This is a genomic window from Micromonospora sp. CPCC 206061 (genome assembly GCF_036906915.1).
Taxonomy (GTDB): domain Bacteria; phylum Actinomycetota; class Actinomycetes; order Mycobacteriales; family Micromonosporaceae; genus Phytohabitans.
The window spans coordinates 1-57,671 of the sequence record NZ_JBAKHX010000049.1 but is presented as its reverse complement, the minus strand read 5'-3'; the positions used below and the strand labels follow the sequence as shown (position 1 = coordinate 57,671).

The window sequence follows — 57,671 nt, the reverse complement described above, 5'->3', positions numbered from 1 at the left end:
GACCCCATCAGGGCTGGATGGCCAGGGGCAGTTCACCAGCGCGTACGACCTCGCGCTGATCGCCCGGGTGTGCTTCGCGAACGAGAACTTCCGCAGGTATGTGGCCGCGAAGCAGGCACAGATCCCGGCCCAGCCACCGAAGGACCCGCGCGGCTTCCAGATCCAGAACGAGAACCAGCTGCTGTCGCGGTACCAGGGCGCGCTGGGCGGCAAGACCGGGTTTACCACGCTGGCGCGGCACACCTTCGTCGGCGCGGCCGAGCGCAACGGCCGGCGCCTCGTGGTGACGCTGCTGGGCGCCGAGGCGCGGCCGCAGCGCACCTGGCAGCAGGCGGCAGCGCTGCTGGACTGGGGATACGCGCTGCCCGCCGACGCCTCCGTCGGCCGGCTGGTGAACCCCGACGAGGTGCCGCCCACGCCCACCCCGCCCGCCGCGGCGGCGAGACAGCAGCCGGGGGCGGGCGAGGATTCGGCCGCCGGGCCGTTGACCCGGTCGTCGTACGCCCCCGCGATCGGCATCATGATCGCGGCGGCGGCCATGCTCGTGACGATGATCGTGGCGGCCCGTTGGCGGCGTGCAAACAACCGCGCCCGCCGTACGGCGTTGGAGGCCCGCCGGGCCGCCGCGGCCCGCAGCCGGGGCGGGCGCGGCGGCTGGGACGGCTCTAGCGGCTGACGGCCTTCTTGTAGCGGTCGACCGCCAGCGGGACGAAGACGATCAGCAGGGCGGCGATCCACAGCAGCGAGGTCAGCACCGCGTGCCGCAGCGGCCAGGCGTCGGGTGGCGGCACCGCCGGGTTGGTGTTGCCGAACAGCTCGCGAGCGGCCTGGGTGACCGCCGAGACCGGGTTCCACTCGGCGAAGACCTTCAGCGGGCCGGGCAGGTTGGCGGTGCCGACGAAGGTGTTGGCGATGAACGTCAGCGGGAACACGAAGATGAAGCTGGCGTTGTTGAACACCTCGGGGCTGCGCACCGACAGGCCGACGACCGCCATCACCCACGAGAACGCGTACGCGAACAGCAGCAGCAGACCGAACCCGGCCAGCGCCTCGAGCGGTGAGGAGTGGATGCGCCAGCCCACGATCAGGCCGGTTATCGACATGACGATGATGACCAGCACGTTGTTGACCAGGTCGCTGGTGGTGCGGCCGACCAGTACCGCAGAGCGGGCCATCGGCAGCGACCGGAACCGGTCGACGATGCCCTTCTGGATGTCGTCGGCCAGGCCGCTGCCCGTGATCGTGGCACCGAAGAGCACGGTCTGGGTGAAGATGCCGGCCATCAGGAACTCGCGGTAGGAGACTCCGGGCACGTCGATCGCGCTGCCGAAGACGTACGCGAACAGCAGGATGAACATGATCGGCGACGCGGTAGAGAAGACCAGCAGGTCCGGTACCCGCTTGATTTTGATCAGATTGCGCCGCGCGACGACCATGCCGTCGCGGAGGGGCTTGAGTGTCGCGGTGGTCATCGCGCCGCCGCCTCCTCTTCCTCGGTCGCGTGGCCGGTCAGGGTGAGGAACACGTCGTCGAGGCTCGGTCGGCGCAGGCCGACGTCGAGCACCTTGACCGCCTCGGCGTCGAGCCGCCGCAGGCTCTCCATCAGGGCGGAGGCGCCGCCGCTGACCGGCACGGTCAGCTGGCGCGTCTGCTCGTCGACGGTGATGTCACCGGAGGCGAGCGGCGCGAGCGCCTCGCGCGCGCTCGCCAGGTCGGACGGCGTGCTGACGGTCAGCTCCAGGCGCTCGCCGCCGACCTGGCTCTTGAGCTCGTCGGCCGTGCCGAGCGCGATCACCTTGCCGTGGTCGATCACCGCGATCGTGTCGGCCAGGCGGTCGGCCTCCTCCAGGTACTGCGTGGTGAGCAGCAGCGTGCTGCCGGCCGCCACCAGCTCGGCGATGATCTCCCACATGCCGATGCGGCTGCGCGGGTCGAGCCCGGTGGTGGGCTCGTCGAGGAACAGCACCCGCGGCTTGGCGACCAGCGCGCCGGCGAGGTCGAGGCGGCGCCGCATGCCGCCGGAGTAGCCCTTGACGGGCCGGTCGGCGGCGTCGACCAGGTCGAACCGCTCCAGCAGCTCGCGGGCCCGGGCCCGGCTGTCGCGCGTGCTCAGGCCGTAGAGCCGCCCCACCATGTCGAGGTTCTCGAAGCCGGTCAGGTACTCGTCGACCGCGGCGTACTGCCCGGACAGGCCGATGACCTCCCGCAGCTTGCGCGCGTCGGCGACGACGTCGAGGCCGGCGACGCGGGCCCGGCCGCTGTCGGCGCGCAACAGCGTGGTGAAGACGCGGACCGCCGTGGTCTTGCCGGCGCCGTTGGGCCCGAGCAGGCCCATCACCGATCCTTCTGGCACCGCCAGGTCAAGGCCGTCGAGTGCCACTACCGATCCGTACCGTTTGACGAGGCCCTCTGCCTCGATAGCGGGCTCCATGCCGCTCCTCCCCGTCGCAGACCCGCACATCCTGCACCGGCCCACCGACAAATTCCGCCCCTATATCTGCGACCAGGCCCACAAGCTGAGATATCGGCCCTGGTCCCGGCCGCGTCGGCCGGTAACGTGGCGGCCATGCAGATCGGCATTGTCGGAGCAACTGGCCAGGTCGGCGGCGTGATGCGCCGGGTGCTGGCAGAGCGGCAGTTCCCCGTCGAACGGTTGCGGCTCTTCGCGTCGAGTCGTTCGGCCGGGCGCACGCTCTCCTGGTGGGACACCGAGATCACGGTGGAAGACGCGGCCACGGCCGACTACAGCGGTCTGGACATCGCGCTGTTCTCGGCCGGTAAGGGTACGTCGAAGGAGCTGGCCCCCAAGGTCGCGGAGGCCGGCGCGGTCGTGATCGACAACTCCTCGGCCTGGCGGATGGATCCCGACGTGCCGCTCGTGGTCTCCGAGGTCAACCCGGAGGCGGCGACCCAGCGCCCGAAGGGCATCATCGCGAACCCGAACTGCACGACCATGGCCGCGATGCCGGTGCTGCGCCCGCTGCACGCAGAGGCAGGGCTGGTCAGCATGGTCGTGTCGACCTACCAGGCGGTGTCCGGCAGCGGCCTGAACGGCGTCGCCGAGCTCGACGAGCAGGTCAAGAAGGTCGTCGACCGGGCCGCAGAGCTGGCCTTCGACGGGTCAGCGGTGCCGATGCCAGAGCCGCGGCAGTATGCGCGGCCGATCGCGTTCAACGTGCTGCCGCTCGCCGGGTCGATCGTCGAGGACGGATCCGACGAGACCGACGAGGAGCAGAAGCTCCGCAACGAGAGCCGCAAGATCCTCGGTATCCCCGGCCTCAAGGTCGCCGGCACCTGCGTGCGGGTGCCCGTGTTCACCGGCCACTCGCTGCAGGTCAACGCCCGGTTCGCCCGGCCGCTGAGCCCGGCGCGGGCCCGCGAGCTGCTCGCCGGCGCGCCCGGCGTGGTGCTTAGCGACGTGCCGACCCCGCTGCAGGCCGCCGGCCAGGACCCGACGTACGTGGGCCGCATCCGCGCCGACGAGACAGTCGAGCACGGGGTGTCGTTCTTCTGCTCCAGCGACAACCTGCGCAAGGGCGCGGCGCTCAACGCCGTACAGATCGCTGAACTCGTGGCGGCGGAGCGCGCGTAGCGTGACGGCGGCCGGGGCTTCGCTCCGGCCGCCGCTCTTGTCCTATGGCGCCGGGTCGACAGGACGCCAGGTCAGCGGGCTGGAGAGCACCATCGTGCTCGACGGCTGGCCGTACGGCGCGAGCCGGTCGATGATCTTCTCGAAATCTTCCATCGCGCCGGTCGCGACCTTGAGGACGCAGCAGGCGTCGCCGGTCACGCGGTGGATCTCCAGTACCTCCGGCCACCCGGCCACCTCGGGGTCGCGCAGCACGCACCGGACGCCGTAGCAGGACATCCGGATGATGGCGACCACGTGCCGCCCGGCCTTGGTCAGGTCGACGTGCGCGTGGTACCCCGTGACGACGCCCGCCTCCTCCAGCCGCCGCACCCGCTCCGCCACCGCCGGGGGCGAGAGGTGCACGCGGCGCGACAGCTCGCTGTACGACAGCCGGGCGTCCGCTTGGAGCTCCCGCAACAGCGCCCAGTCCATGTCATCCACGGCGACCTTCAGTTCGTTAAGTGATCTCACCGACCCGCTTGTCGATCCCTCGGTCACCAGGCTAAACGACCGTTGAACCGGCATTCCAGCATGCGGCGAACGGCGAGAGGATGGGAAGGGTGACAGGACCCATCCTGGACTTCGATGACCGGGTTCCGTACGACACCTACGTGCACGCCAGTACGCTGCACACGCTCCAGCAGCCGCTGACCAAGGACCCGGGCGAGATGTCGTTCCTGGTGGTCAGCCAGGTGATGGAGCTGTACTTCGGGCTGACCCGCTTCGAGCTGCGCGAGGCGCAGAGGCTGCTGCGCGACGACGACATGTGGGGCGCGGTGGCGCCGCTGCGGCGCACCGCACTCGACCTGGAGGCGCTCAACGCGGCCTGGCGCGGCCTGCGGTGGATGACGCCGGCCGACTTCAACCGCTTCCGCAGCGCGCTGGGCGAGGCGTCCGGCTTCCAGTCCGCGATGTACCGGCACCTGGAGTTCCTGCTGGGGCTCAAGAGCGAGTCGGTGATCCGCCCGTTCCGCCGGCACGCCGACCTCCATCAGGAGCTGGCCGACGCGTTGCACGCCCCGAGCGTCTGGGACGACGTGATCGCGCTGCTCGCCCGGCGCGGCTTCGAGATACCGCAGGACGCTCTGACCGCCGACCGGACGCGCGAGCACGAGCCGCACCCCGCCGTCGAGGCAGCCTGGGTGGAGATCTATCGCGACGACCGCCCCGAGAACGCACTGCGGGTGCTCGGAGAGGTGCTCACCGATGTCGCGGAGCAATTCGGCGACTGGCGGTACAAGCACCTCGTGGCGGTGCAGCGGACAATGGGCGCGAAACCGGGCTCGGGCGGCTCGGCGGGCACCACCTGGCTGACGCGGAGCATGGCCCGGGTCGTGTTTCCCGAGCTGTGGTCGGCGCGGACGGCGATGTGATGCTGGCGGAGCAGGATGCGCGGCGCCGGGACCGGGAGGATCCCGGCCACCGGGATCTGTTCCACATCCCGCCGGCCGAGGGCGGCCGCTATCCCGAGGCCGCGTACCTGGCCGGCAACTCGCTGGGACTGCAACCGAAGGCGACCCGCGCGGACGTCCTGGCGGAGCTGGACGCGTGGGCCACCCGCGGCGTCGCCGGTCACCTCGACGGCGAGCACCCCTGGCTGCCGTACCACGAGGAGCTGCGCGAGCCCGCCGCCCGGCTGGTCGGCGCGCTGCCCACCGAGACCGTGGTGATGAACTCCCTCACCGTCAACCTGCACCTGTTGATGGTGTCGTTCTATCGCCCGCGCGGCGACCGTACCCGCATCGTCGTGGAGGAGGGGCTCTTCCCGTCGGACAGCTACGCGGTCCGCAGCCAGGCGCGCTTCCACGGCCTCGACCCCGACCAGACCGTCATCCAGACCGTCGACGTCCGCGAGACCCTTGCAGCGTACGGGGACCGGACCGCGCTCGTGCTGCTCGGCGGCGTCGACTACCGAACCGGCGAGCTGCGCGACATCCCCGGCATCACCGCGCTGGGACAGGAGGTCGGCGCCGTCGTCGGCTGGGACCTCGCGCACGCCACCGGCAACGTGCCGCTGCGGTTGCACGACTGGGGCGTCGACTTCGCCGCCTGGTGCTCGTACAAGTACCTCAACAGCGGACCGGGCGCGGTGGCCGGGGCGTTCGTGCACGAGCGACACGCGTCCAGCCCAGCCGGGCTGCCGCGCTTCGAGGGCTGGTGGAGCACCGATCCCGTGACGCGCTTCCGGATGGAGCCGGTCGCGCGCCCGCCGGCCACCGCCGACGCGTGGCAGGTGTCGAACCCGCCGATCCTGGCGATGGCGCCCGTGCGCACGTCACTGTCCATCTTCGACAAGGTCGGCATGGTCGCGCTGCGCGAGCGCAGCTTGCGGCTCACCGGGTACCTGATGGACCTGCTCGACCCGCGGCTGGTGGTCACGCCGCGGGAGCCGGGCCGGCGTGGGTGCCAGGTCTCGCTGCGCGTGCCCGACGCGGCCGGCCTCACCAAGGCGCTGCGGTACGGCCACGGTGTGGTCGCCGACGAGCGCGAGCCCGACATCGTGCGGCTCGCGCCGGTACCGCTCTACTCGACGTACCACGACTGCTGGCGCGTCGCCGAGGCTGTCGCCGCGGAGGTGGGCAGGGCATGAGCGACGTGGCCGTGATCGGTGCCGGTTTGTCCGGCAGCCTGCTGGCGTGCTTCCTGGCCCGGCGCGGCCACGCCGTCACGGTCTACGAGCGGCGTCCCGACCCGCGCACCGCCCGGGCCGAACGCGGCCGCTCCATCAACCTCGCGCTCAGCGAACGCGGGCTCGACGCGCTGCGCCGCCTCGGGCTCGACGACCAGGTGATGGCGGGCGCGCTGCCGATGCGCGGCCGGATGGTGCATCCAGTGCGCGGCGCACCCGACTTCCAGCCGTACAGTGTGGACGGTACGCGCGCGATCAACTCGATCAGCCGGGCCGCGCTCAACGGCGCGCTCGTCGACGCCGCGGCCTCCGCACCGGACGTGCGGCTGGTCTTCGAACACCGGCTCGTCGGGCTCGACCCGCTCGTTTTCGAGACGCCCCAGGGCAAGGTCGAGGCCAGCGCCGAGGTCGTCCTCGGCGCGGACGGCGCCGGCAGTGCGGTGCGCGGCCAGCTGCTCGGAGATGGGGTACTGGACGAGTCGCTCGACTTTCTCGACTACGGGTACAAGGAGCTTTCGATCCCGCCCCTCGGCGGGGATTTCGCCCTGCCGCCCGACGCGCTGCACATCTGGCCGCGCGGCAACGCCATGATGATCGCCCTGCCCAACCCGGACCGGTCGTTCACCTGCACCCTCTTCTGGCCCAACGGCGGCACCGAGAGCTTCGCATCGCTCTCCAGCCCGGCGGCCATCGAGCGGCACTTCCGCCGGCACTACCCGGACGTGCTGCCGCTCATGCCCACCCTCGTCGACGACTACCAGCACAACCCGGTCGGCCGGCTCGGCACCGTCCGCTGCGCACCGTGGGTGGTGGACGGTCGGGTCGGGCTCATCGGCGACGCGGCGCACGCGATCGTGCCGTTCTACGGGCAGGGCGCCAACTGCGCGTTCGAAGACTGCGTCGCGCTCGACCGGTGCCTTTCCGAGACCGGTGACGACTGGGCGGCGGCGCTGCCGCTCTTCGAGAGCCGCCGCCGCGCCAACGTCGACGCGATCGCGCAGATGGCGCTGGACAACTTCGTGGAGATGCGCGACAAGGTGGCCTCGCCGGTGTTCCGGTTCGGGAAGAGCGTCGAGCACGCGTTGGAGCGGGTGCTGCCCGGCCGATACGTGTCCCGGTACGAGCTGGTGTCGTTCACGACCACGCCGTACGCGGAGGTGCGGCGGCGGGTGCGGCGGCAGCATCAGGTGGTTGGAGCGGCGACACTGCTGGTGGCGGTCGCCGGATTCGCGGGGTGGCGGGCATGGCGCTGAGGCACTTCGTCGGCGGGGCCTTCGTGGCCTCGGAGAAGACGTTCCCCAAGTACAGCCCGGTGACCGGTGAGCTGGTCACCGACGTGTGTGAGGCCGATCGGTCCACCGTGGACGCCGCCGTTACGGCCGCCCGGGCCGCGCTGCGGGGCGAGTGGGGCCGCACCAGCGAGCGTGACCGCGCGGCGGTGCTCCGCCGGATCGCCGACGAGCTGGAGCGCCGCTTCGACGACCTGGTGGCCGCCGAGGTGGCTGACACCGGCAAGCCCGTCCGCCAGGCACGTACCCTCGACATCCCCCGCGGAGCGGCCAACTTCCGGGCCTTCGCGGACATCATCGCCGCGGCGCCCATCGAGGCGTTCGCCGCGCCGGGGATGCTCAACTACGCGGTGCGCAAGCCCGTGGGCGTCGTGGCTGTCGTCGTACCGTGGAATCTGCCCCTGCTGCTGCTGACCTGGAAGGTCGCGCCGGCGCTGGCGTGCGGCAACGCCGTGGTGGTCAAGCCGTCGGAGGAGACCCCGTCGTCCGCTTCCGTACTGGCCGAGGCGGTGGCCGCGGCCGGCGTGCCGCCCGGCGTCTTCAACGTGGTGCACGGGTTCGGCCCGGACTCGGCGGGGGAGTATCTGACCCAGCACTCAGGCGTCGACGCCGTCACGTTCACCGGCGAGTCGGCGACAGGCGCGGCTATCATGCGGGCCGCCGCGGACGGCGTGAAGGCGGTCTCGTTCGAGCTCGGTGGCAAGAACGCCGGCCTGGTGTTCGCGGACGCCGACCTCGACGCGGCGGTCGACGGGTCGGCACGCTCCTCGTTCACCAACGGTGGGCAGGTGTGCCTGTGCACCGAGCGGCTGTACGTGCAGCGGCCGGTGTTCGACGAGTTCGTGGAGCGGCTGGCCGCCCGCGCCGCCGCGCTCCCGCACGGTTGGCCGCACGACGACGCCACCGCCACCATGCCCATGATCTCGCGGGACCACCGCGCGAAGGTGCTCGGGTACTACGACCTCGCCCGCGCCGAGGGCGCCACGCTGGTGACCGGTGGCGGCGTGCCGTCGTTCGGAGACGCCCGGGACGGCGGCGCGTACGTCGAGCCCACCGTCCTCACCGGACTGTCCAACGAGGACCGATTCAACCGCGAGGAGGTCTTCGGGCCGGTGTGCCATGTGGCGCCGTTCGACGACGAGGACGAGGCGTACGCGCTCGCCAACGACAGCGTCTACGGGCTCGCGGCCACGGTGTGGACCCGCGACGTCGGGCGCGCGCATCGCGCCGGTGCCCGCCTCGACGCCGGGCTGGTGTGGGTCAACACCTGGTTCCTGCGCGACCTGCGCACCCCGTTCGGCGGGATGAAGGCCTCCGGCGTGGGCCGCGAGGGTGGCCGGCACTCACTGGACTTCTACTCCGAGGTGACCAACGTGTGTGTGGAGCTCTCATGATCGTGAGTGGCATGGCGCGGCCGCGCGGTCGCTTCCCGCACGTGAAGGTCGCGGGCGGTTTCGCGTTCGTCTCCGGTACGTCGAGCCGCCGCCTCGACGGCTCGATCGCGGGCGCCGGCGTGGACAAGATGGGAACGACCACACTGGACATCCGCGAGCAGACCAGGGCGGTCATCGAGAACGTCCGCGACATCCTGCGGGCGGTGGGCGCCGATCTCACCGACCTGACCCAGGTGACCACGTATCTGGTGAACATGAACGACTTCGGCGGCTACAACGAGGTGTACGGCGAGTTCTTCGACGAGGCCGGCCCGGCGCGCACCACGGTCGCCGTGCACCAGCTGCCACACCCGCACCTGCTGATCGAGATGCAGGCGGTCGCACTTCTACCGTAGGAGGCTTGACCATGACCGAACTAGTTGGCGCTCACTCCGCTTTGTGGCGGCTGCGGGCGGCGCGCCCTCACAGCTCCCTCGACTCCGGGCTGGCTGCGGGAGGCGGCTCATGACCAGCGTCGCGCAGCCGGTGAACTTCCCGGACTGGCTGGCCGAGAACCAGCACCTGCTCAAGCCGCCCGTGGGCAACAAGCAGCTCTTCCCGACCGGCGCCGATTTCATCGTGATGGTGGTCGGCGGGCCCAACCAGCGCACCGACTTCCACGTCGACCCGTACGAGGAGTTCTTCTACCAGATCAAGGGCAATATGCACCTCAACGTCATGACACCCGACGGCCCGGACACGGTGCATATCCGCGAGGGTCAGATGTGGGTGCTTCCGGGCAACATGCCGCACTCGCCGCAGCGCCCCGAGGTCGGCTCGGTCGGGCTGGTCGTCGAGCGGGTGCGCGAGGAGGGCACGCTGGAGAAGTTCCAGTGGTACTGCCCCGAGTGCGGCAACCTGGTGCACGAGGTCGAGCTACAGGTGCGCGACATCGTCACCGACCTGCCGCCGGTGTTCGGGGCGTTCTACGCCGACGAGCGGGCCCGCACCTGCGAAAAGTGCGGCACATTGCATCCAGGCAAGGGCTGACCGTTGGGCCGAGTCGTAGACGTGCACACGCACGTCGTGCCCAAGGGCTGGCCGGACCTCGCCGTCGAGTGCGGCGGCGAGGGTTGGCCCTGGTTGCGCGTCGGCTCCGAGCGCGACGCCATGATCATGATCGGCTCGACGGAGTTCCGGCCGATCGGCGTGGCCTGCTGGGACGCGCCGACGCGGCTCGGCGACATGGACGCCGACGGCGTCGACGTGCAGGTCGTCTCCCCGACGCCGGTGTTCTTCTCGTACGAGCGCCCCGCCGCCCAGGCGGTCAAGGTGGCGCGGATCTTCAACGACCTGACCCTGGAGTGCGCGGCGGCCGGCGAGGGCCGCCTCGTACCGTTCTGCCAGGTGCCCCTGCAGGATCCCGACGCCGCGTGCGCCGAGCTCGACAGGTGCCTCGCCGCCGGCCACGCGGGCGTCGAGATCGGCAACCACGTCGGCGACCGTGACCTCGACGACCCGGGCATCGTGGCATTCCTGCGGCATTGCGCCGAGGTGGGCGCGCCGGTCTTCGTGCACCCGTGGGACATGCCCGGTGGCCGGCGCCTCGACCGGTGGATGTCGCGCTGGCTGGCCGGCATGCCCGCCGAGACGCACCTGTCGCTGCTCGCGATGGTGCTCGGCGGCGTCTTCGACGAGGTGTCGCCCGCGCTGCGGATCTGCTTCGCGCACGGCGGGGGCAGCTTCCCGTACTGGCTGGGGCGCGCCGACAACGCCTGGCACCGCCGCGGTGACGTGGTACGGGGCCGGTCGGCGCACCCGCCCAGCCACTACGTCGACCGCTTCTACGTCGACACCGTGGTATTCGACCCGGCCGCCCTGCGCCTGCTGGTGACGGTGCTGGGCGAAGACCGGGTGCTGCTCGGCAGCGACTACCCGTACCCCTTGGGCGAACGCCCGGCCGGCGAGGTCGTCCGCAAGGCCGACTTCCTCACCTCGGAGCAACGCTCCGCGTTGCTAGGCGGAAATGCCGAGCATTTCCTCGGCCGCGCCGCGCGGCCCGCTGCCTGATCTGCGTCGATACGGACAAACGCACGCCCAGCTTCCCTGGGGCGGTTACATACTACGTCCTGTAGTATTATTCTGTCGGGGTGCTGAGTGATCGGGAGCGGCTGCAGGGCGATCTCACGTACCGCGCGCACCTCATCGTGGGAGAGGAGCGTGCGAGGCTCGCTCGCCGCCGCCCCGACCTCGGCGAAGCCGACCTGGACGAGGTCGACGCCATGCTGTGGCGAATCGCGGAGGCCCTAGTCCTGTGCGGGCACGGCTGGGCGACCGTCGACGCCGTCGCCGCCGCACGGCTCTGGGACTGACCGGAGGCGGGCGGTCACCACGGTCGCGACGACCAGTGCGTCGGACACGCCGGATCATCTCGTGCGGGTGTTGTCAGTAACGGTCCGTGCTGGTAGACATCCGATGTATGAAGTTGTTGAGGGTCGGTCCATCCGGCGCCGAGCGCCCCGCCGCACTGGACGACGAGGGCCGGCTGCGTGACCTGACCGGTGTCGTGCCGGACGTCGATGGAGCCTTCCTCGCAGGGGCCGGGCCCGAGCGCGTCGCCGCCGCGCTGTCCGGTGGCGATCTACCGGTGCTCGACGCCGACGGGCTGCGGATCGGTGCGCCCCTGCGGCCGGGCAAGATCGTGTGCATCGGGCTGAACTACCGCGACCACGCCGCCGAGAGCAACCTGCCGGTGCCGGCCGAGCCGGTCGTGTTCATGAAGGCCCCCGACACAGTCATCGGACCATACGACCAGGTGCTCGTGCCGCGCGGCAGCACGAAGACCGACTGGGAGGTAGAGCTCGCCGTCGTCATCGGCCGCACCGCCCGGTACCTGGAGTCGGAGGCGGACGCGCTCGCCTGCGTCGGCGGGTACGCGGTGTCACACGACGTCTCCGAGCGCGAGTTCCAGCTCGAACGCGGCGGGCAGTGGGACAAGGGCAAGTCCTGCGAGACGTTCAACCCGCTGGGCCCGTGGCTGGTCACCGCCGACGAGGTGCCCGACCCGCAGGCGCTCGGGCTGCGGCTGTGGGTCAACGGCGAGGCGCGGCAGAACGGGAGCGCCAAAGACATGATCTTCGGGGTGGCCGAAATCGTCCGGTACCTGAGCCAGTTCATGGTGCTCTACCCCGGCGACCTCATCAACACCGGCACACCGGCGGGCGTGGCGCTCGGCCAGCCCGAGCCCAAGCCCTACCTGCGCGCCGGCGACGTCGTCGAACTGGAGGTCGATGGGCTGGGTCGGCAGCGCCAGGAGATCGGGGCGGCGTGAGCGAGGGAGTTGGCGCGGTGGCGCCTGGACTGAGCGACGCGCCGACGAAGTCGCCCGCGGCGCGAGGGAAGGCGTCGCCTTCAGCGCCGCACGACCGAGCGAACCAGGAAAACAGCATGAGCGAATCATCAGGGGCTGACTTCGCGGGCCTCAAGGCCCTCGTCACCGGTGGGGCTTCGGGCATCGGCCTGGCCACCGCCGTGCTCCTTGCCGAGCGCGGTGCCCGGGTCGCGTGCCTCGACCTCAAACCCGAAGGGCTGCCGGAGCCGCTGGTCGGCTTCGCCACCGACGTCTCGGACGATTCCTCGGTACGCGCCGGAGTCGCCGCCGCCGTGGAGGTGCTCGGTGGCCTCGACGTCCTCGTCAACAACGCCGGAATCGGCGCGGTTGGCACAGTGGAGTCCAATCCGGACGACGAGTGGCATCGGGTCTTCGACGTCAACGTCGTCGGTCTCGTCCGGGTCAGCCGTGCCGCCCTGCCGCACCTGCGGGCGTCCGAGCACGCCGCGATCGTCAACACCTGCTCGATCGCTGCCACCGCTGGGCTCCCGCAGCGCGCGCTGTACAGCGCCACCAAGGGCGCTGTGCAGTCGCTGTCGCTGGCGATGGCCGCCGACCACGTCCGTGAGGGCGTCCGGGTATGCTGCGTCAATCCGGGCACAGTGGACACTCCCTGGGTGCGCCGGCTGCTGGCGGCCGCACCCGACCCGGCCGCCGAACTGGCCGCTCTGGAGGCCCGCCAGCCCACCGGCCGGCTCGTGAGCGCCGCCGAGGTGGCGGCCGCCATCGCCTACCTCGCCAGCCCGCAGGCCGGCGCAACCACGGGCACCGTGCTCGCCGTCGACGGCGGCATGCAGGGCCTGCGGATGCGCCAGCCCTGACCCTTCCGGGAGGACCGCAATGGAGCGGATCGCGCTGCACACCCGGCTCAAGCCGGGCAAGGAAGGCGAATACGAACGGGTGCACGCCACGATCCCGGAGGACCTGGATGCCGCGCTGCGCACGGCCGGCGTGCACACATGGCGGATCTGGCGCTCCGGGCGTGACCTCTTCCACCTGGTGGAGGTCGACGACTACCGGGCGATGCGGGCCGCGCTGCGCGACCACCCGGCCAACGTGCCGTGGCAAGCCCGGATGGCGGAACTGCTGGAGGTCGAGGACGACTACTCCGGCGGCGACTCCGGTGTGCCGCTGGTGTGGGAGCTGCCATGAAGCTCCCCTTCGGCCGGTGGGGCCTGGGCTGCGCACAGCTGGGCAACCTCTTCACGGCCATCGAGGACGACGTCGCGGCGGCCACCGTGGCGGCAGCGTGGGACACCGGGGTGCGCTACTTCGACACCGCGCCGCACTACGGCTTGGGCCTGTCCGAGCGCCGGCTCGGCGCCGCGCTGCGGGCGCGCCCCCGCCACGAGTACACGGTCAGTACCAAGGTGGGCCGGCTTCTGGTGCCCACTCCGGACAGCGGCGGGGCGCGTGACAGCGAAGGGTTCGACGTGCCCGCCACCCACCAGAGGGTGTGGGATTTCAGCGCCGACGGCGTGCGGCGGTCGCTGTCTGACAGCCTGCGCCGGCTGAGCCTGGACCGGATCGACCTCGCCCTCATCCACGATCCAGAGGGCCACCAGGAGACCGCGCTGCGCTGCGCCTACCCGGTGCTACATGACCTGCGCAGGCAGGGCGTCGTGCGGGCGATCGGCGTGGGCTCGAAGCGCGTGGACGTGCTGCACCGGTTTGCCACGCAGACCGATGTCGACGCCGTGATGGTGGCCGGCCGGTACACGCTGCTGGAGCAGCCCGCGCTCGACGCGCTGCTGCCGGAGTGCTGGCGCAAGGGGATCGCGGTCATCAACGTGGGCGTGTTCAACAGCGGACTGCTGGCCGTGGACCGGCCGCACGACGGGCTGCACTACGAGTACGGCACAGCACCGTCCACTGTGATGAAGAAGGCGCGGGCGATCGCGGAGGTCTGCGCCAGGCACGGCACGTCGTTGCCAGCCGCCGCGCTGGCGTTCGCCGCCGCGCATCCCGCGGTGGCCACGGTCGTGGTCGGCGTGCAGAGCCCCGACCAGGTCGAGCGCAACGCCGCGCTGTTCGCCGCGCCGTCGCCGCCGGCCGACCTGTGGGCAGAGCTGGTCACCGCCGGCCTGTTACGTGCCGACGCACCGCTTCCACAGCCTTCGGGGGCCAGATGATCGTCGACGCGCACCACCACCTCTGGCGCGTCAGGCAGGGTTACACCTGGTTGGACGCGCCCGAACTGGCCCCGATCCGGCGCACCTTCACACCGGCGGACCTCCAGTCCGTGCTCGCCGAGTCCGGTGTGGAGCGAACAGTGCTGGTCGAGGGTGGACGGTGTGACACCGCCGAGGCGGCACTGCTGCTGGAGTACGCGAAACAGACGCCGCAGATCGCGGGCGTGGTCGCGTGGGCCGACCCGGCGGACCCGGCGCTGGCCGACACGCTCGCCGCCTACCGGGCCCTGCCCGGCGGTGAGCTGCTGGCCGGCGTCCGGCCGCAGATCCAGGGCGAGGCCGATCCCGACTACCTGGACCGGCCGGACGTGCGCCGCGGCCTGCGCACCGTCGCCGGCACCGGCCTGGCGTTCGATCTGGTGATCCGCGCCGACCAGCTGCCCGCGGCGGCGCGGGCCGCGCGTGACGTGCCGGAGCTGCGGTTCGTACTGGACCACCTGGCGAAGCCGCCGATTCGAGCCGGCGAGCACACCGCGTGGGCCGAGGCGCTGGCCGCGCTCGCCGCCGCGCCGAACGCGACCGCCAAGCTGTCCGGCCTCGTCACCGAGGCCGACTGGCGAAAATGGACGGTCGCGGACCTGCGTCCGTACGTGGCGACCGCTGTCGAGGTCTTCGGCCCGGAGCGGCTGATGTACGGCTCAGACTGGCCCGTGTGCCTACTGGCCGCCTCGTACGCACGGGTGAAGAATGCGCTCGTCGAGGCGCTGCCGGCGCTGTCGCCGCGCGAGCAGATGGCGGTGTTCGGCGGCACCGCCACCCGGACCTACCGGCTGCCGTAGGAGGAGTGAGCGAGGGAGTTGTCGCCTTTGGGTGCCGCACGACCGAGCGAACCAGGAGGTAGAGCATGGCGGTCACCGACGAGGCGATCGAGAAGATCAAGGGCATGATCGTGGCCGGTGACCTGCGGCCCGGCGACCGCCTGCCACGCGAGGCCGACCTCGCGGAGCGGCTCGGCCTGTCCCGCAACTCCCTGCGGGAGGCCGTGAGGGCGCTGTCGCTGATCCGGGTGCTCGACGTGCGGCAGGGCGACGGCACGTACGTCACGAGCCTCGCGCCCGGGCTGCTGCTGGACGCGTTGAGCTTCGTCGTCGACTTTCACCGCGACGACACCGTGCTGGAGTTCTTCGAGGTACGCCGCATCCTGGAACCGGCCGCGAGCGCGCTCGCGGCGCGGCGGATGACCGACGCGGACATCGCGTCCCTCCGCGCCATCCATGCCGCCCTCGGTGACGCCCCCACTATCGACGAACTGGTCTCCAACGACCTGGAGTTCCACCGGCGGATCGCGGCCGGCGCCGGGAACGGCGTGCTGTGCTCGCTCATCGACAGCCTGTCCGGCCCGACCACGCGGGCCCGGATCTGGCGCGGCCTCACCCAGGAAGGCGCCGTCGACAAGACCCGCGAGCAGCACGGTGCGATCATCGACGCGATCGCGGCGCGCGAGCCGGAGCTCGCTCGGTCGTGGGCCACGGTGCACGTCGCGGGCGTCGAGGATTGGTTGCGTCGAGCGCTTTGAGTGCCATTCCTCTTGACTTCGAGTGCGCTCTAATTCCTAGCGTCTCGGGCATGAGGACAGTAGCGCTGGGACGCACCGGCGAGCAGGTCAGCCAGCTCGCCCTCGGGTGCATGCTGATGGGAACGCTGACGGACGAGGCGTCGTCGTTCGAGATGCTCGACCGGTATCTCGACGCCGGGGGCTCGTTCCTCGACACCGCCAACTGCTATGCGTGGTGGCCGCCGGGTGGCCGGGGCGGCGAGAGCGAAGAGCTGCTCGGCCGGTGGTTCGCGCGCACCGGGCGGCGCGACGAGGTGTTCCTGGCCACCAAGGGGAGCGCGTGGATCTCCGATGCGGACGCCCTGCGCGGCAAGCTGCGGGAGGAGATCGCTACCCGGTATGAGGGCGCGGGCGGCGAAACCCTCCGCCGGGCCATCGATGACAGCCTGCGCCGGCTCGGCACCGACCACGTCGATCTGTACTACGTGCACGTCGACGACCGTTCCACGCCGCTGGAGGAGACGCTGTCGGCGCTCGCGGACATCGTGGCGGCCGGCAAGGCCAGGTACATCGGCTGGTCCAACGTGCGCACCTGGCGGCTGGAACGCATCCGCCAGCTGTGCGCCCAGAACGGCTGGCCCGCACCGGTCGCTCTCCAGCAGCAGCACACCTACCTGCGACCTCGCGCCGGGCTGAGCCGTGCCTCCATTGTGGACGATGAGCAGATCGACTACCTGCTGGCCCACGACGACCTGACGCTGGTGGCGTATTCGCCGCTGCTCAAGGGCGTCTACGACTCCGCGGAGAAGCGACGCGGGCACGGCATCATGGAGCCGTACGCGGGGCCGGACGCCGAAGCGCGGATCGCGGTGCTCACGGAGGTGGCTGCCGAGGTCGGCGTCACGCCGAACCAGCTCGTGCTCGCGTGGCTGCTGCACCAGACGGCACCGGCGATGGTGCCGCTGATCGGGCCGCGCACGCTGGAACAGTACGCGGCCGCGGTGCCGGCGCTGGACGTGAAGCTCACGGACGACCAGCTGGCGCGCCTGGACGCCGCCGGCGCCTGACGGAGATCACGCAACGGGGACCAGTGCGGCACCGACCTGGGATGGGCGGGCGTGGCCCGCCCATCCCAGGCCCTATGCGCAGGGGGAGCCGTTCAGGGTGAACGCTGTCGGGGCGGGTTGGGGGCCGCCGGGGCTGCCGAGGAAGCCGAACGTCACCGACGCCCCTGGTGCGACGGACCCGTTCCAGCTCGCGTTGCGGGCGGCCACTGTCGTGCCCGTCTGGGTCACCTGCGTGTTCCAGGAGCTGCTCACCCGCTGCGGGCCAGGGAACGTCCAGCCCACCGTCCAGCCGTCGACGGGCGTGCTGCCGGTGTTGGTGAGCGTGACGTTGGCGCGGAAACCCGTGCCCCACACCTGCGTCTGGTAGCTCACCGTGCAGGCGACGGGAGGGACCTTGCGCTCGAACGAGATCCGGTGCAGCTGGCCGGGCAGGTCGTTGATCAGGTACAGCTCGCCGTCGGCCGCCACGCCCAGGCTGGTCGGCTGGACGATGTCGGGTTGGGCGAGCACCGCTGACTCGTGACCGCCGTCGGCGGTCGGGCGGATGCCCCAGATGGTGGCCGAGCAGTAGTCGGTGACGACATATGTGCCGTCGGCCAGGTCGGCGTGCCGGCTGCCGCGGTAGACGTGGCCGCCGATGACCGCGCACCCCTCGAACGACGTGCGGTACGTGAAGACCGGGTCGACGTAGGTGGCGCCGGCGACGCAGCGGTCGGCGTTGAAGACGACCTCGCCCTCGCGGCAGGACCAGCCGAGGTTGGCGCCGGCCGCGCCGGCGGCGAGGTGGTTGACCTCTTCCCAGGTGCCCTGGCCGACGTCGGCGATCCACAGCGAACCGCCGGCCGGGTCGAAGGAGAACTTCCACGGGTTGCGCAGGCCGTACGTCCAGATCTCCGGACGGGCGCCGGCCTGGCCGACGAACGGGTTGTCGTCGGGTACGCAGTACGCGGCGGTGCCGCAGGTGCGGCTGACGTCGAGGCGCACGATCTTGCCGAGCAGGGTGCCCAGGTTCTGGCCGGTGGCCAGCACGTCGTCGGCCGCGCCGCCGTCGCCGAGGCTCCAGTAGAGGTATCCGTCCGGCCCGAACGCGACGTTGCCCCCGTTGTGGTTGGAGAACTCGGCGTGCGCCTGGGTCAGGATGACCTGCTCGCTGCCTGGGTCGCCGAGCTGGACCCTGGACAGGGTCAGCGTGCCGTCGGGCAGCGCGGTGTATGCCAGGTACACGGTGCCGGTCGTGCCGAAGTCGGGCGCGGCGGCGATGCCGAGCAGCCCGCGCTCGTTGCCGGAGACGTCCACCCGGTCGCTGATGTCGAGCAGCGGGGCGGCCTCGAGGCCGGTGTCGGGGTGGAACGCGCGGATCCTGCCCGGCTTCTCGGTGATCAGGAGGCGCCCGTCGGGCACGCCGATGAGGGAGGTGGGGCGCTGGAGCCCGAACGCCACCTGGGTCGTGGTGACAGCGAGCTGATCGAGCGGCACCGCGGCCGCCGCGCGTGCGGGCGGGGCAGCGCCGACGCCGACCAGGGCGAGAACACCGATCGCCAGCAGACTTGTCCATCGACGCCTTGACATATTCGCTCCCATCGTTGACGGGATGTTAACTGCCCCGCCGTGGGAGCGCTACCACCCATCCGGTCCACCGGGTGTTGCAACCGGCCGGACATTGATTGAGTATGAAGTCACATTCATCGATCGAGCGGTCACCGGGCGGGGTCGCGACACGAACGTAAGGAGCATGATGAGAGCCAGAAGGCGCGCCGCCCTCGTGGCCGCCGGTGTCACCGCCGTCGCGGTGACCGCGGGCTTGGCCACCACCGTCGTTGCGCAGGCGGCAGCGGCCGGCTGCCGGGTCACCTACTCGGTGCCGTCGCAGTGGAGTGGCGGGTTCACCGGCAATGTCGCCATCACCAACCTCGGTGACCCGCTGACCTCGTGGCGGCTGACGTGGACGTTCCCGTCCGGGCAGACGGTCACGCAGGCGTGGAACTCGACCGTCACGCAGAGTGGCAGTCAGGTGACGGCCAACAACGTGAGCTGGAACGGGTCGATCGCCACGAACGGCAACGTGTCGTTCGGATTCAACGGCCAGTTCAGCGCCACCAACACCGCGCCGACCACGTTCGCGCTCAACGGCACGACGTGCACCGGCGCGGTGACGCCGACCACCGGCGGCCCTGGGCCCACCACGCCGCCGCCGTCGAGCCCACCGCCACCCACCACACCGCCGCCGTCGAGCCCACCGCCGCCGACCAGCGGCTGGAATCCGCCGAGCAACCTCGTGGCGCCGCTGAACGCGGTGTGGCAGCACCAGGAGCAGACCTACAACAACGGCAACCTGTACGGATTCCGCAACTACGGCTGGGACCAGCTCTTCGCCAACCGCGGATACATCAACTACTGCGTGCGCTGGGACTCCTCCGCTTCAGTGACCGCCGCACAGCGCGACCAGATCCACGCCGCGCTCGCCCGGCAGTACAAGAAGTGGATGGACGTCATGGTCGGCCACAACGGCTTCCCCTACACCGACGTTCCGGTGAAGGTCGTCGGCTGGGCCGTGCGGGACCGCGCGCAGCTACAGTGGAGCGACACCTCCGTCGACATCTACGTCAACAACATCCGGGAGAACGCTCCACAGTGCTCTGAGCCGTGTGGACGCTTCTTCAACCAGGGCGGCACCTACCCCAACTGCCCGGGCGGCGCGGCGCGCCACTACGACCACTCGCTGTGGCTGACCGACGGCTTCGGCGGCGGTCACGGGGGCGACTGGGGCCAACGGATGGGCCGCGAGTACTTCATGAACAACCTCAACGCGGCGAACATGACCATCTTCCTGCACGAGTTGGGGCACACATACGGCTTGGACGACTTCTATGACTGGGACCCCACACCTGGGCAGGGGTTCATCATGAAGGCGGGCAGCGCCAGCCAGATCACGACATTCGACATGTGGATGTTCCGTGACTGGTGGCGGCACCTCAAGAGCCGCTACGGGTACTGAGATCCCGGGCTAGCGAGAGCACCTCGGCGACCGGCAGCCCGGCCGAGCGGGCGGCGGCGAGAGCGTCGTCGTACTCCGGCTGGGCGGTCACCACCCGGTCGCCGAGGTGGCCACGCTTGACCCGTATGGTCGCCCCGGCGACGGTCACCTCGACGGTGTCGCGGCGCAACGCGCGCCGCGACACCGTCTGCACGCGCAGGCCCAGCGTGGTCGTCTGCGCGAAGACCACGCCGCACGCCAGGTCGAGCCGGTCGGCGTCGACCAGCACGGTCAGCACCTGGCCGGGGCGGCCCTTGCGCATCAGGGCCGGCACGCACCAGGCGTCCGCGGCGCCCACCGCGCGCAGCTCCTCCAATATGTCCGGCCACAGGCGAGGGTCGAGGTCGTCCACTGTGGCCTCGAGCTGGTACAGCTCCGATGTGGACCAGTCGGGTGTGGACGACGCGGTGCCGACCAGTACGCGTACGACGTTGGCGTGACCGGGCGGGTCGGCGGTACCCGCGCCCACACCCACCGCGCGGGGCGTCATCGCGGGCGGTGGGCCCCATCCGGTCGCGAGCGCCGCCAGCAGGGCCGCCCCGGTGGGCGTGCACAGCTCCATCGTGGCCGGATGCGCGGCCAGCGGAGCCCCTGCGCGCGCCAGCAGCTCGGCGACCGCGGGGGCGGGTACCGGCAGCCGGCCGTGCGCCGCCCGCACCGTGCCGGAGCCGACCGCCACCGGTGAGACCACCCGCACGGGCGCGTCGAGCAGGCCGAGGTCGTCCAGCGCCAAGGCGCAGCCCACCACGTCGGCTATCGCGTCCAGCGCGCCGACCTCGTGGAAGTGCACCTCGTCCACTGTGGTGCCGTGGACGTGCGCCTCCGCCTCGGCCAGCCATCGGAACGTGGCCGAGGCATGTCCGCGTACCGGATCTGGCAGGGGGGAGATGAGCGTGAGGATGTCGCGGAGGCCGCGGTGCTCGTGGCTGTGAGGAGCGTCGACCGTGACGTGCGTGGCGCGGAAGCCGTGCCGGCGGACCTCGGCGGCGTCGACTTCGACGCCGACGTCCAGGCGGGTCAGCCCGGCGCGCACCGACTCCAACGACGCGCCCGCGTCGAGGAGCGCGGCGAGCAGCATGTCGCCCGCGGCGCCGTTGCTCGCGTCCACCCAGAGCGCGCCGTTCGTGCCAGCCGGCTCGGTCATGCTGTGGCTCGCGCGATGCGGGCGGCTGCCACCCCCGCGCCGAAGCCGTTGTCCACATTGACCGTCACGACGCCGGGCGCGCAGCTGTTGAGCGTGGCCAGCCACGCGGTGAGGCCCTCCATGTGCCAGCCGTAACCGACGCTGGTGGGCACGGCGATGAGTGGCGCGCCGATCAGTCCACCCAGGACGGACGGCAGCGCGGCCTCCATGCCCGCGACCGCGACCACCACGTCGGCGGTGTCGATGCGGTCGCGCTGGGCGAGCAGCCGGTGCAGGCCGGCGACGCCGACGTCGACGATCACGTCGGGGTCCGAGCCGAACACCCGCACCGTCGCCGCGCACTCGCGGATGACCGGCAGGTCGGCGGTGCCCGCACCCACCACCGCGACGCGACCGCGGGGTGATGCGGGCACCCCAAGCATGGCGACTCGGGCGACCTCATCGATGTCGGCGTCGGGCAGCTCGGTGCGGCACGCGGCGATTGCCTCGTCGGAGAGCCGGGTCGCGAGCACAGCACCGTCGGGGTGCGCGTGGTGCAATGCGCGGAGCGCCGCGACGATCTGCCCCGGTGTCTTGCCGGTGCCGAAGACCACCTCGGGGTCGCCCGTGCGCGCCGCCCGCTGCAGGTCGAGCTTGGCGAACCCGAGATCCGCGATCTCCGGCGCGCCGCCGTTTGGGTACCGTTCAGTCATGCTGCCCCCCGACCGCCTCGTTCACGAACTCGCAGGATACGGCCGCACCCTGGTGGCGTTCTCGGGCGGCGTCGACTCCAGCGTGGTCCTGGCGGCGGCGGTGCGCGCGTTGGGTGCGGCGGACGTGGCGGCGGTCACGGCGGTGTCGCCGTCGCTGCCCGCCTCGGAGCACTCCCTGACGGCGGAGTTTTGCGCCGACTTGGGCGTTAAACACCATATGGTGGAGACTCGCGAGCTCGACGTCGACGGCTACCGCGAGAACGGCCCCACGCGCTGCTACTTCTGCAAGAGCACCCTGCTCGACACCGCACGGCAGGTCGCCGCCGCACACGGCTACGCCGCGATCACCACCGGCACCAACGCGTCCGACGTCGCCGCTGGCTTCCGGCCCGGCATCCGGGCCGCCGCCGAGCGCGGCGCCCGCACGCCCCTCGCCGACCTGGGCCTGGACAAGGAGGCGGTGCGGGCCATCGCGCGCGGCTGGGGGCTGTCGACCGCGGACAAGCCGGCCGCTGCGTGCCTGTCCAGCCGCATCGCGTACGGCGTGACGATCACACCGCAGCGTCTGGCCCGGGTGGAGCGGGCCGAGGCCGCCGCGCGGCGGTTGCTCGCCGCCCACCACGTGCACAACGTCCGCGTACGGGATCTCGGGGAATCGGTGCGGCTCGAGGTGGACGACCACGCCGTCGTGCCCGCGCGGGACGACGCGTCATTGCGCGAGGCGATCCGATCGGCGGGCTTCGGTGCGGTCGACGTGACGATCGAGCCATTCCGTTCGGGTTCCATGAACGCGCTCCTGGAGAACCCCGAGTCCTGGCGCCACGCGTAGCGCGCCGGCCCGCGCCCGGCGGCGCGCCCTCTTTCCGTCGATCAAGGGCAAGCGCACGTGCTTTGATCTCGGATCCGCGTGCGTTCGCCCCCGATCGACGCGGATCTCCTTGATCGCGGCCCGCCGTCGGTGGTAGCTGAGATCTATGTCCGGGTCGGTACCCTCGCTGAGGTGACCTACACGCCGCCACCCCAGCCCGGCCAGCCGGACCAGCCGGAGCAGCCCCAGCCGCCGGAGCGGCCCCAGCAGTCTGACCAGCCGCCGGAGCGGCCCCAGCAGTCTGACCAGCTGCCGGGGGAGCAGCCGGACCTGTCCCACCAGCCGCAGCCACCCGGCCCGCCGCAGCCGCCCTACCCGTCGCAGTGGCCCGCGCCGCCGGGGATGGCCGCACAGGGCCCGCCGCCGGGGATGGCACCGCCGGGCCCGCCGGGGATGCCGCCGTATGGACCGCCGCCCGGGATGGCGCCGCAAGGGCCGCCGCCACCCACCAAGAGCAGGCGTGGCCTGATCATCGGCCTGGTCATCGGGGCGGTGGTCGCGGTCCTGCTGTGCGCGGGCTGCATAACCGCGGGCGTCGTGTACTACCTGACGAACGGCTCGTCGGACTCCGACTCGGACAGCGGCGGCGACCTGGGCGGCGGCACCGCCACGGCGCAGCCCAGCCCGAGCGCGGGCGGAGCCGGAGGAGCATGCGGAGCCCAGGCGCTGGCGGGTGGGGCCGAAATCAGGGCCGCCGGTATGCCCGACTTCGCGAACGCACCGCGCACCGGCACCGCCACGATGCGCATTACGACAAACCTCGGTGCGATCACGATCGCAATGGACCGGGCGGCGACCCCATGCACCGTGGCGAGCTTCCAGCACCTGGCCGCCAAGCACTTCTTCGACGGCTCGCGCTGCCACCGGTTGGTCACCGAAGGGCTCTCGATCCTCCAGTGTGGCGACCCGGTCGGCGATGGGACGGGGCGGCCGGACTACAAGTTCGCCGACGAGAACCTGGCCGGTGCCCGGTACACGCGCGGGGTGGTGGCGATGGCGAACGCCGGTGCGGGCACCAACGGCAGCCAGTTCTTCATCGTGTTCAAGGACGGCCAGCTCGATCCGGCGTACACCCCGTTCGGCACGGTGACGTCCGGCATGGAGGTCGTCGACAGGGTCGCCGCCGGTGGCCACGACAACTCCATCGCGGGCGGGGGCGGGGTGCCAAAGACGACCATCACTTTCCAGGGGCTGACGGTGGACTGACAACGTATCGATACAGGTCGCGTTCCACGGTGCCCGTGCCGGCGAGGCGCCAGCGGCGGGGTGGGTTACCAGGTCACGGGGAGGGCGCGGAGGCCGCGGACCAGGAGGCCGGGTTTCCAGGCCAGGTCCTGCTCAGGGGTGGCGAGGCGCAGGTCGGGGAACGCCTCCACCAGGGTCGCCACCGCCACCTGCAGCTCCATCCGCGCGAGCTGCGCGCCGAAGCAGTAGTGGATGCCGTGCCCGAAGCCCAGGTGCGGGTAGGCCGGCCGGTGGAAGTCCAGTTCCTCCGGGTTGGTGAAGACCCGCTCGTCGCGGTTGGCCGAGGGCAACGACGCCACCACCGGCTCTCCGGCCCGCACGAGGGTCTCGCCGATCATGATGTCGACGGTGGGGTACCGGGCGAACACCGTGCCGGCGACCAGCGGCACGTACCGCATCAGCTCTTCGACCGCGTTCGGCACCAGCTCGGGGTGCGCGACCAGCTCGTCGCGTGCCTTCGGATGGGTGAGGAGCACGTACACGAAGTTGGGAATCTGGGTGACGGTGGTCTCGTGCCCGGCGGCGAGCAGCCCAGCCGCGAGGTCGACGAGCTCGTGCTCGGTGAGCCGCCCCTTTTCGTCGCGCGCCTTGACCATCGCACTGATCAAGTCGTCGGTCGGCTCGGCGCGCCGCTGGGCGACGAGCGCGTACATGTACTCCATCATCGCCCCGAGGTACTCGCCGATCTGCTCAGGGCTCAGCGAGGTGCTGGCGACGACCGCCTCGGACCACACGCCGAACTTGTCCTGATCCTCGACAGGCACCCCGAGCAGCTCGCAGATCACCCGGACGGGCAGGGGCGTGGCGAACGCGGTGACCAGGTCGACCGGCGGCCCCTGCGCGCGCATCGCGGCGACCAGCTCCGAGGCGATCTCGGCGGTGCGGGGCCGGAACTCGTCGATGCGCCGGGTGGTGAACGCCCGCGCCACGAACCCGCGCAGCCGGCTGTGCTCGGGAGGGTCCATGTTGAGCGTGCCGGCGTCGGACTGGTGCGGCATCATGCGCGGCTCGTCGCGGCCATTGGCAGCCGCGCGGCTGAACCGCGGGTCACTCAGCACCATCTTCACGTCGTCGTAGCGGACAGCGAGCCAAGCCTCCTCGCCGTACGGCAGCCGCACGCGGGACAGCGGCTCGTCGGCGCGCAGCTGGGCGTACATCGGGTCGAGGCGCAGGCCCTCCAGCGGGCTGAACGGGTATGACCGCACCGTCACGATCGGCTCCCTTCGGCATGGCGTACGCCGACGAGCAGGCCGCGGCCGGACGGACCGCCCGGCAGGAACTCGGCGGCGCACCCGGCGTCCGTAACGGCGTCCAGGTACTCGTCGCGGGTGAACAGCGTGTTGAGATGGCTTTCCGCGATGTGCCGGATCGCACCACCGCCGGCCACCAGATAGTGGATGTCCATACGCACGGTGCGGCCCTCCCTTGTGGAGTGTGACATCCGGGCCAGCGTGTGGCCGTTCTGCTCCAGCACGTCGCCGGCGACGTATCCGTCGATGAACTGCTCCGGCAGCCACAGCGGCTCCACGAGCAATACACCACCGGGGTTGAGGTGCCGCGCCATCGAGCGCACTGCCGACCGCAGATCGGCGACCGACATGAGGTATCCGATGGAGCTGAACAGGCACGTGACCACGTCGAACCGGCGGCCCACGTCGAATTCGCGCATGTCGCCGCGGTGTACCGGTACCCCCGGAAGTTTTGCCCGTGCGAGATCGATCATGGCCTGCGACGCGTCGAGCCCGGCCACGTCGGCGAAGTTGTCGCGCAGCTTCGCCAGGTGTTCGCCCGTGCCGCAGGCGACGTCGAGCAGCGACGTGGCGTCGGGTCGCCGGTCGCGCGCCACGCGCGCGACCAGGGCAGCCTCGGCCGCGTAGTCCTTGCCGCGCCGGCGGTAGGTGAGGTCGTACACCCCGGCGAATTCCGGCCCGAACATGTCAACGCTCGGCATGGATCTTCTCCAGGGCGGCGACCGCGGTGGCGGCGCCCGTCTCGGCTCGGATCCGGTCGCCCAGGTCGGCGGCCCGGTCCCGGATGATGGAGTCGCCACGCGCGGCGAGGATCGCCGCCGCCAGGCTCGCCGCGGTCAGCTTCGCCGCCGGTATCGGCGCGGGCGCGACGCCCAGTGCGTGCATCCGCCGGGCCCAGAACGGCTGGTCGCCGATGGACGGGCAGACGACCTGCGGCCGGCCCGCGGCGACAGCGGTCCATGTGGTGCCGCCAGCGTGGTGCACGACCGTGGACATGCGGGGCAGCAGCCAGTCGTGCGGCGCCTGGTCGATGGCGAGAACACAGGCAGGCAGCTCGGTGCCCGGCGCGATGCCGCCCCAACCGGTGGCGATGACCGCCCGCGCCCCGGCGCGGTCGAGCGCCTCCAGCACCAGCTGCCCCATCCCGGCCGGGTCGTAGCCGACGACGCTGCCGAAGCCCACGTACACGGGTGGTTCGCCGGCCGCCAGGAAGTCGGCGAGGGCCGGCGGTGGCGCGTAGTCGGGCGGTGCGGGGAGGTACCAGTACCCGGTGGTGTGCACTGTGGACGGCCAGTCAGCTGGTGGTGCCAGAACGTGGCGGCTGACCTGGTTGAGCACGTGCGTTGGCCGGCCGTCGGGCTGCCGCAGGGGGTCGTGCCGGCCGCGCCGCCGCGGCAGGCCGAGCGTCTCGACGCGCCAGCGGTCGACGCCGAGGCCGGCGAGCCGGAGTTGGCCCCGGACGAACGCCACGTGCGTGAGCCGGTTGAGCGCGGCCGGCAACCACGACGGCGCCAGCATCAGCGGGTTGGCGAACTCGCGGGTCGGCACGTACAACGGGTCGAGCGCCGCGATGACGCTGGGCACGCCGAGCCGTTCGGCGAGGTGAGGACCGGCGATCGCGACGGGGGAGTGGACGAGCATTTCGGCACCGCTGCTCTCCGCCGCGCCCCACGCTCCGGCGAGCAGCCGGCGCAGCGCCGGTTTCATCTCGCGGACGTATCCGGCGTACGCTCGCATCGAGGCCAGCCCGCCCTTGCCGTGCCCGGCGGTCTCGTGCATTTCCGGCGCTGACCAGAGCCTCAGGATGCCCTCGTCGAGCCCGGCGAACGGCACGCCGTGCGGCTCGGCCAGCGCGGCGAACGACGCGGGCGCGGCCAGCAGCGGCTCGTGCCCAGCCGCCCGCAGCGCGGCGGCCAGCGCCACCATCGGCTGGACGTCGCCGCGCGTGCCGTACGCGAGAACGAAAACCCTCATCGCGCCTCCACCGTCATCGGGAGCTGGCTCGGGTACACGGTCGCGGCCACCGCCTCGCTGACCGGGCGACCAGGAACCGGCGTGAGGCGCCACCGAGCCGCGATGGTCGTCAGCGCGATCATCGCCTCGGTCCAGCCGAAGCCGTCGCCGATGCACTGCCGGTTGCCCGAGCCGAACGGGATAAAAGCGTGCTTCGGGATCGCGGCGGCCCGCTCGGGCAGCCAGCGGTCGGGGTCGAAGCTGAGCGGGTCGGCGAAGAGCTCCGGGTCGCGGTGCATGGCGAGCGGGCTGAGAATGACCTGTGTGTCGCGCGGGAGCGGGACGTCGCCGATCCGTACGTCGGTGACGGAGCGTCGCATGACCAGCCACAGTGGATAGAGGCGCACCACCTCGGAGAGCACCCGCCCGGTGTATTCCAACCGCTCCAGGTCGTCGTACCGCACACGCCGGCCGCCCAACACGTCAGCGGCCTCGGCCGCGACCCGGTCGGCGATGTCGGTGTGCTGTCCGAGCCTGTAGAACGCCCACGCCATCGTGTTGGCGGTGGTCTCGCTGCCGGCCAGCATGATGGTGACGACCTCGTCGCTGACCTGCTCGGCGGTCATCGTCTCGCCGGTGTCGCGGTCGCGGGCCCTCAGCAGCATGGTGAGCAGGTCGTGGTGGTCGGTGTCGTCCGCCCGGTACGCCTCGATGACCTGGTCGATGACCCGCCGGGTGCGGACGATCGCCTGCTCGAATCGACGGTTTGCCGGCGTCGGCAGCTTTTCCAGCAACTCGACGGGGGACAGAGTGCGCCGCGTCACACCGTCGCGAATAATGGGAATCGAGCGTTTGACCTCGGCGACCGCCTCTTCGCCCAGGTCGGAGCTGAAGAGTGTCTTTCCGATCAGCGTCAGCGCGATCTCGTGCATCTCGTCGTGCACGGAAAGCACCTGGCCGGGGCGCCACGACGCGGACCACTTGGTGATGTAGTCGCTCATGATGTCGGCGTATCCGGCGATCTGTCCACGGTGGAACGCCGGCTGCATCAGGCGGCGTTGGCGCAGGTGGAAAGCGCCGTTCGAGCTGACCAGGCCGTTGCCGACGATCGCGCGCACCTTGTCGAAGAAGGCGCCCTTGTCGAACCTGCGCGCCTCGGTGACCAGCACGTGCCGGACCAGTTCGGGGTCGTTGACCACGTATGCCGGGCGAGGGCCGAGATACACCCGCACCACGTCGCCGAGACGGCGCACGGACTGGAGGAAGTCGAGCGGGCGCCGCCGCAGGGCTAGGGCGTGACCCAACAGCGGCAGCCGGTCGGGCGCGGTCGGCGCGAGCGCGTCGAGGACAGGCGACATCGATCCCCCCGTCTTTCGGACTCGAGATCACCGAACGTGGGCCACTCTGCCACGCTGAGCGACCAAACGCAATATCGATAAATACCTCGATCCCTCGTAGTCTGGGTCGGGTGACCACCGCACCGCTGGACGTCTCGGCGTGGCTGTCCGAGGTGCAGCGGGCCGTACGGCCGGCCCTCGCAGCCGCGCTCAGCACGCTCAACCCACGCATGCGCCGGATCTGCGAGTACCAGCTCGGCTGGCTCGACGGGCACTCGGCGGGCAAGGCGATCCGTCCACTGTTGACACTCGCGTGTGCCGAGGCGGTCGGCGCGGACTCGGCCGAAGCGATGCCCGCCGCCGTCGCCGTTGAGCTGCTGCACAACTGCACGCTGCTCCAGGACGACGTGATGGACGAGGATCCCACTCGGCGGCACCGGCCCGCGGCCTGGACCGTGTTCGGCGCGTCCCCGGCGATCCTCGCGGGCGACGCGCTGCTCGCGCTCGCGTTCGCGGTGCTGGCCCGCTCGGGTCATCCGGCGGCGGCAGCGGCGGCGCGGGAACTGGAGCGCACGGTCGACGAGCTGATCGAGGGCCAGGCGATGGACCTGGAGTTCGAAGGCGCCGAGGCGATCGCCGTGGACGACTGCCTGCGGATGACGATGGCGAAGACGGGGTCGCTGCTCGGCTGCGCGTGCCTGCTCGGCGGTCTCTTCGGTGGCGCTGGCGAAGCGGCCTGCGCGGCGCTCGCCCGGTACGGCCGGCATCTCGGCCTCGCCTACCAGCTCCGCGACGACCTGCTCGGCATCTGGGGCGACCCGCGGCGCACGGGTAAACCCGCGGGCGCCGACCTGCGGCGGCGCAAGAAGAGCCTGCCCGTCGTCGCCGCGCTCGCCGCGCGCAACTCGGCCGCCGAGCGGCTACGCGAGCTGTACTCCCGACCGGAACCCTTCGACGAGGCGGAAGCCCGGGTGGCGGCCGAACTGGTGCGTGACGCGGGAGGTCGCGCCTTCGCCGAGCGGCTGGCGGATGCCGAGCTGGCCGCCGCCGCCGACGCCCTTGCCACGCTCACCCGGCTGGGCGCGGCCTGCGACCGGCTGGCGACGCTGGGCAGATTCGTCATTGGCCGGGACCGCTAGATGACGGCTGAGGCACGGGGCCGGTGGCCTTCGCGAAGTGAGCCGCCACCGCGGGGGCGTGCGCCGCCGCCACGCGGATCAGCGCGGCGATCCGGTCGATGTCGCGGTCGTCGACGGCCGCTCCGGTCGGCAGCGTCAGCAGGCTTTCTGCCAGCGCCTCGGTGTGCGGAAAGGCGTCACCGTCCGCGTGGTAAGGCGCCATTCGGTGGCAGCCCGGGTAGAAGTACCGCTTCGCCATGATGTTTTCGGCGCGCAGCACCGCCATCAGGTCGTCGCGGCACAAGCCGAAGGCGTCGGCGTCGATCCGCGCGACCACATAGTGGTACGCGTGCTCGACGCTCGGATCGGGCGGCGGCACCGACAACCCGGCAATCCCGGCGAGGGCCTCGCGGTATCGCAGGTAGTTGCGCCGGTTGCGGTCGACGAAAGTCTCCATGCCCGCGAGCGACGCGAGCCCCATCGCGGCGGCCGCCTCGCTCATCTTGGCGTTCGTGCCGGTGTGCGCTACCTCGTCTTCGCCGACGATGCCGAAATTCTGCATCGCGCGCACCCTCGCGGCGAGCCCGCTGTCGTCGGTGACCACCGCGCCGCCCTCGAACGCGTTGACCAGCTTGGTGGCGTGGAAACTGAACACCTCGGCCGCGCCGAAGCCGCCGACCGGCCGGCCGGCGTGCCGCGCGCCGAACGCTTGCGCGGCGTCGAAGAGCAGGGTCAGGCCGTGCCGGTCGGCGATCGCGGCCAGTTCGTCGACCGCGCACGGCCGGCCCCACAGGTGTACGCCAATCACCGCGCTGGTGCGCGGGGTGATCAGCGCCGCGACCTGGGCCGGGTCGATGTTGCCAGTTTCCGGGTCCACATCGGACAGCACGGGTTTCAGGCCCATCCAGCGTACGGCGTGCACGGTCGCCGGGAACGTGAACGCGGGCACGATGACCTCGCCGGTGAGGTCGGCCGCGCGGATCGCCAGCTCCAGCGCGACGGTGGCGTTGCAGGTGGCCACACAGTGCCGCACGCCCGCCTGGTCGGCGACGCGTCGTTCGAACTCCTGCACCAGCGGGCCGCCGTTCGACAGCCAGCGCCTGTCGAGTGCTCCTTCCAGCAGCGAAAAGAACCGCTGGCGGTCACCGATGTTCGGCAGCCCGACGTATCGCGGCTCGTCGAACTCGGGAACCCCCGTGAAGATTGCGAGGTGGTTAACGCCGCGATTCATTCAGCCTCCCCCGTGGACGCGCACTGGCGTCATCGACGCTACCCAATGTAGGCTTTGGTTCACGATAGGTCATCACCGGTACGGGGGAGTTGTCACGCGGTGGCCGAGACCTGGGATCTGCCGTCCATCAAGCCGTCCGTCGACACCTGCGTCACCGCACTTCAGCTCGCCGAGAGCCTGCGCGACTGGGCGGCGGCGCAGGGCAGCGCGTTTCCGCAGAAACACACCATGGTGTTCGCGCTGAGCAGCGCGTTCATCTCGCCATGGCTCGACCGTCCGGTGCTGGAGCTGGCCTCGCGCATCTGGAGCTGGATCACCGCCGTTGACGACACAGTAGACAGTCCCGAGTGCGACCACGCGTCGGCCGACGCGATACTGCGGGGCTGCCGAGCGGTGGCCGCTGGTGGCCCGCACGGCGACGAGCCGCTGGCCCGCGCGCTCGCCGAGATACGCGACACCGTGGCCGCGCTGCCCGGACACCCCGACGTGGCGCCGCTGTGGCGGGACGCCGTCGACCGCCTGCTCGTGGGCATGGCGTACGAGGCGCGATCCGAGTCGGGCACGCTGACCGGCTACCTCGAGCACGCGACGTACACGGTTGGTGTGCCAATGTACGTCGTCGCGCTGTGGGCCGCGATGGAGCGGGTCGATCCGGTACCGCTGCTGCCGGCCCTGCGCGACGCCGCGGTCGCCGTGCGGCTGGCCAACGACGCGCGTGGGCACGCGCGAGAAGCCGCCGAGGGCGGCCTCAACGCGCTGCGACTCGGCCTCTCGCCAGACACGGTCCGGCATCTTGTCGGCGACCGGCTCGCGAGCTGCGAGCGGCGGTTGGCGCCGCTGCTCGCACGGGCGGACCCACCGGCCGTCGCGCTGCACCGCATGGCCGTGTGGGGCACCCGGATCTACCAGCGGATCGACTTCCGGTACCCGGAGGGCGAAGGCCCGCACCGGACCGACTGGAAAACCATCGAATGGCCGGCACCACTGGGAGCGTCATGACGGGCGAGGCAGCAACGTGGACAGAGCAGCGCGCCGCCGAGCTGGTCGCGGCGATCGGCGAGGGCACGACCGAGTCGATGGCCTACGCCACCGCGTTCGCGGCGCGGCTACGGCATCCCGACGGCACAGTGTGCTTTCCGCAGACCGTCGACTGGCTGCGCCAGCGGCAGTGGCCTGACGGATCCTGGGGTGGCGCGGTGCCGCAGCCATCAGACCGTCTGGTGTCGACACTCGCGGCGGTGGTCGCGCTCGCGGACCGGCCCGACCCGTGGGCGCGCTACGCGGTCCAAGCCGGGATCGGGTACGTCCAGCGCCAGCCTGCGGCGTGGCGTGGCGCACCGCACGAGATGATCGCGTTCGAGCTGGCTGTGCCGCATCTGCTCGGCGAGGCGCGCGAGCGCGGCCTCGACCTGCCGTACCCGGAGTTCGACGACCTGGCCCGGGCACGCGCCGACAAGCTCGCCCGCGTGCCGCCCGACGCCTGGTCCAGCCGGCCAACCCCGCTGCTGTACTCGCTGGAGGTGCTGACCGGGGAGTTCGACGCGGCGCCGGCCGGGCGGTTCCTCTCCGTCAACGGGTCGCTCGGGCACTCGCCACCAGCCACCGCGGCGTACTGGGCGGCCACCGGTGAGCCCGCCGCGTTGGCGTATCTCGACGGGCTCGCCGCCAAGAGCCGCGATGGCGGGTTTCCCGAGGTACAGCCGATCGCGACGTTCGAGACGGCGTGGGTGTTGTATCTGCTCCAGCGCGTCAATCTGCGACCGACGACGGCCTGGCGACACCTGGCGACGCTGCGCCGGCAGCTGGTCGACACCGGGCTCGCGGCGATCGACCCGGGCTTTCCGGTGCCCGATTCCGATGACTCGGCGATGGTGTTCAACACGCTGCTCGGCGCGGGATACGACGTCGGCCACCGGCTCGGCAGCCTGCTCGCGTTCGAGGGTGACGCGTGGTTCAGCACCTTCCCGTACGAGCGCGGCGCGTCGGTGTCCGCCAACGCCCGTGTGCTGGAGGCGTTCTCGCACCGGCCGGCTGGTTTTCCGGTGCAGCTCGCGAAGCTCGTCCGGTACCTGCTGGGCGAGCGGCGGGACGGCGCGTGGTGGCAGGACAAGTGGCACGCGTCGGCGCACTACGCGACCGCTCAGGTGGTGTTCGCGCTGGGCCGGGTGTTGCCACCGGGGCAGCTCGCCGGCACGTGGCGGTGGTTGGTCGACGGCCAGCGCGGTGACGGTTCCTGGGGCGCGTGCGGGGGCACGGCCGAGGAGACCGCGTACGCGGTGCTCGCGCTGGACGCCCTGTCGGCGTACCGGCCGGCGCCGTCCACGACGTTCGCCGCGGCCGCCGCGTACCTGCGGGAGCAGGTGGAGGCCGACGCGTACCCGGAACTGTGGATCGGCAAAGGTCTCTACACGCCGCACAACGTGGTGCGTGCGGCGGTGCTCGCCGGGTACGCGGTAGCGGCGGGGCGCGGTGCTGAGTAGGGTCCGGGAACGCGCGGCGATCGTGGCCGCGGCGGACGCCGCCGAGCCCGACCTGTAGCCCACGCCCGCAGGGCGGCGCCCGCCACCCTGCTCCGCCTCACTTCCCCATCCACGACGCCGGTGCGGGCGGCCTGGGCTTGATCGGCGAAGCCGATCAAGGAGATGTTCATCGATCAAGGGCAAACGCACGTGGAAAAGAGATCGAACCACGTGCGTTTGCCCTTGATCGACGAGAAGGGGCCCGCCGGCGGCCAGGGGCGGCGGCCGGGGCGCGGCGGCGGCAGGCCGTCGCTAGGAACGCCAGGCGCGGCGGGGAGCGCGGCCGACCAGCGGGCGGGTGGACTCCCAGGTGCGGCGCCATGAGGCGGCCGGGAACTGCTGGCCACGGGGGAGAGCGAGCTCGCCGCGCGCCTGGGCACGCAGGCTGCCGTACCAGCCCAGGTCTTCCTCGGCCCACAGCTGGGTGATCGATTCGCCGACCCGGGCGTTGAACGCGCGCGCCCCCTCGCCCTCGGCGGGGTGGAGCGGGGTGCCGTAGCGCACGACGACCCGGGCCCGGCCGGGCACCGGCCAGTTGCGACCGCGGGGCATGGCCGCGTACGTGCCGCGGAGCGCGATCGGCACGATGGGTACGCCCTGGGTGACGCACAGGTGGGCGGCGCCCAGCCGGAGCGGCGACATCCAGCCGTCTTCGCTGCGGGTGCCCTCGGGGAACAGCAGGAGGCTCCACCCCTTGGCCAGCAGGTACGGCGCGAGGCTGCGCAGCCGCCGGGACCGGTGCCGCTCGACGGGGAACGCGTTGAACACGAGCGCGGTAACGGCGGCGCGCCAGCGGGCGTCGAAGAAGTAGTCGGCGGCGGCACCGACCGCGACCCGCTTGCCCAGGTGCTGGGGGATCGAGCCGAGGATCAGCGGCGTGTCGAGGTGGCTGCTGTGGTTGGCCACGAACACCACCGGGCCCTTGAGGGCGTCGAGCCGTTCGCGGCCCTGCACCTCGGGCCTGGTCTGGCTCCACGTGAGCGGGGTCAGCACGCCGCGCTGCAGCACGCGGCGGGCCGCCTGGGCGACCTGGGTGCGGGCCCAGCCGGTGGGGAACTCGCGGGGCGGCTCGGGTGGTTCGTGTGCCGCCGCCGAGCGAGGTGTGCGCGACCGGCCACGCCAGTCGCGCCCGCCGGTGAGCACCTTGACGTCGCGGATCAGTCCCATGACAGCCCTCTCAGCGCACGTCGGCCATGGTCAGCGGCGGCGCGTGCAGGTAGTTGATGCTCGGGGAGCTGCCCACCCGCTCGCGCGCCATCTCCAGCGCGTCGTCCAGTGTGGACGCCGAACGGAAGCCCATCCGCTGCGTGGTCTTGCGGTTTCCGCCGACGAAGATCACGTCGCCCAGGTGCTCCATGGCGTGGGCACCCCAGTACCACATGTAGAGCGGGTGCACGCCGTGGTAGGCGTAGCTGTTGCGGTACAGGTGTATGTACCACGGGTCGGTGGCGAACTGCTCCTCGAACTTGGTCTCGATGGCCACCGGGTCGGTGGTCTCGGCGAGCACCTCTTCGAAGAAGTCGATGTAGCTGGGGTGGTGCACGGGGTGGAACTCGTTGCGCACCGGGTGGTAGTAGATCGCCACGCCGCCGGGCCGCACGATGGGCTGGCCCCGGTACAGGTTGAAGAAGTACCCGAGTCCGAGTGACATCACGAGGATCGGGTTCATGATGGAGTTGACGTTGTACGGGCAGATGTACGGCAGCCCGAAGATGCCGACGTCTGCCGGACCGTCCACTTCGGTCAGTTGCTGCCGCAGCACGTGGCGCGTGGTGACCTCGTGCACCTGGATCGGGTCACCGGCGGTCACCGACGTCACGCCGTACGGGGCGGCCGTGCGGTGCCAGATCTGCCGGCGGTGCTTTGGCGGCGCCAGGTCGTTGGCGCGCTTGAAGGCCAGGTACGCGGCCTGGTCCTTGAGGTTCCACTCCCACTCGCGTTTGTTGAGGAAGCCGACGTAGTCGGGGAATGTCTCGTTGTTGAGCGTCGTCTCGATCTGGAAGATGTTGAGGTTGTCGCCGAGCAGCCCGGCCATGCGGTTGTACGAGTGGTGCATGGCGGAGTTCGGTGGGTCGTTGAACGACTTCGAGTGCCGCAGGGTGTGCACGTTGTGGTGGTGCTTGAGGCTGCGGTACGAGGCCAGGCCGACCGACACCGACTTCGGGCCGCCACTCATCGCGGTCAGCGACACGTTCACGTACACGATCAGGTCGCTCTCGGCGGCCCGCTTGTTGATTTCGACGACCTCGCCGTGCCGCGTGGTGCCGATCTCGGCGAGGTTCGCCTTGTCTTCGGCGTCGTGGTTGCGCAGGTGGTGCGGGAAGAACGAGCGGAACACCCGCTCGCCGACCGTGCGCTTCAGCTCGGCGGGCGTCATCCGGCGGTGCAGCGCGTTGCCGGCGATCAGCTCGACGTCGTCGACGCCGTTGGCGGCGGCCAGCTCCAGCACCTGCTCGATGATCCGCTGGCGGATGTCGGGCGTGCGCATGGGCGGCAGCGGGATCGACAGGTCGTCGAAGACGATCGTCAGCCGCATGCCCGGCCGCAGCAGCTCGTGCAGCGGCTCGCGGCCGAGCGGGTTGGCCAGCGCGTGGCGGATTTGCGCGTCGAGGTCGCGCAGGCCGGGAAGCGACTCCGGCGGGTAGATGACGCGGCTGCCCAGGGGCAGCTTCTCTAACCGGAACCCTTCCCCTTCGTGCATCAGAAGGGCCGGCGTGCGCTCGTCCACCTCGAGGACAAATCCGGGTCTACTCACAGTGCCACCTCGTTGCAGTTCGCTCGCTACGCTCGCTCACGGAAGCCGTCTCCCTATTGGTCTTTCGTCGGATCGAAGGCCACCTTGACCGAGCCCAGCCGGCCGGCGGCGCTGGCGTGACCGATCGCGTCGCGCCAGCGAGACAGGGGGTACACCGCGTCGACGTACCCGGTCAGCGGCGCGGACTGTGCCAGCGCCAGCGCGTCCGGGAAGTCGTGCCCGCTGGAGCAGTACGCGCCCACGAGATTGAGCTCGCGGAACCACAGCGGCGTGAGGTCGACCCCGGCGTTCGGCATGCCGCTCATCACCACCGTGCCACCGGCCCGGGTGACCCGCAGCGCGGTGTCCAAACCGGAACCGGCGGTGCAGTCGAACGCCAGGTCGACGCCGCCCAGCAGGTACTCCGAGCCGCGGTCCGGCCGCGCCAGGAACCCGCCGGTGGCTCGGCGCAGCGCCCGCGCCGCGCGGTCGGACGTCAGCACCTCGGTCGCGCCCACCTCGCGGGCTCGCTCGCGCTGGTGCCCGTACCGGGCGATCACGTAGATCGGACCGGCCTTCGTGTACTCGCGCAGGGCCATCGTGGTGAACAGGCCGACCGTGCCGGCGCCCACCACGAGCACGCTGGCGCCGTCCGGGATGGGCACCCGGCGGACCGTGTGTATCGCGCATGCCAGCGGCTCCACCAGAACCGCCCGCTCGTCGTCCACAGTGTCCGGTACCCGGTGCAGCTGGCTGGCGTGCGCGACGAACATGCGGCTCCAACCGCCGCCGGTGTCGGCGCAGTAGCCGGTCTGCATGCCGGCGGATACCCGTCCGGCGGTGATGTGGTCGCAGCGGCTCGGCTGATCGGCGGCACAGCCCGTGCACGGCTCCAGCCCGCGCGGCACGCAGCCGAGCACCGGGTCGAGCACCACCCGGCTGCCGCGCGGCAGGTCGGGCAGGTCGTCGAGGGTGTCGCCGACCACCTCGTGGCCGGGCGTGAACGGCAGCGAGATCAGCGCTGACAGGTAGGGCGAGTTGCGGCCGGTCAGCAGCCCCAGGTCGGAGCCGCAGATGCCGGACAGGCGCGGGCGCACCCTGGTCCAGCCGGCATCGGGCAGCCGGGGCTCGGGGCGGTTGAGCAGGCGCAGCGGCGACAGGTTCGCCGCCATCCAGCCCGACGCCCGGCCGCCGACCGAGGTGCCGGTGGCGGTGCGGGTCGTCATGTACCGCACGGGAGAGCGGTGGTATTCGAGGGTCAGGTTCATGCGGGGCCCCCGGGAAAACGTGGAGCGAAGCGGAGCGTTTTTCTGGGGTGCTTCATAAGGCGGTCTCCACGAACGCGTCGCCCACCGGCAGCGTGTATGCCTTCCAGTGCGCCACCGGCCAGCGGCGCGACTTGGCGTGCCGGTACAGGTGCGGGTCGGGGTTGACCGCGACCGGGTGCCCGACGGCCTCCAGCAGCGGCCGGTCGGAGTAGCTGTCGCCGTACCCGTAGCTCTCGGTCAGGTCGGCGCCGACCGTCTCCGCGTACCGGCGCAGCCACGCCGCGCGGGCCTCACCGACCAGCGGCGGCGACTCCAGGAACCCGGAGAACCGCCCGTCGCGCACGTGCAGCCGGCTCGCCACCACCTCGTCGAAGAGGCCGGCGATCGGCTGGACCAGCACGTCGACGGTGCCCGTGATGAGGACCGTGCGGTGGCCGGCCGCGCGGTGCTTGCGTACTTGGCGGATGGCCTCAGGGTGCGAGCGCCGCAGCAGCGCGTCGCCCAGGTGGTGTTTGACGAGGCGGGCGAGGCCCGCCTCGTCGGCACCCTCGTAGCGGCGCACGAATGTGCGCAGGAACTCGCCGCGGTCGCGGCGCTCGGCGGCCAGGTAGCGCGGCATCCGGCGGACCAGGTCGGCCAGCTCCGCCGGCCATCCGGCCCGCGGCAGGTCGCAGAGCTTGGCCAGCAGGTACGTCTCGATGACGTTGGAGGCCACTATCGTGCCCTCGAGGTCGAAGACCGCGACGACTCCGCCGTCGGGCGCGCGCTTGAGCGGCGGCAGGGCGCTGCTGCTGGTGCGCCGTCCGGTCGTCGCCTTGCGCATGGTGGCCGTGATGGCGGGGTAGTGCACCTCTTGCAGGTAGTGGTGCCAGTCGATGATGGCCGCGTCGAAGCCGTGCTCCTCGGTGCGCTCGTCCGGCAGTGCTCGGTGCAACGCGAGCAGCTTGCTGTCGGTGTAGATGACCTCGGCCTCGGTGTAAACGCCGTAGAGCTCCGAGTACTTGCGCAGGAAGTCGAGCTTGTCCTGCTGCTTGGTGAGGTCGTCCTGCCAGTGCCTGGTGCGCTTGTTGGCGGGGGCGGACAGCAGCGCCTTCTGCGCCACCGACAGCGCCTTCTCGCCGGTGCGCAGCATCCGCTCGACCCGCTTGGCGCCGGGGAACGTCCACTCCGGAACCTTGATCTGGCCCCGGCCGCCATCGGGCATCGGGTGCTCGGTGAAGTACTCCTGGACGGTGTCGTGGATGCCCCGGAAGGTGAGTGGGTTCCGGGAGCCGGAACCCACGTGGTAGTACGCCGGCTCGTCCACCGGCGGTGGTGCGGCGGCGACAGCGAGGGTGGCGTTTACGACGATGTCGACCGGGATCACGTCGAGCACGCCGTCGGGCAGGCCCGGGAACTCCGGCAGGATGCCCCGGCCGTAGGCGAGGATCAGCGGGTCGGCCATCTTGAAGCCGTCGATCCAGCCGGGGAAGGGGTATCGCAGCGAACTCTCCACAATGGCCGGCCGCACCACCGACAGCGGCATCGCGCCGGTCAGCTTCTCCTCGGCCACGCGCTCACCGAGCGCCTTCGTGAAGGTGTACACGTCGGGCCAGCCAAGGCTCTGCGCGCGCAGCCGACCGTACTCGACGAGCTGTTTCTCCACCCACTCGACCCGCCGCTGCTCGGCGGCGGCCGCGGTGGACTGGGGTCCGGATTTGCCGTGGTCCTTGCGCGCGTCGGCGAGCGCCCGCCGCAGGACGGCCGGGCGCCGCGAGTCCCACTCCACGCTCTCGCGCGCCGCGCGGGCGGCGGCCAGCTCGGTGCGCCAGACCGCGTCGTGGTCCAGGGACCGCTCGGGCACGACGCCCTTGCGCGCGCCGGCCACGTAGGCGGTCGAGACGTGAATCACGTGTGGAGGCGGGCTGCTGTGCGTCCTCTCGTTTCTTGTGCGCGCGACCGCGTCGTACAGGTCGACGACGCCCTGCACGTTGGTGCGGAACGCGTCGTCGATCGGCGGGTCGAACGACACCGTCGACGCCGCGTGGATCACCGCACTGAGATCGTCGGGGAGCGTGACCTCGGTGCTGCCCAGCTCGCCGTCGATCACCCTGACCCGCTCGGCGACCGTGGCCGCGACCGCGTCGGCGCCCACCGCCTCTCGCCACGTGCCGAACACCGGCCGCTTCAGCAGGGTCCTGAGCCGGTCGGCGCCGGACGAGCTGCCCCGGCGGCGGACCAGCAGCGTGACCCGGGTCGTCGGGTAGGTGGAGAGCAGCTTTTCGAGCAGCGCCTGACCGAGGAAGCCTGTGCCACCGGTCAGCAGGATGTGTTCTCCGTCCAGATGGCTCATGCGAGCGACACACCGAACTTGGCGACCGACTTGGACACCAGGCTCAGGCCCGCCTGCCCGGGCAGCTTGTCGACCTTCTGATCGAGCATCCGCACCATCCGCGCCCCGTCCTTGCCGTTGAAGAGGTGACCCAGGATGAACTGAGTCTCCGCCTTCGTCGTGATGGTGGAGCCCACGGGGGCCCAGAAGCGCTTGAGCAGGAAGCGAGTGATCCGCTGGGCCCGCCGGCTGCGCTCCAGGCGCTCCCGGGCCTCGGTCATGTAGAACGCCAAGTGTCGGCTCTCCTGTTGCTGGATACGCTGGAGAATCTTCGTCAGCGTCGCATGCTGTTCAAGCTCGATCAACCTTCCGTACGCGGCGTGGGCGGACCATTCGTTGACGGCTCCCCACGTCATGTGCGTGGCGATGAAGTCCTCACCGATCACCGCGGCCGCGAGGCACTGCGTGATGGGTGCCAGCACGTTGCCCGAAAAGCCTTGGGCGAGCCGCACGCTCTCGTGGCGCGGCAGGCCGTTGATCTCATCGTGCACCGCGAGAACGCGGTCGATGACATCGCCATGCCAGAACTCCTCGAAGTTCCACATCGTGAGAAATGTGGTGATGCGGGGGTTCTGGTGCGAGGGCGTGACCAGCAGGTCTCGCAGGTAGCAGACGGTGTGGGTCTCGACGTCGGTCATGTAGTGCAGGCAGCGCAGAGCTTCGGGTGAGAGGGGCTGGTCGCGGAAGTCGTCGAAGTCGATGTCGTTGACGGTGACGGCTTGGGCCTCGCGTTTGTAGGTGTCGAGGTTGAAGGACATGTGGCCGGCCTCCGAGGGGTGTCAGGTGACGGCGCGCAGGTAGAGGTCGACCACCTCGTCGACCCGCTCTCGATTCGGAACCAGGACGTTGCCCGGACGGGCCAGACCGTCCAGAAAGACGAAGGTCATCATGGGGCCGATGAACAGCCGGGTGGCGAGGTCGAGGTCGACGTCCTTGATCACGCCGGCCTCGCGGGCGTGTGTGAGCACCGTCTCGACGCGGGCGAGGAACCGTGCTGGCACCGTCTCGCGCCAGATCTGGGCGAGGGCGGGAGTGCTGACCATCTCGGCGATGAAGATGCGGAACAGCGCCAGATAGTTGGGGCTCATGAGGTGGCTGACCAGTGTCCAGGCCACCTCGGAGAGCACGGCGCGCAGGTCGTTGTGTGACGCGACCGCCCGGTCGGCGAGCAGCGGGGCACGCTCGTCGAGCGAGTTCACCATGCTGCCGAGCACGTCGACCAGCAGCTCTTCCTTGCTGCGGAAGTAGACGTACAGGGTCTGCTTGGAGACGCCGGCGGTGGCGGCGACGTGGTCCATGCTGGTGCCGGCGACGCCGCACTGGAGGAAGACTTCGAGGGCGCCACGGCAGATTTGCTCCCGCTTCGCGTTCCCCCGCACCCTCGTGATCCCCCGATCAAACCAAACTGTTCAGTTTGGTGAGGCTATCGTGTCACGAGAGGTTGATGTGATCAAGGGCGGGTTTCGGGGCGAGGGTGGTCACCCTCGCCCCCGAAAAGCCGGCTGACTAGCGCCGTAGCCAGACTGCGGCGTAAGGGCCCACGTTCACCTCGGTCGCGCCGTCGGCGGCGGTCTTGACCGCGCCGTAGTTGCCCACTCCGGTGCCGCCGTAGGCCTGGGCGTCAGTGTTGATGACTTCTTGCCACACCCCTGCCTCGGGGAGGGTGAGCTGGTAGCCGATGCGCGGGATGCCGGAGAAGTTGACTACGCAGGTCAGGTATTCGCCGTCCGGGGACTTCCTGGTGAAGGCCAACGTGTTGGCCGCGCTGTCGTCGTGGCGGATCCACTCGAAGCCCTCGGGCTTTGTGTCCTGCGACCACAGGGCCGCAGTGGAGCGGTACAGGTGGTTGAGGTCGCGGATCAAAGGGCTGGTGCCGTCGCCGCCGGCTTGGGTCCAGTCGAGGCCGCGGGCTTCGCTCCACTCTTGTTCGTCGGCTAGTTCGGAGCCCATGAAGAGCAGTTGCTTGCCAGGGAAGGCCCACATGTAGGCCAGGAAGCCGCGCAGGCCCGCCAGGCGTTGCCAGCGGTCGCCGGGGAGCTTCGCCACCAGGGAGCGCTTGCCGTGTACGACCTCGTCGTGGCTGATGGGCAGGACGAACTGCTCGTCGAAGGCGTAGACGGACGGCCACGTCAGCTGGGCGTGGTGGTACTTGCGGTGCACCGGGTCGCGCTCGACGTAGTCGAGCGTGTCGTGCATCCAGCCCATGTTCCACTTCAGGCCGAACCCCAGGCCGCCCCAGTCGACCGGGCGGGAAACGCCGGGCCAGGCGGTCGACTCCTCGGCGATCATGACGACGCCCGGGTGGGTGCGGTAGACCGTCTCGTTGAGCTGCTTGAGCAGGTCGATGGCTTCCAGGTGATGGTTGCCGCCGTACGCGTTCGGGGACCACTGGCCGGGGCCGCGGGAGTAGTCGAGGTAGAGCATCGACGCGACCGCGTCGACGCGCAGGCCGTCGATGTGGAACTCCTCCAGCCAGTACAGGGCGTTGGCGACCAGGAAGTTGCGCACCTCCGGGCGGCCGTAGTCGAACACGAGGCTGCCCCAGTCGGGGTGCTCGCCGCGACGCGGGTCGGCGTGCTCGTACAGCGGGGTGCCGTCGAACCGGGCGAGCGCCCAGGCGTCCTTGGGGAAGTGCGCCGGCACCCAGTCGAGCAGCACACCGACGCCGGCCTGGTGCAGGCGGTCGACCAGGTACCGGAAGTCGTCGGGCGACCCGAACCGGGCCGTCGGCGCGTAGTACCCGGTGACCTGGTAGCCCCACGAGCCGCCATACGGGTGCTCGGCCACCGGCAGGAACTCCACGTGCGTGAAGCCCAGATCGGTGACGTACTCGGTGAGCTGCTCGGCGAGGTCTCGGTACGAAAGGCCAGGCCGCCACGACCCGAGGTGAACCTCGTAGACGGACATCGGCTGGGCGTGGTGATCCGACTTCCGCTGCCCGAGCCACTGGGCGTCGCCCCACTCGTAGGCGGACTCGTAGATCACCGAGGCGGTCTTCGGCGGGCACTCGGTGGCCGTCGCCATCGGGTCGGCCTTGTCGGTCCACTCACCGTCCGAGCCGTGGATCCGGTACTTGTACCGGTGGCCGGTCGCGGCGCCCGGGACGAAACCGCCCCACACGCCACTCGGGCCGAGCCGCTCCAGCGGGTCACCCTGCCACCCGTTGAAGTCGCCGACCACCTGGACCTCACGCGCGTTCGGCGCCCAGACCGTGAAGTGCGAACCGCCCTCGCGTGCCTGGGCGCCCAACACCTCCCAGAGCCGCTCGTGACGGCCCTGGGAGAGCAGGAAGAGGTCGAGATCACTCATGGGAGTAGGTCGCTTCAAGGTGTCGAGCATCAGGCGACCGCCAGCAGGTTACCCTCGCGAACCGGGGCCACCGCGCGGCCCTGCGCCATGCGCAGCTCCGCCTGCTGGGCGTTGAAAGCCGGCGCCTGGGCGATCGCCGACGAGTACACCGCGGCGGTGCGCGCCGCGATCGACGCCCAGCCGTACCGCTCGTGCACCATGCTCCGGGCCCGACCCGCGAGCGTGCGGGCCATCTCGGAGTCGGCCAGCAGCGTGCTGACCGCGTGGGCGAGCGCGTCCGGGTCCTTCGCCGGGAACGTGACGCCGTTGACGCCCGGCTCGACGAACTCCGCCAGGCCACCCGTCGCGGCAACCGCCAGCGGGGCACCGGCCGCGGCGCCTTCCAGGGCCACCATGCCGAACGGCTCGTAGATGCTCGGGACCGCGAAGCAGTCCGACGCCGCGATCACGGCGGGCAGGTCGGTGCCGCCCAGGAACCCCGGGAACGTCACCACCTGCGACAGCCCCAGCCGGTGGATGTCGGCCTCCAGCTCCGGCCGGTACGGGCCGTCACCGGCGATCACCAGCCGCAGGCCCGGGTGCTCCGAACGCAGCTTCGGCAGGCCCGCGATCAGGTCCTGCACGCCCTTCTCGTACACCAGCCGGCCGGCGAAGGTCAGCAGCGGGCCGTTGCCGGCGAACCGCTCGCGCGCGGCGGAGACCGCGGCCGGGGAGACCTGCCAGCGGTCGGTCTCGACGCCGTTCGCGACCACGTCGAGACGGTCGGTCGGGAGGTCGAAGAGGCGGTTGGCCTCCCACTTCATGTACTCGGAGCAGACCACGACGCGGGTCGACTCGCTCGACAGCCACCACTCCACCGAGTGGATCGTGCGGTTCATCTCCTCGGGGAGCCAGCCCTGGTGCCGCCCCGCCTCGGTGGCGTGGATGGTGGTGACCAGCGGCAAATCGAGGTGCTCCTTGAGGGTCATCGCGGTGTGCGCCACGAGCCAGTCGTGCGCGTGGATCACGTCGTACTCGCCGGACTCGGCGGCCCGCAGCGCGGCGCGGGTGAGCGTGTGGTTGAACGCCATCGTCCACGCCAGCAACGATGGCGTCGCGAGCGGGAACACCGGCGGGTCTTCGGGCGCCCGGACGATGCGCACGCCGTCGGCGTACTCCTCCAGGGGCGCGCCGGGGGCGTGGCGGGTGACGACGGTGACCTCGTGGCCGGCGGCGGCCAGCGAGGTGGACAGCGCATGCACGTGCCGGCCGAGGCCACCCACCATGACCGGCGGGTACTCCCAGGAAAGCATGAGGATCCGGCGGCGGCCGTCGGGCGCGGGCCCCGAGGCCGTGGGCAGGCCGGTGCGCGGGTAGGTCGAGGGGGAGGGGAGCGTGCTGGGGCGGAGGGCGCCGTCTTGCTCGTCGACCCGCAGGGTCACTGCGTCTCCATTTCAGGGGTGAGAAGGTACGTGTCTACCCCGCCGGCGCCTCTGGCGGCAGGTGTAGGAGGTTGTTGCCCGACCGGGCTTCACCAATCAAAAAGCATTGTTGTTACGCGCGCATTCCAAAAGGGCCAGAAGGTGAGCGAAGACACGCCGGCTGGCGAGCGGATGCAACCGGAGGCGTCGGTGAACCCGTCTTCGGGACGTGAATAGACACGGACGAAGTCGAAGGGTCCTGGGGATCGCGCTCGTCGCCGGTGTGCTCGCCGCGGGCGGTGGCGTGGCGTACGCCGACACCCGGCGCAGCGGCGTCACGGCGGTCAACGCGCCGGCCGCGCTGCTGCCGGCCGGCAAGACGTACACGGTGACGCTGCTCACCGGCGACGTCGTCACCGTCCACACGCGAACGTCCGGCTGCCCGGTCGTCTCGGTGAGACCGGCGCGCCCGAGCGGGGTGCTGCGGCGCAACTGCGGTCCGGACGGGCGGGTGCGCGTGGTGCCGGGTGACGTGGCGCACCTGCTGGGTGACGTATACGACGAGGCCCTCTTCGACGTGACCACGCTGATCACCGAGGGGTACGACGACGCGCGCGCCAAGGAGCTGCCGCTGATCGTGCGGCCCGGCAAGGCGCGCGCGGCGAGCACGTTCGCCGCCGGGCTGCGCGGCAGGCGGGACCTGCCGAGCATCGACGCCGTCGCGGGCCGGCACCCGAAGGACAAGCGCGCCGAGCTGCCCAACGCCGGGGGCGGCAAGGTCTGGCTCGACCACAAGGTCAAAGCCACGGGGCTCAACGCCGCCAAGATCGACCGGAACCTCACGCAGGTGTCGGCGCCGCAGGCGTGGGCGAGCGGGTACACCGGCAAGGGCACCAAGGTCGCGGTGCTTGACACCGGCGTCGACGCCACCCATCCCGACCTCGCCAGGAAGGTCGCCGAGAAGAAGGACTTCACGGTCGAGGCCGGCGACGCGGTCGACGGCCACGGGCACGGCACCCACGTGGCGGCGACGATCGCCGGCACCGGAGCCGCCGCGCGTGGCGAGCGCCGGGGTGTGGCGCCGGCCGCGACGCTGCTGGCCGGCAAGGTGCTCGACGACGAGGGGTACGGCACCGACTCGCAGGTGATCGCCGGCATGGAGTGGGCGGCACCGCGCGCCGACGTGGTCAACCTGAGCCTCGGCAGCTGGGACCCGAGCGACGGCAGCGACCCGATGTCGCAGGCGCTCGACGCCCTGACCGACGAGCACGGCACGCTCTTCGTGGTGGCCGCCGGCAACGACGGCCCCTACGACCGGATCATCACCGCGCCGGCGGCCGCCGCCACCGCGCTGACCGTGGGCGCGGTCGACGGCAGCGACAAGCTGGCCGAGTTCTCCAGCCGCGGGCCACTGATCAACACGGCTGCCGCGAAGCCCGAGATCGTGGCGCCGGGCGTGGACATCGTCGCGGCGCGCGCCGCCGGTACCACGATGGGCCGCGCGATTGACGCCCGGTACGCGGCGGCCTCCGGTACCTCCATGGCCACGCCGCACGTCGCGGGCGCGGCCGCGTTGCTCGCGCAGCGCCACCCGGACTGGTCCCCTCGCCGCCTCAAGGCGGCGCTCGTCGGTGCGGCGGACCCGGTGGCCGCCGCGGACCCGTACACCGTCGGCGCCGGCCGGCTGAACGCGGCGCGTGCCCTCGGCGGCGTGGTGTCCGACGTCGGCCTGGTCAGCCTGGGCGCCGAGGCTACCGAGGCCAAGCTGACCTGGACCAACACCGGCCGCCGCGCCGCGCGCGTGCCACTCGCGGTGACCGTCGCCGACCGGCACGGCGAGACCTCGCGGTCGGCCACGCTGTCGGAGTCCAGGCTGTCGATCGCGCCGCGCGGCAACGGCGTTGCGGTGCTGCGGGTCGACCGGACCGGGCTCGCGCCCGGCTTCTACGGCGCCACCGTCACGGCCGGCGGCGCCGGCACGACGCTGGTCGCGTTCGAGGTGAAGCCGCCGAGCCACGAGCTGGCGCTCACCATGACGCTGCCCGCGGACGTGCCGGCGGACGCCGGAGCCTCCGCCAACGCCTGGATCATCAACCTGGACGACCCCGCGGCCTTCGCCGAGATCATCGGCGTCGACAGGGGTGAGACGGTCCGGGTACCGGTGCCGGCTGGCCGGTACAGCGTGCTGGGCTCCATCTGGCAGGGCGACCCGTTCGCCGACGGCCGGATGATCCTGGCCGGCGACACCGACGTGACGGTCGCGGGCGACACCGCCGTGGTGATGGACGGCGCCCGCGCGGTGCCGGTGAAGGTCGGCGTCGACGGCGTGGAGACCACGGCGGAGGCGCTCGGCATCAGCTTCGAGCAGTTCGGGCGGCGCGGCCTCGGCTGGAGCGACTTCGCCTACGCGTGGGGCGAGCAGGCCACCAAGGACAGCGTGTACGCGGCGCCCATGGACGAGCCGGGGCTCGGCACGTTCTCGGCGTACACGATGGCCGGCCTGACCGCGGAGGGCTCCTTCTACGACCTGATCTCCGAGCACGAGCGGGGCATCCCGGCCGACCCGTCGTACACGGTGACGGACGCCGAGAAGGCCCAGCTGGTGCGGATCGACCAGCGTTTCCACCGGCTGGACAGCCCGGACTCCCGGACCAGCCACAAGCGGTACGGGGTGAGCGAGGCCGGCGGCCTGATCTCCGAGTCGTACACCGACCAGGTGTACGGCAGCCGCACCGACTACGTGTCGCCCGGGTTCGCGTGGCTCGACGAGGCGTTCTACGACGGGCTGGTCACGCAGGAGGCGGCGCGGCGGTACGAGCCAGGCAGCCGCCACGAGAAGGACTGGGTGCGGCAGCCGCTGCGCCCCGACTGGTACGACGACCCGGAGCCGGCCATCAGCGGGTGCACCCCGAACCCGGTGAGCCGGACCCGGGGCAATCTGCACGTCGAGATCGTGCCGATGGTCGACCAGCACCAGCGGTTCACATGCTTCGAGCAGGGCAAGGCGAGCATGTCGCTGCACAGGGACGGTGCGAAGATCGGTGAGGTGGCCGGGTCGTTCGGCGACTTCGCCATCCCGGCGGACGCCGGCACGTACCGGCTCACCCACGAGGTCGACAACAGCGGCTGGCTGCCGGTGTCGACGCGGGTGAGCACGGCGTGGACGTTCCGCTCGACCGGCCCGTCCGGCACCGGGAGCGCGCGGGTGCCGCTGCTGTCGGTGGACTACACCCTGCCGCTGGACACGGACAACAAGCCCGCCGGCGACACAGCGGCGTTCACCGTCCACCAGTCACACGGGGTGGCCCGGCAGGACGTGACCTCGCTCGCGTTTTGGACATCGGTCGACGACGGCGCGACGTGGCAGTCGGTGCCGGTGGTCCGAGGCGCGGGCGACCGGTTCACGGCGAAGGTGCCGCAGGCGATGGCGGGCCAGTTCGTGTCGCTGCGCGTCGAGGCGAAGGGCAGCGCCGGAAGCGCGATCGACCAGACGATCGTGCGCGCGTACCGCGTCGCATGAACCGAGATCGAGGCGTCCCTCAAGTCGCTCCAACAGACTTGAGGGACGCCTCGATCATGCGCCACACGCCGCGTGACCGATGTGTTACGACGTGTTGAAGCCGCTCCCGGACTACAGTCCGGTCACATGACCCACTTCGAGGTGTGGGCGCCCGAACGGTCCGACGTGCGGCTGCGGCTCACCGGCTTCACCGCCGACGTTCCCATGACGGCCGGCGCCGGCGGGTGGTGGCGCGCCGACGTGCCCGGCGCGCTGCCCGGCACGGACTACGGGTACCTGTTGGACGGTGCCGACGAGCCGCTGCCCGACCCGCGCTCGGCGTGGCAGCCGCACGGGCCACACGGCCTGAGCCGCGTCTACGACCACGCCGCCTTCCCGTGGACCGACGCCGCCTGGACCGGGCCGACGCTGGCCGGCAGCGTGCTGTACGAGCTGCACATCGGCACGTTCACGCCGGAAGGCACCTTCGACGCGGCCATCGGGCGCCTCGACCACCTCGTCGACCTGGGCGTCGACATGGTCGAGCTGCTGCCCGTCAACGCCTTCAACGGCACACACAACTGGGGCTACGACGGCGTGTGCTGGTACGCGCCGCACGAAGGGTACGGCGGGCCGGACGGGCTCAAGCGGCTCATCGACGCCTGCCACGCGCGCGGCCTCGGGGTGCTCATCGACGCGGTCTACAACCACTTCGGACCGTCCGGGGCGTACGCACCGCGGTTCGGGCCGTACCTCGCCGACGGCGGCAACTCGTGGGGACGATCGCTCAATCTGGACGGTCGCCACTCCGACGAGGTCCGGCGGTACATCGTGGACAGTGCGCTGGCCTGGCTGCGCGACTACCACGCCGACGGGCTGCGGCTGGACGCCGTGCACGCGCTCGTCGACCACCGGGCGGTACACCTGCTGGAGGAACTGGCCGCGGAGGTCGACGCCCTCGCCGCGCACCTCGGCCGCCCACTCACGCTGATCGCCGAGTCAGACCTCAACGACCCCCGGCTCATCACGCCGCGCGAGGCCGGCGGATACGGGCTCCACGGGCAGTGGAACGACGACGCGCACCACGCGCTGCACACCCTGCTGACCGGCGAACGGCAGGGCTACTACGCCGACTTCGGCTCGCCGGAGTGCCTCGCCACCGTGCTGACCGGTGCGTACTTCCACGCCGGCACGTGGTCGAGCTTCCGCGGCCGCACGCACGGCCGGCCCGTCGACCGGGAGCGCACACCCGCGCACCGCTTCGTCGCGTACCTCCAGAACCACGACCAGATCGGCAACAGGGCGACCGGCGACCGGATTTCAACGACGCTGAGCCCGGGGCTGCTGCGCGTCGGCGCGGTGCTGCTGTTGACGTCGCCGTTCACACCGATGCTCTTCATGGGCGAGGAGTGGGGCGCGACCACGCCGTGGCAGTTCTTCACCAGCCACCCCGAGCCCGACCTCGCCACCGCCGTGCGCGAGGGCCGGCGGCGCGAGTTCGCCGCGCACGGCTGGCCGACCGGCGACGTGCCCGACCCGCAGGACCCGCTGACGCTCGCCCGGTCCCGGCTCGACTGGGCCGAACTCGGCAAGCCCGCGCACCGCGACATGCTCGACCTGTACCGGCGACTCATCGCCCTGCGCCGCGCCCTGCCCGACCTGACCGACCCCCGACTCGACCGGGTCGAGGTCACGCACGGCGACCGCTGGCTCGTGATGCGGCGCGGAAGCACGGCGGTGGCGGCCAACCTCGCACCGCACCCCACCCGCGTCCCGCTGGCCGCGGCGGACATCCTCCTGTCGACCGCCCCCGGCGTGACGACGGCGGTCGACCTTCCGGCCGAATCCGCCGCCGTCCTAGCCCTCAGCTAGACCGCGTCGATCCTTGCCATCTCGTCCGGCGTCAGCTCGAAGCCGGAGACATCGAAGTTGGCCTTGATACGGTCCGGGGTCGCCGACTTCGGGATCACCACGATCTCGTGCTGGAGGTGCCAGCGCAGGATCACCTGGGCCGGCGTCACCCCGTGCGCCTTCGCCACCTCGGCGAACACCGGCTCGCGCAGGTTGCTGCGGCGGAACGGGCTGTACCCCTCCACCACCACCCCCCGCTCCCGGTGCTCGGCGAGCAGCTTCGCGTCGTGCAGCGCCGGGCTGTACGGGATCTGGTTGACCTCCGGCGCCACCCCGGTCGCGTCGATCAACTCGTCGATCTGCCCGATGCTGTAATTGCTCACCCCGATCGCGCGCGTCAACCCCGCCTCCCGCGCGGCCACGAACTCGCGCCACGTCTCCGGTCGCGCCGCGCCGTTCGGCGGCCAGTGCACCAGCCACAGGTCGAGCTGGTCGATGCCCAGCGCGCGCAGGCTCGCCTCGATCGTCTCGCGCTCCCGGCCCGCCCGCTCGGCGGGCAGCTTCGTCGTGACGAAGACCTGGTCACGCGGCACCCCGCTGTCGAGCAGAGCCCGGCCGACCTCGGTCTCGTTGCGGTACATCGTCGCGGTGTCAAGATGCCGGTATCCGGTGTCGAGCGCCATCCGCACCGGGTCGTACGCCTGCGAACCGGGCAGCTGCCAGGTACCGAAGCCGAGCAGCGGCATCTGGCCTCCACCGGCGAGGCTCACGGTCGGTTGAGTCATGATCCCAACCTACTCTGGCAAACTGGCCAGGTGTTGGTCGTACACGGGCTGTGGCACCACGGTCACCTGGCCCTGTGGGCGGAAGATCCGGCGGCGCCGGCCGACCCAGCACGCCGGTCGGGCCGCCCGCCGAAACAGCGACCCCACCCCTTCGCCGCGTCGGCCGGCGACCTCGCCGCCGCGCTCGGCGAGATCGCCGCAAAAGCCACCCAGGCCACCGTCGCGCTAGGCCTTCCGACCGCCGCCGGCCGGCCCGTCGATTCGCCCGAGTTGGTACGCCCAGAGCCGCCACCCCGCGCGCCGGTGGCGCTCGCCACCTGGCGCGTACCCGTGCTGGAGCTGGCGCCCGACGACGCGCTTCCGCTGCTCCGGGCCCTCGACGACGACGACCTGCTGTACGGCGCGTCGCTGCGCCACCTGGCCGAAGTGGCCGACTTCGCCGTCGACCTCGTCCACCGCGGCCGCCTGCTCCCCACGCTCGCGCCTGACCCCGCGACCCCGGGCCAGGGGCCGGCGTCGCCTGGACCGAGCGACGCGCCGACGAAGTCGGTGCGCCGCGCGAGGGAAGGCGCCGCCTTTGCAGCCCCCGGGCCAGCCAGCAGGGCGCTGGCCCTGTGGCGGCCGTTGCTCACCGGGGCGGACGGCATATGGGCGCAATCGCTCGCGGCGGCCCTGCCGCCCGCCGCGCGCGCCGCCGGCGGCAGCCCTGCCGAGATCACCGCCGCGGCACTCGACGCGCTCGTCGACGCCGCCGCCCGCACCACCGGCGCGCGCATCGCCGGCGGCCGTGGCACCGCCACCGGCGCCTGGCTGGCGGCGCTCACCGGATACGAGCGGCACTTCACCGCCGACCCATCCGACATCGCGGCCCTCGCCGCCGAACTCGCCGAATGGCAGCGCGACGCCGCCGGCGGAGCCGTGCGCGCCTGCTTCCGGCTCGTCGAACCACAGTCCGACGAGGTGCAGGATTGGCGGGTCGACTTCGCCCTCCAGGCGGCCGACGAGCCCAGCCTCGTCGTCGACGCCGAAAGCGTGTGGCGCTCCCGCGGCGCCCTGCGCGCCCTCGCCCGGCACCTCGACGCCCCGCGCGAGACCCTGCTCACCGAGCTTGGCCGCGCCAGCCGCCTGTGGCCCGAACTCGACGACGCCCTGCGCACCGCCAAGCCCAGCACGCTCGCCGTCGACGCCGCAGGCGCGCACCGGTTCCTGCGCGAGGGAGCGCCACTGCTGCACGCGGCCGGGTTCGGCGTGCTGCTGCCCACCTGGTGGGGCAAGCCCGGCTCGCGTCTCGGTGCCCGCCTGAACGCCAAGACCCGCACCGCGCCCGGCACCGTCGCTGGCCGCAACGCCGTCGGCATGTCGTCCATCGTGGACTACAAATGGGAGCTGGCACTCGGCGACGAGCCGCTCTCCGAGAGCGAACTGCGCACGCTCGCCAAACTGAAGACGCCGCTCGTGCGGCTACGCGGGCAGTGGGTCGAGCTCGACGCCAAGCGGCTCGCTGCCGGGCTCAAGCTGCTCAAGTCCGGCGGCGAGATGACGGTCGGCGAGCTGCTCCACCTTGGACTGTCGCTGGAGGACGACCCGGACGCGCTCCCCGTGCTCGCGGTCACGGCTGACGGGGCGCTGGGAGACCTGCTGGCCGGCCAGGCCGAGCGGCACATGGCTCCGGTGGAGCCGCCACCCGGTTTCACCGGCACCCTGCGTCCGTACCAGAAGCGCGGCCTGGCCTGGCTCAGCTTCCTCGAGTCGCTGGGATTGGGCGGCATTCTGGCAGATGATATGGGTTTGGGTAAAACTATACAGCTTTTAGCCCTAATGTCAGGAAAATCACCTGAGGTGGGGCCGACGTTGTTGGTGTGTCCCATGTCGCTGGTGGGGAACTGGCAGCGGGAGGCGGCCAAGTTCGCGCCGGAGCTGCGGGTCCATGTACACCATGGTGCGGAACGGCCGCGGGGAGCGGAGTTCGCGGCGGCCGTGCGCGCCGCGGACGTCGTCGTCACCACGTACGCGATCGCGGCGCGCGACGCGGAGGCGCTGGGTGAGGTCGCGTGGCACCGGGTGGTCGTCGACGAGGCGCAGGCCATCAAGAACGCGGCCACGCGGCAGGCGGCGGCGGTGCGGGCGCTGCCGGCGCGGCACCGGGTTGCGGTGACGGGTACGCCGGTGGAGAACCGGTTGGCCGACCTGTGGTCCATCATGGAGTTCGCGAATCCGGGGCTGCTGGGCGCGGCGGCGGCATTCAAGCGGAAGTACGCGGAGCCGGTGGAGCGGCACGGCGACGAGGAGGCGGCCGAGCGGCTGCGGCGGATCACGGGGCCGTTCGTGTTGCGGCGCCTCAAGACCGATAAGTCGATCATCTCGGACCTGCCGGAGAAGTTGGAGATGGAGGTGCTCTGCAACCTCACCGGCGAGCAGGCGTCGCTGTATCAGGCGGTCGTCGACGACATGCTGGCCCGGATCGAGTCGAGTGAGGGCATCGAGCGGCGCGGGCTGGTGCTGGCCACGATGACGAAGCTCAAGCAGGTGTGCAACCATCCGGCTCAGTTCCTGCATGACGGCACCCGGATGGCGGGCCGGTCGGGCAAGCTGGCGCGGCTGGAGGAGATCCTCGACGAGGTGCTGGCGGCGGGGGAGAAGGCGCTGCTGTTCACGCAGTACGCCGAGTTCGGCGCGATGCTGCGCGCGCACCTGTCGGGGCGCACGGGCCGCGAGGTGCTGTATCTCCACGGTGGAGTGTCCAAGAAGGACCGCGATGCGATGGTGGCGCGGTTCCAGGATGACGGCGGGCCATCGCTGTTCGTGCTGTCGCTGAAGGCGGGCGGCACGGGGCTGACGCTGACCGCGGCCAACCATGTGGTGCATGTGGACCGCTGGTGGAACCCGGCGGTGGAGGATCAGGCGACCGACCGGGCGTACCGGATCGGGCAGCGGCGGGCGGTGCAGGTGCGCAAGTTCGTGTGTGCCGGCACTGTCGAGGAGAAGATCTCCGAGATGATCCGGGAGAAGCGCGGGCTGGCCGCTCGCATCGTGGGCGCCGGTGAGCAGTGGCTGACGGAGCTGTCCACATCGGAGCTGCGTACCCTGTTCGCGCTGGAGGCCGGGGCGGTGGTCGAATGAGCTACCACGTGTACGGGCGGACCCGGAAGGTCGACGGCGGGCTCAAGGCGCGCAGCGCCCGCGGCAAGATCGGCGAGTCGTGGTGGTCGCGGCGGTTCCTCGACGTGCTGGAGTCGTTCGCGGTCGGCACCCGGCTCACCCGCGGTCGGTCGTACGCGCGCGCCGGCCAGGTGCTCTCGCTCGATGTGTCGCCCGGCGCGGTCACCGCGTCGGTGCAGGGCTCGCGCGCCACGCCGTACCAGGTGCGGGTCGGGCTGGCGCCGTTTACCGACGCGGTGTGGACGCGGATCGAGAACACGCTCGCGGCGCAGGCCATCTACAGCGCCCGGCTGCTGGCCGGCGACCTGCCGCCGGACCTGGAGCGGCTGTTCGAAGAGGGCGGTGCGCCGCTGTTCCCGCGCACCATCGGCGAACTCGACATGCGCTGCTCGTGCCCTGACCACGCGGTGCCGTGCAAGCATCTGGCGGCGACCTTCTACCTGCTGGCGGAGGCGTTCGACGCCGACCCGTTCCAGATCCTGCACTGGCGGGGGCGGTCGCGGGAGGCGCTGCTGGCGCGGCTGCGCGGGCCTGCGGCGCGTACCCGGCGGGCGCCCGCTGCTGTGGCGGTGGGTACGGCGCCTGTGCTGACCGACGTGCCCGACACGCCGCTGGAGGAGACGCTGGACCGCTTCTGGCTCCCACCCCATCCCTTGCCGTCGCGCCCGCAGACCCTGGACACCGACCCCGACCTCCTGTTGCGCCAGCTCCCGGCGCCGGGCCCGCTGCTGGGCGGCCCGGGCCTGCTGGAGCGCCTACGCCCCCTGTACCGCTCCCTAGCCCCGTAACCCGCGCCCGTGGGGGTCGCCGATATGTGGATCTAGGGCCTGTGTCGAAGTGGGTGACCGGGCTGCGGCGGGCTCAGACGACGACCGGCGGCGCCGGTATGCGACCTTTCGCCCGCCTTGCCGGACGCTGCCTGGGCCTCGCCCTCGCTCCGGCCCCCACGCCGGCACAGGACCTGGTCGACCTTCGGCCCGACAAGTGCAAGATCTGCGGGCCGGGCATGCGGCCGGGAGATCCGGCGGCTCTGAGGCTGGTGCGGCGGGTGCGTGCGTCTGGGCGACCCGCGCCTGTGCCAGGTTGCGGGCCGCGCGCAGCGCGGTCTGGTCCGTGACCGCCACCCGAAGGTCATCCATGCCACAAAGCGTGCGTGCGGCGGCTGGGGCGGCCCTAGGGTCAAGCTGTGCCGGACCTGTGAAATCCTCACAGCCGGCGCACAGAAACGGCCTAGGGTTGGCACAGCCTGCGCGGCCAGCATGAAGGACGTGATGAGCATGAACACGCGGCAGGCCGGCCCCGAGCTGCGCCGCCACGACGGCGAGCCGGTGCGGGTGCTCGTCGTCGACGACGAACCAACCCTCACCGACCTGTTGTCGATGGCGCTGCGCTACGAGGGGTGGCAGGTCCGCACGGCCGCCAACGGGATGAGCGCTGTTCGCCTCGCCAAGGACTTCGAACCGGACGCCGTGGTCCTCGACGTCATGCTGCCCGACCTCGACGGACTGGAGGTGCTGCGCCGCATGCGGGGGAACTCGCCCGACGTGCCGGTGCTCTTCCTCACCGCCCGCGACGCCGTGGAGGACCGGGTCGCCGGGCTCACGGCGGGCGGCGACGACTATGTCACCAAGCCGTTCAGCCTGGAAGAGGTGGTCGCGCGGCTGCGGGCGCTGATGCGACGGGCGGGCGTCGGCACGGTACGCGACGACGCGACCCTGGTCGTCGGCGACCTCAGCCTCGACGAAGACAGCCACGAGGTGCGCCGCGGCGGCGACCTGGTGACGCTGACGGCGACCGAGTTCGAGCTGCTGCGTTTCCTGATGCGCAATCCGCGCCGGGTGTTGAGCAAGGCGCAGATCCTGGACCGGGTGTGGAACTACGACTTCGGTGGCCAGGCCAACGTCGTCGAGCTCTACATCTCGTACCTGCGCAAGAAGATCGACGCCGGGCGCCCACCGATGATCCATACGCTGCGGGGCGCGGGCTATGTCCTCAAACCGGCGGAGTAGCTGGTCGCTGCGTGCCCGCCTGATCGCCACCATGGTCGCGCTGCTGGCCGTGGTGTCCCTGATCATCGGCGTGGTGACCACGCTGTCCCTGCGTGACTACCTCTACGACCAGGTCGACACCCAGGTCGTCGCGGGCGCGAATCGCTTCGCCGACAATTTCAAGGGCGCGGATCCCAAGGGCGGAAACAAACCAGGGGGACCGCAGCAGCCGGAGCAGCGGCCGCTCCTGACCCCGGGCCAGGCGGCGGGCACCGTGGTCGTCAAGCTCGCCGGGACCGAGGTGAAGGGTTCGGCGGTCGCGAAGCTGACGGCCTACGGGGGCGACAATCCGGCGGCCGACGCCCAGGAGGCGGTCCTCAGCCAGGTGGCGGTCGACGGCGACATCCACACCGTGGACGTCCCCCAGCTGGGCACCTACCGAGCCGCCGCGGTGCTGTGCCCCGACGGGTACACGTACGTCGTCGCGGTGCCGCTCGACACCGCCTCGGCGACCGTGCTGCGCATGATCGGAGTGGAGGTCGCCGTGGTGGCGGGCGGAGTGTTGCTCGCCGCCGGCATCGGAGCGCTCATCATCGGGGCTTCCCTGCGCCCGCTGCGCCGGGTCGCCGCGACCGCGAGCCGCGTCGCCGAGCTGCCGCTCGACCGCGGCGAGGTCGCGCTGTCGGTCCGCGTGCCGGAGGGCGACACCGACCCGCGCACCGAGGTCGGCCAGGTCGGGGCCGCGCTCAACCGCATGCTCGGCCACGTGGCCAACGCGCTCGTCGCACGGCAGGCCAGCGAGACCCGGGTACGCCAGTTCGTGGCGGACGCCAGCCACGAACTGCGCACCCCCTTGGCGGCCATCCGGGGGTACGCGGAGGTCACCCGCCGGGGCCGCGAAGCGGTACCGCCCGACGTGGCGCACGCCCTGCGCCGGGTCGAGTCGGAGAGCGCCCGGATGACCACGCTGGTCGACGACCTGCTGCTGCTCGCCCGGCTGGACTCGGGGCGGCCGCTGGAGGACAGGCCGGTCGACCTGTCGGCGCTGCTCGTCGACGCGGTCAGCGACGCCCACGTGGCGGGCCCGGAGCACCACTGGCGGCTGGACGTACCGGAAGAGGCCGTCAGCGTCCCCGGCGACGCCGCGCGGCTGCACCAGGTGGTCGCCAACCTGCTGGCCAACGCCCGCACGCACACCTCGCCGGGCACGGTGGTGACGTCGTCGCTTTCGGCGGAGCCCGACGGGTACGCGGTGATCAGGGTGACCGACAACGGTCCCGGCGTCCCGCCGGAGCTGCAGCCGGAGGTGTTCGAGCGGTTCGCGCGCGGCGACAGCTCGCGGTCGCGAGCGGCCGGCAGCACCGGCCTGGGCCTGGCGATCGTCGCGGCGGTGGTCGAGGCGCACCACGGTGCGGTGTCGGTGGTTAGCCGGCCGGGACACACCGAGTTCACAGTGCGGCTGCCGGGCTCACAGCCCGGACATAGCTGACCCTGTGGTGGCATTGCAGGGTGGCTGCGAACCTGGGCCACCATGAGCCTCACCGTGACCTCTCTGGATGTTGGACCCGCCTCGCCTGAGCCGGCTCAGCCGCCCGTCGAGGCGAAGCCGGCACCCACATCGCGCGACCCCCGATCGGTCCGCCCGGCGCTGGCGGCGCTGCGCCCGCGCCGCGCCCCTCCCGTGCCCCCCGTGCCCCTCCGGTGTCGCTGCGGCGCCCGCGCCCCTCCGGTGTCGCTGCGGCGCCCGCGCCCCTCCCGTGTCCCTGTGGCGCCCGCGCCCCTCCCGTCGACGCTTCTATAGGGGTGGTGATCGGGCCCGGGGGTTCGTGATCCGCTAGGTTCGATGCCG

48 protein-coding genes and 1 pseudogene (1 of these 49 running past the window's edge) are annotated in these 57,671 nt (G+C 71.5%); 29 read left to right on the top strand and 20 right to left on the bottom strand.

Annotation, left to right across the window (positions count from 1 at the left end):
* A protein-coding gene (locus tag V6V89_RS27370) for a D-alanyl-D-alanine carboxypeptidase family protein (RefSeq protein ID WP_334622309.1) crosses the window boundary here: on the top strand, positions 1-676 show its 3' portion. Its footprint begins 674 nt before the window's first position; only the last 676 of its 1,350 coding nucleotides appear in the window; the start codon falls outside the window, past its left edge; its stop codon occupies positions 674-676.
* Here V6V89_RS27370 and V6V89_RS27365 read toward each other — a convergent pair.
* The gene (locus V6V89_RS27365; protein ID WP_334622308.1) at positions 666-1,472 is read right to left on the bottom strand and encodes an ABC transporter permease; all 807 of its coding nucleotides are present in this window, start codon (positions 1,470-1,472) and stop codon (positions 666-668) included. The two genes, V6V89_RS27370 and V6V89_RS27365, sit on opposite strands and share 11 nt — an antisense overlap.
* The gene (locus V6V89_RS27360) at positions 1,469-2,431 is read right to left on the bottom strand and encodes an ATP-binding cassette domain-containing protein (protein WP_334622307.1); all 963 of its coding nucleotides are present in this window, start codon (positions 2,429-2,431) and stop codon (positions 1,469-1,471) included. Before V6V89_RS27360 ends, V6V89_RS27365 begins: the two co-directional genes overlap by 4 nt.
* Before the next feature lie 135 nt (positions 2,432-2,566).
* Here V6V89_RS27360 and V6V89_RS27355 point away from each other — a divergent pair, with 135 nt between their 5' ends.
* The gene (locus V6V89_RS27355; RefSeq protein ID WP_334622306.1) at positions 2,567-3,592 is read left to right on the top strand and encodes an aspartate-semialdehyde dehydrogenase; all 1,026 of its coding nucleotides are present in this window, start codon (positions 2,567-2,569) and stop codon (positions 3,590-3,592) included.
* Positions 3,593-3,634: 42 nt separating this feature from the next.
* On the opposite strand, the gene V6V89_RS27350 is transcribed toward V6V89_RS27355, so the two are convergent.
* Positions 3,635-4,072 (bottom strand): Lrp/AsnC family transcriptional regulator, encoded by a 438-nt coding sequence (locus V6V89_RS27350; RefSeq protein ID WP_334622313.1) that lies wholly within the window; start codon positions 4,070-4,072, stop codon positions 3,635-3,637.
* Between the two features lie 110 nt (positions 4,073-4,182).
* Between V6V89_RS27350 and V6V89_RS27345 the strand changes: the two genes are divergently transcribed.
* The 15 genes and pseudogenes from V6V89_RS27345 to V6V89_RS27275 all read left to right on the top strand — a co-directional run bounded on the left by V6V89_RS27345 (position 4,183) and on the right by V6V89_RS27275 (position 17,067).
* Positions 4,183-5,004 carry a tryptophan 2,3-dioxygenase gene (locus V6V89_RS27345; RefSeq protein WP_442935225.1) on the top strand — a complete coding sequence of 274 codons (822 nt, stop codon included), beginning with the start codon at positions 4,183-4,185 and terminating at the stop codon, positions 5,002-5,004.
* Positions 5,004-6,221 carry a kynureninase gene (gene kynU / locus V6V89_RS27340; RefSeq protein WP_334622304.1) on the top strand — a complete coding sequence of 406 codons (1,218 nt, stop codon included), beginning with the start codon at positions 5,004-5,006 and terminating at the stop codon, positions 6,219-6,221. The genes V6V89_RS27345 and kynU overlap by 1 nt, the downstream gene beginning before the upstream one ends.
* Positions 6,218-7,515: pseudogene (locus V6V89_RS27335) on the top strand (FAD-dependent oxidoreductase); the annotation flags it as partial. The gene kynU and the pseudogene V6V89_RS27335, both read left to right, overlap by 4 nt.
* A complete protein-coding gene (locus tag V6V89_RS27330) occupies positions 7,504-8,943 on the top strand; it encodes a 2-hydroxymuconic semialdehyde dehydrogenase (RefSeq protein WP_334622302.1) in 1,440 nt (479 codons plus the stop codon). The pseudogene V6V89_RS27335 and the gene V6V89_RS27330, both read left to right, overlap by 12 nt.
* Positions 8,940-9,338 carry a RidA family protein gene (locus V6V89_RS27325; RefSeq protein ID WP_334622301.1) on the top strand — a complete coding sequence of 133 codons (399 nt, stop codon included), beginning with the start codon at positions 8,940-8,942 and terminating at the stop codon, positions 9,336-9,338. The genes V6V89_RS27330 and V6V89_RS27325 overlap by 4 nt, the downstream gene beginning before the upstream one ends.
* 109 nt (positions 9,339-9,447) lie before the next feature.
* The gene (locus V6V89_RS27320) at positions 9,448-9,972 is read left to right on the top strand and encodes a 3-hydroxyanthranilate 3,4-dioxygenase (protein ID WP_334622298.1); all 525 of its coding nucleotides are present in this window, start codon (positions 9,448-9,450) and stop codon (positions 9,970-9,972) included.
* Between the two features lie 3 nt (positions 9,973-9,975).
* Positions 9,976-10,992, top strand: a complete 1,017-nt coding sequence (locus V6V89_RS27315) for an amidohydrolase family protein (RefSeq protein ID WP_334622297.1) — start codon at positions 9,976-9,978, stop codon at positions 10,990-10,992.
* Positions 10,993-11,072: 80 nt separating this feature from the next.
* A complete protein-coding gene (locus V6V89_RS27310; RefSeq protein WP_334622296.1) occupies positions 11,073-11,294 on the top strand; it encodes a hypothetical protein in 222 nt (73 codons plus the stop codon).
* 107 nt (positions 11,295-11,401) lie between these two features.
* Positions 11,402-12,253, top strand: a complete 852-nt coding sequence (locus tag V6V89_RS27305; RefSeq protein ID WP_334622295.1) for a fumarylacetoacetate hydrolase family protein — start codon at positions 11,402-11,404, stop codon at positions 12,251-12,253.
* A gap of 116 nt (positions 12,254-12,369) precedes the next feature.
* A complete protein-coding gene (locus V6V89_RS27300) occupies positions 12,370-13,134 on the top strand; it encodes an SDR family NAD(P)-dependent oxidoreductase (protein ID WP_334622294.1) in 765 nt (254 codons plus the stop codon).
* Between the two features lie 19 nt (positions 13,135-13,153).
* Positions 13,154-13,465 (top strand): L-rhamnose mutarotase, encoded by a 312-nt coding sequence (locus V6V89_RS27295; protein ID WP_334622292.1) that lies wholly within the window; start codon positions 13,154-13,156, stop codon positions 13,463-13,465.
* A complete protein-coding gene (locus V6V89_RS27290) occupies positions 13,462-14,445 on the top strand; it encodes an aldo/keto reductase (protein ID WP_334622291.1) in 984 nt (327 codons plus the stop codon). The genes V6V89_RS27295 and V6V89_RS27290 overlap by 4 nt, the downstream gene beginning before the upstream one ends.
* Positions 14,442-15,284 carry an amidohydrolase family protein gene (locus V6V89_RS27285; RefSeq protein WP_334622290.1) on the top strand — a complete coding sequence of 281 codons (843 nt, stop codon included), beginning with the start codon at positions 14,442-14,444 and terminating at the stop codon, positions 15,282-15,284. The genes V6V89_RS27290 and V6V89_RS27285 overlap by 4 nt, the downstream gene beginning before the upstream one ends.
* A gap of 65 nt (positions 15,285-15,349) precedes the next feature.
* Positions 15,350-16,021 (top strand): FadR/GntR family transcriptional regulator, encoded by a 672-nt coding sequence (locus V6V89_RS27280; protein WP_334622288.1) that lies wholly within the window; start codon positions 15,350-15,352, stop codon positions 16,019-16,021.
* 50 nt (positions 16,022-16,071) lie between these two features.
* A complete protein-coding gene (locus tag V6V89_RS27275) occupies positions 16,072-17,067 on the top strand; it encodes an aldo/keto reductase (protein ID WP_334622287.1) in 996 nt (331 codons plus the stop codon).
* A 72-nt stretch (positions 17,068-17,139) separates the two neighbouring features.
* Here the strand turns inward: V6V89_RS27275 and V6V89_RS27270 are convergent, their stop codons facing one another.
* Complete coding sequence (locus tag V6V89_RS27270) at positions 17,140-18,636, bottom strand: PQQ-dependent sugar dehydrogenase (protein WP_334622286.1); 1,497 nt, start codon at positions 18,634-18,636, stop codon at positions 17,140-17,142.
* Positions 18,637-18,802: 166 nt separating this feature from the next.
* On the opposite strand from V6V89_RS27270, the gene V6V89_RS27265 reads away from it, so the two are divergent.
* Positions 18,803-20,062, top strand: coding sequence for a cellulose-binding domain-containing protein (locus V6V89_RS27265; protein ID WP_334622284.1), 1,260 nt, complete (start codon positions 18,803-18,805; stop codon positions 20,060-20,062).
* Here V6V89_RS27265 and larC read toward each other — a convergent pair.
* Together larC and larB are read right to left on the bottom strand one after the other, a co-directional pair.
* Positions 20,040-21,245 carry a nickel pincer cofactor biosynthesis protein LarC gene (larC, locus tag V6V89_RS27260; RefSeq protein WP_334622282.1) on the bottom strand — a complete coding sequence of 402 codons (1,206 nt, stop codon included), beginning with the start codon at positions 21,243-21,245 and terminating at the stop codon, positions 20,040-20,042. The genes V6V89_RS27265 and larC overlap by 23 nt on opposite strands.
* Positions 21,242-21,937, bottom strand: a complete 696-nt coding sequence (larB, locus tag V6V89_RS27255; RefSeq protein ID WP_334622280.1) for a nickel pincer cofactor biosynthesis protein LarB — start codon at positions 21,935-21,937, stop codon at positions 21,242-21,244. Before larB ends, larC begins: the two co-directional genes overlap by 4 nt.
* Here larB and larE point away from each other — a divergent pair.
* A complete protein-coding gene (gene larE, locus V6V89_RS27250) occupies positions 21,936-22,766 on the top strand; it encodes an ATP-dependent sacrificial sulfur transferase LarE (RefSeq protein WP_334622278.1) in 831 nt (276 codons plus the stop codon). The genes larB and larE overlap by 2 nt on opposite strands.
* Positions 22,767-22,937: 171 nt before the next feature.
* Entirely contained in the window at positions 22,938-24,011 is a 1,074-nt protein-coding gene (locus V6V89_RS27245) for a peptidylprolyl isomerase (protein ID WP_334622277.1), read from the top strand.
* 65 nt (positions 24,012-24,076) lie between these two features.
* Here the strand turns inward: V6V89_RS27245 and V6V89_RS27240 are convergent, their stop codons facing one another.
* The 4 genes from V6V89_RS27240 to V6V89_RS27225 are packed head-to-tail and all read right to left on the bottom strand — an operon-like array spanning position 24,077 to position 28,611.
* On the bottom strand, positions 24,077-25,261 hold the full coding sequence (locus tag V6V89_RS27240) for a cytochrome P450 (protein WP_334622276.1): 1,185 nt from the start codon (positions 25,259-25,261) through the stop codon (positions 24,077-24,079).
* On the bottom strand, positions 25,258-25,986 hold the full coding sequence (locus V6V89_RS27235) for a class I SAM-dependent methyltransferase (RefSeq protein WP_334622312.1): 729 nt from the start codon (positions 25,984-25,986) through the stop codon (positions 25,258-25,260). The genes V6V89_RS27240 and V6V89_RS27235 overlap by 4 nt, the downstream gene beginning before the upstream one ends.
* A 1-nt stretch (position 25,987) precedes the next feature.
* Positions 25,988-27,274, bottom strand: coding sequence for a glycosyltransferase (locus V6V89_RS27230; protein WP_334622275.1), 1,287 nt, complete (start codon positions 27,272-27,274; stop codon positions 25,988-25,990).
* Positions 27,271-28,611, bottom strand: coding sequence for a cytochrome P450 (locus tag V6V89_RS27225; protein ID WP_334622273.1), 1,341 nt, complete (start codon positions 28,609-28,611; stop codon positions 27,271-27,273). The genes V6V89_RS27230 and V6V89_RS27225 overlap by 4 nt, the downstream gene beginning before the upstream one ends.
* A 110-nt stretch (positions 28,612-28,721) precedes the next feature.
* Here V6V89_RS27225 and V6V89_RS27220 point away from each other — a divergent pair, with 110 nt between their 5' ends.
* Positions 28,722-29,729 (top strand): polyprenyl synthetase family protein, encoded by a 1,008-nt coding sequence (locus V6V89_RS27220; protein ID WP_334622271.1) that lies wholly within the window; start codon positions 28,722-28,724, stop codon positions 29,727-29,729.
* Here V6V89_RS27220 and V6V89_RS27215 read toward each other — a convergent pair.
* Positions 29,710-30,939, bottom strand: a complete 1,230-nt coding sequence (locus V6V89_RS27215) for a DegT/DnrJ/EryC1/StrS family aminotransferase (RefSeq protein WP_334622269.1) — start codon at positions 30,937-30,939, stop codon at positions 29,710-29,712. The two genes, V6V89_RS27220 and V6V89_RS27215, sit on opposite strands and share 20 nt — an antisense overlap.
* 99 nt (positions 30,940-31,038) lie before the next feature.
* Between V6V89_RS27215 and V6V89_RS27210 the strand changes: the two genes are divergently transcribed.
* Positions 31,039-31,938, top strand: coding sequence for a terpene synthase family protein (locus V6V89_RS27210; RefSeq protein ID WP_334622267.1), 900 nt, complete (start codon positions 31,039-31,041; stop codon positions 31,936-31,938).
* Positions 31,935-33,419, top strand: coding sequence for a hypothetical protein (locus V6V89_RS27205; RefSeq protein WP_334622265.1), 1,485 nt, complete (start codon positions 31,935-31,937; stop codon positions 33,417-33,419). Before V6V89_RS27210 ends, V6V89_RS27205 begins: the two co-directional genes overlap by 4 nt.
* A gap of 291 nt (positions 33,420-33,710) precedes the next feature.
* Here V6V89_RS27205 and V6V89_RS27200 read toward each other — a convergent pair whose 3' ends face one another.
* From V6V89_RS27200 to V6V89_RS27165, 8 genes are all read right to left on the bottom strand, one after another.
* Entirely contained in the window at positions 33,711-34,625 is a 915-nt protein-coding gene (locus tag V6V89_RS27200; protein WP_334622263.1) for a lysophospholipid acyltransferase family protein, read from the bottom strand.
* 10 nt (positions 34,626-34,635) lie between these two features.
* On the bottom strand, positions 34,636-36,213 hold the full coding sequence (locus V6V89_RS27195) for a lactate racemase domain-containing protein (protein ID WP_334622261.1): 1,578 nt from the start codon (positions 36,211-36,213) through the stop codon (positions 34,636-34,638).
* Between the two features lie 53 nt (positions 36,214-36,266).
* A complete protein-coding gene (locus V6V89_RS27190; RefSeq protein WP_334622259.1) occupies positions 36,267-37,418 on the bottom strand; it encodes a zinc-dependent alcohol dehydrogenase in 1,152 nt (383 codons plus the stop codon).
* 94 nt (positions 37,419-37,512) lie between these two features.
* On the bottom strand, positions 37,513-39,792 hold the full coding sequence (locus tag V6V89_RS27185) for an HAD-IB family hydrolase (RefSeq protein ID WP_334622257.1): 2,280 nt from the start codon (positions 39,790-39,792) through the stop codon (positions 37,513-37,515).
* Positions 39,789-40,589 (bottom strand): hypothetical protein, encoded by an 801-nt coding sequence (locus tag V6V89_RS27180; protein WP_334622255.1) that lies wholly within the window; start codon positions 40,587-40,589, stop codon positions 39,789-39,791. The genes V6V89_RS27185 and V6V89_RS27180 overlap by 4 nt, the downstream gene beginning before the upstream one ends.
* Before the next feature lie 21 nt (positions 40,590-40,610).
* Positions 40,611-41,210: a TetR/AcrR family transcriptional regulator gene (locus V6V89_RS27175; RefSeq protein ID WP_334622253.1), complete on the bottom strand. Its 600-nt coding sequence runs from the start codon at positions 41,208-41,210 to the stop codon at positions 40,611-40,613.
* 127 nt (positions 41,211-41,337) lie between these two features.
* Complete coding sequence (gene glgB / locus V6V89_RS27170; RefSeq protein WP_334622251.1) at positions 41,338-43,140, bottom strand: 1,4-alpha-glucan branching protein GlgB; 1,803 nt, start codon at positions 43,138-43,140, stop codon at positions 41,338-41,340.
* A gap of 29 nt (positions 43,141-43,169) precedes the next feature.
* Positions 43,170-44,432 (bottom strand): glycosyltransferase family 4 protein, encoded by a 1,263-nt coding sequence (locus tag V6V89_RS27165; RefSeq protein WP_334622311.1) that lies wholly within the window; start codon positions 44,430-44,432, stop codon positions 43,170-43,172.
* A gap of 337 nt (positions 44,433-44,769) precedes the next feature.
* Between V6V89_RS27165 and V6V89_RS27160 the strand changes: the two genes are divergently transcribed.
* Together V6V89_RS27160 and treZ are read left to right on the top strand one after the other, a co-directional pair.
* Positions 44,770-48,060, top strand: a complete 3,291-nt coding sequence (locus V6V89_RS27160; protein WP_334622250.1) for a S8 family serine peptidase — start codon at positions 44,770-44,772, stop codon at positions 48,058-48,060.
* A gap of 126 nt (positions 48,061-48,186) precedes the next feature.
* The gene (treZ, locus tag V6V89_RS27155) at positions 48,187-49,911 is read left to right on the top strand and encodes a malto-oligosyltrehalose trehalohydrolase (RefSeq protein WP_334622249.1); all 1,725 of its coding nucleotides are present in this window, start codon (positions 48,187-48,189) and stop codon (positions 49,909-49,911) included.
* Here the strand turns inward: treZ and V6V89_RS27150 are convergent.
* Complete coding sequence (locus V6V89_RS27150) at positions 49,908-50,675, bottom strand: aldo/keto reductase (RefSeq protein ID WP_334622248.1); 768 nt, start codon at positions 50,673-50,675, stop codon at positions 49,908-49,910. The two genes, treZ and V6V89_RS27150, sit on opposite strands and share 4 nt — an antisense overlap.
* Before the next feature lie 30 nt (positions 50,676-50,705).
* Here V6V89_RS27150 and V6V89_RS27145 point away from each other — a divergent pair, with 30 nt between their 5' ends.
* From V6V89_RS27145 to V6V89_RS27130, 4 genes are all read left to right on the top strand, one after another.
* Positions 50,706-53,795, top strand: a complete 3,090-nt coding sequence (locus V6V89_RS27145; protein WP_334622247.1) for a DEAD/DEAH box helicase — start codon at positions 50,706-50,708, stop codon at positions 53,793-53,795.
* Positions 53,792-54,622 carry an SWIM zinc finger family protein gene (locus V6V89_RS27140; protein ID WP_334622246.1) on the top strand — a complete coding sequence of 277 codons (831 nt, stop codon included), beginning with the start codon at positions 53,792-53,794 and terminating at the stop codon, positions 54,620-54,622. Before V6V89_RS27145 ends, V6V89_RS27140 begins: the two co-directional genes overlap by 4 nt.
* 489 nt (positions 54,623-55,111) lie before the next feature.
* Positions 55,112-55,843 (top strand): response regulator transcription factor, encoded by a 732-nt coding sequence (locus tag V6V89_RS27135; protein ID WP_334622310.1) that lies wholly within the window; start codon positions 55,112-55,114, stop codon positions 55,841-55,843.
* Positions 55,821-57,311 carry a sensor histidine kinase gene (locus V6V89_RS27130; RefSeq protein WP_334622244.1) on the top strand — a complete coding sequence of 497 codons (1,491 nt, stop codon included), beginning with the start codon at positions 55,821-55,823 and terminating at the stop codon, positions 57,309-57,311. The genes V6V89_RS27135 and V6V89_RS27130 overlap by 23 nt, the downstream gene beginning before the upstream one ends.
* The last annotated feature ends 360 nt before the right edge of the window (positions 57,312-57,671 follow it).

Coding starts and splice junctions, on each gene's coding strand:
- V6V89_RS27365 (WP_334622308.1), bottom strand. CDS start 1,472: ATGACCACCGCGACACTCAAGCCCCTCCGCGACGGCATGGTCGTCGCG.
- V6V89_RS27360 (WP_334622307.1), bottom strand. CDS start 2,431: ATGGAGCCCGCTATCGAGGCAGAGGGCCTCGTCAAACGGTACGGATCG.
- V6V89_RS27355 (WP_334622306.1), top strand. CDS start 2,567: ATGCAGATCGGCATTGTCGGAGCAACTGGCCAGGTCGGCGGCGTGATG.
- V6V89_RS27345 (WP_442935225.1), top strand. CDS start 4,183: ATGGGAAGGGTGACAGGACCCATCCTGGACTTCGATGACCGGGTTCCG.
- kynU (WP_334622304.1), top strand. CDS start 5,004: ATGCTGGCGGAGCAGGATGCGCGGCGCCGGGACCGGGAGGATCCCGGC.
- V6V89_RS27330 (WP_334622302.1), top strand. CDS start 7,504: ATGGCGCTGAGGCACTTCGTCGGCGGGGCCTTCGTGGCCTCGGAGAAG.
- V6V89_RS27325 (WP_334622301.1), top strand. CDS start 8,940: ATGATCGTGAGTGGCATGGCGCGGCCGCGCGGTCGCTTCCCGCACGTG.
- V6V89_RS27320 (WP_334622298.1), top strand. CDS start 9,448: ATGACCAGCGTCGCGCAGCCGGTGAACTTCCCGGACTGGCTGGCCGAG.
- V6V89_RS27305 (WP_334622295.1), top strand. CDS start 11,402: ATGAAGTTGTTGAGGGTCGGTCCATCCGGCGCCGAGCGCCCCGCCGCA.
- V6V89_RS27300 (WP_334622294.1), top strand. CDS start 12,370: ATGAGCGAATCATCAGGGGCTGACTTCGCGGGCCTCAAGGCCCTCGTC.
- V6V89_RS27295 (WP_334622292.1), top strand. CDS start 13,154: ATGGAGCGGATCGCGCTGCACACCCGGCTCAAGCCGGGCAAGGAAGGC.
- V6V89_RS27290 (WP_334622291.1), top strand. CDS start 13,462: ATGAAGCTCCCCTTCGGCCGGTGGGGCCTGGGCTGCGCACAGCTGGGC.
- V6V89_RS27285 (WP_334622290.1), top strand. CDS start 14,442: ATGATCGTCGACGCGCACCACCACCTCTGGCGCGTCAGGCAGGGTTAC.
- V6V89_RS27280 (WP_334622288.1), top strand. CDS start 15,350: ATGGCGGTCACCGACGAGGCGATCGAGAAGATCAAGGGCATGATCGTG.
- V6V89_RS27275 (WP_334622287.1), top strand. CDS start 16,072: ATGAGGACAGTAGCGCTGGGACGCACCGGCGAGCAGGTCAGCCAGCTC.
- V6V89_RS27270 (WP_334622286.1), bottom strand. CDS start 18,636: ATGTCAAGGCGTCGATGGACAAGTCTGCTGGCGATCGGTGTTCTCGCC.
- V6V89_RS27265 (WP_334622284.1), top strand. CDS start 18,803: ATGAGAGCCAGAAGGCGCGCCGCCCTCGTGGCCGCCGGTGTCACCGCC.
- larC (WP_334622282.1), bottom strand. CDS start 21,245: ATGACCGAGCCGGCTGGCACGAACGGCGCGCTCTGGGTGGACGCGAGC.
- larE (WP_334622278.1), top strand. CDS start 21,936: ATGCTGCCCCCCGACCGCCTCGTTCACGAACTCGCAGGATACGGCCGC.
- larB (WP_334622280.1), bottom strand. CDS start 21,937: ATGACTGAACGGTACCCAAACGGCGGCGCGCCGGAGATCGCGGATCTC.
- V6V89_RS27235 (WP_334622312.1), bottom strand. CDS start 25,986: ATGTTCGGGCCGGAATTCGCCGGGGTGTACGACCTCACCTACCGCCGG.
- V6V89_RS27230 (WP_334622275.1), bottom strand. CDS start 27,274: ATGAGGGTTTTCGTTCTCGCGTACGGCACGCGCGGCGACGTCCAGCCG.
- V6V89_RS27225 (WP_334622273.1), bottom strand. CDS start 28,611: ATGTCGCCTGTCCTCGACGCGCTCGCGCCGACCGCGCCCGACCGGCTG.
- V6V89_RS27215 (WP_334622269.1), bottom strand. CDS start 30,939: ATGAATCGCGGCGTTAACCACCTCGCAATCTTCACGGGGGTTCCCGAG.
- V6V89_RS27205 (WP_334622265.1), top strand. CDS start 31,935: ATGACGGGCGAGGCAGCAACGTGGACAGAGCAGCGCGCCGCCGAGCTG.
- V6V89_RS27200 (WP_334622263.1), bottom strand. CDS start 34,625: ATGGGACTGATCCGCGACGTCAAGGTGCTCACCGGCGGGCGCGACTGG.
- V6V89_RS27190 (WP_334622259.1), bottom strand. CDS start 37,418: ATGACGACCCGCACCGCCACCGGCACCTCGGTCGGCGGCCGGGCGTCG.
- V6V89_RS27185 (WP_334622257.1), bottom strand. CDS start 39,792: ATGAGCCATCTGGACGGAGAACACATCCTGCTGACCGGTGGCACAGGC.
- V6V89_RS27180 (WP_334622255.1), bottom strand. CDS start 40,589: ATGTCCTTCAACCTCGACACCTACAAACGCGAGGCCCAAGCCGTCACC.
- glgB (WP_334622251.1), bottom strand. CDS start 43,140: ATGAGTGATCTCGACCTCTTCCTGCTCTCCCAGGGCCGTCACGAGCGG.
- V6V89_RS27165 (WP_334622311.1), bottom strand. CDS start 44,432: ATGCTTTCCTGGGAGTACCCGCCGGTCATGGTGGGTGGCCTCGGCCGG.
- treZ (WP_334622249.1), top strand. CDS start 48,187: ATGACCCACTTCGAGGTGTGGGCGCCCGAACGGTCCGACGTGCGGCTG.
- V6V89_RS27150 (WP_334622248.1), bottom strand. CDS start 50,675: ATGACTCAACCGACCGTGAGCCTCGCCGGTGGAGGCCAGATGCCGCTG.
- V6V89_RS27140 (WP_334622246.1), top strand. CDS start 53,792: ATGAGCTACCACGTGTACGGGCGGACCCGGAAGGTCGACGGCGGGCTC.
- V6V89_RS27135 (WP_334622310.1), top strand. CDS start 55,112: ATGAACACGCGGCAGGCCGGCCCCGAGCTGCGCCGCCACGACGGCGAG.
- V6V89_RS27130 (WP_334622244.1), top strand. CDS start 55,821: ATGTCCTCAAACCGGCGGAGTAGCTGGTCGCTGCGTGCCCGCCTGATC.